The sequence below is a fragment of the Streptomyces sp. NPDC048473 genome (assembly GCF_043200155.1).
Taxonomy (GTDB): Bacteria; Actinomycetota; Actinomycetes; order Streptomycetales; family Streptomycetaceae; genus Streptomyces.
The window spans coordinates 1-56,862 of record NZ_JBICXE010000023.1; the positions used below are offsets into that span (position 1 = coordinate 1).

Below are 56,862 nucleotides of genomic sequence, written 5' to 3' on the forward strand. Positions count from 1 at the left end.
TCGATCGCCATGCAACGTTCAGGCATCACGGTGCGGTACTCGAACAGCACGAAGGAACTGAGGGTCCCCACTCGGCGCTGCTACGAAGGAATTAGGCAACGTTCGCCCTGTCGACCACGGCACGTAGGCGTTCGTCGTCCCTGGAAATGACTGCCCTCACCGCAGTCGGGCGAAGGCGGCCACGCAACCGGGCGCAGGAAGGGGAAGACAGAGAAAGCAGCAGCGGCAGCGCAGTAGAGAGGTTCGGGGTTGACCAGACCGGGTGCCTTCCTGACTCGCGACGGAGAATCGTGCGGTTTTCCGGGAACTCCCACGGAGTAGCCAGCGTCTCCAGTGATCATGAGAGAGCGTCTTGAAGCACTGAGTGGTACCGGGGTGGCCCTGGCTGGTGGATTCATAGGGCTGCTGGGATGGGCCGCGGATGCCGAACTCCGGGCGCGCGCCGGATTCGAAGCAGGGCCGGACTGGAGCGTGCTGTACGCGGAGCTTCCGCTGACCGTTCTCGTCGGAGTGGTAGCCGCTTTGTCAGCGTGGTTGCTGCCCCGGCGATGGATGATCGGGCCGTCCGTTGCCGGGTACGCAGGCCGCGCCGCGCTCGTCGCCATAGTGCTGGCCGGATTCTGGCTGGCTGTCCAGGGCTGGTACGCAGCACTGCCCGAGTCAGTGCCGGACCACAAGCCCTAGTTCCCTCGGGGGCGCTTGGCCGCGATCACGGCACCTCGTCCGCCTTCCTAATGCCGTATCAGGCAATGTTTGCCCTGTTGTGATGTGACGTGCCGTCTCGGTGCTTTGCCAGGCGGTGCGTGACCGTCACCCTGTCCGGGTGGCAGAACGAGTACGCGTACGCGAGATCGACGATGACGAAGGCAGACGGCTGCTGCGGATCATCCGCCGGGGCACCGGGTCGGTGGTGACCTGGCGGCGGGCCCAGATGGTCCTGCTGTCCGCCCAGGGCATGCCTGTGGCGAAGATCGCCGAAGTGACGTTCACCAGCGATGACCGGGTCCGGGACGTGATCCACAACTTCAACACCGACGGCTTCGGCTCCCTGTATCCCAAGTACAAGGGCGGCCGGCCGAGAACCTTCACCCTCCCGGAATGCCGGGAGATCAAGAAGATCGCGAAGTCCAAGCCGGCCGAGCACAGCCTGCCGTTCTCCACCTGGAGTCTGACCAAGCTGACCGACTTCCTGGTCGCCGAGGGGGTGGTCGACGACATCAGCCACGAGGGCCTGCGCATCCTGCTCCGCGAGGAAGGCGTCTCGTTTCAACGCCTGAAGACATGGAAGACCTCCCGCGACCCGGACTACGCGGCCAAGAAGGCCCGCGTCGAGCACCTCTACGCGATCGCCGACGGCGAGGTCATACCCGAGGATGGTGAGCCCGAAGTCGTCTTCTGTATGGACGAGTTCGGGCCGTTCAACCTGATGCCCCACCCGGGCCGGCAGTGGGCCGAACGCGGCGGAAGGCACAAGGACCCCGACCGCGAACCACGCCGCAGGCGGCGGGCGACCTACGCCCGCCCGCACGGGGTCCGGCATCTGTTCGCCGCCCTGGACATGGCCAAGGACAAGCTCTACGGCCACATCAAGCTGGTCAAGAAGCGCACCCAGCTCCTGGCGTTCTGCCGTTACCTGCGCAGCCTCTACCCGCCCGAGGTCCGTATCGCGATCGTCTGTGACAACTTCTCCCCGCACCTGACTACGAAGAAGTGCCAGCGGGTCGGCACCTGGGTGGCCGGCCGGATCGTCCCCGGCTTCGTGGCAACGTCCCAGGGACTGATCCGCTGCGACGCAGCGGTGTGCAACAGGCGCGTTGACGACACGCCGCGCGGCCTGAGCGTCTGCGAACCCGCCGCCTACCGGGGCGGTGTCGGTGTGTCACCCCTGTTCGCCGATGCCGCGACGGCCTCCTGCGCATGCCTGAGTCCGCTCATCGCCATGCCCTCACCGCTCCGGTCACCGAGTGCACGGAAGAGGCCGGCGCCTGCCGTGTAGGCGTCAACCGCCTCCTGGAACCTGCGCACTTTCACCAGCGCTTCGCCGAAGCTCCCCAACGCCATTGCCTCGAGCCGGTGTTCGCCCCGCTCCCGGCAGATCTCCACGTCCCGGGCATGGGCATCCACGGCCTCCTCGCACCTGCCAGCCGCCTGGAGGGCGCCGCCGAGCCCGTGCAGGGCCATGGCTTCGCACTGCAGGTCGTTGAGTGCGCGGAATATCTCGACGGCGGCGGTATGGGCGTCGATCGCCTCCTCGCAGCGCCCGCTCCGTGTGAAGGCGCTGCCCAACCCGTCCAGAGCAATGCCCTCGTCACGACGTACACCCAGGGTGCGGGACAGGTGGATGGCCCGGGTACGCACATCGATGGCCTCGTCGAGGCGGCCTGCTTCCTCCAGGGTGATACCCAGCCCATTGAGTCCCATCACCTCCCCGTGCCCGTCGCCGAGTTCCCGGTGCACGGCAACGCAGGTGGCCTGAGCGTCAATGGCCTCCTGCGACCTGCCCGCCGCCTGCAGTGCGAGGCCGAGGCTCCCCCATGCGTCGGCCTCGCTCCGCCGGTCACCGAGTTCCTGACAGACGGCCACCTGCCGCTCGTACACGTCAACGGCCTCCTCGAACCGGTGCGCGTCCGTAAGCACGTGGCCGGCGCCGCTGAGCGAGGTGTTCTCCGCATGCAGGTCGCCGAGTTCACGGTCGATGCCGATGGCGGCCATGTGGGTGTCCATGGCTTCATCGGTCCGCCGCACCGCCATGGAGGCATGCCCGAGCCGGTTGAGCGCCTCGGCTTCACCCCGCCGGTCACCGATCTCACGGCAGAGGTCGAGGCCTGCGGTGTAGGCGGCGAATGCCTCGCCGTGGCGACCCGATTTCCTGAGGGCGTCGCCGAGCCCTCCCAGTCCTGTCGCCTCCCTCCGCCGGTCGCCGAGCGCACGGTAGAGGTTCACGGCTGTGCCATGAAAGCGCGCGGCCTCCTCGTATCGATGCGCCCCGTCGAGGGCATGGCCGAGAAGACCCATCCCACCGGCCATGCCGTACTGGTCGTCGATCTCACGGCATAGTTCGAACGCGGCACTGTGGGCGTCGATCGCCTCCCTGAAACGCCCGCATGCCACCAGGGCGCTTCCCAGGTTGTCCAGCGCGGCGGCTTCGCCTCGTTGGTCGCCCAGCTTGCGGAAGGCCTCGGCGGCGCGGGTCTGGGCGTCGATGGACTCCTGGTACCGCCGCAGGTCCAGCAGATCACGGCCGAGGTTGGTCGTCCCGGTTGCTTCGCCGTACGGATCTCCGAGGTCGTGCCACAGAGCGACGGCCGACTCGTGGGCCGTCACGGCGTCCTCGAACCGCCGCACCCTCGTCAGGCCGTTGCCGAGATTGTTCAGAGCCACGGCCTGGCCAGGCCGGTCCCCCCGTTCGCCGAGGACCTCCGCGGCGGCCTCGGTGAGAAGGTTCAGTTCGTCGAAATGCTGGCACTCGATGCAGTAGCGGGTCAGGGCAGTGGCCAGCTCGGTGGCCGCGGCGTGGCCGCGCGCGGCAGGGGACACGGCCGCGGCGACGACAGCGGCCCGTTCGGCGTCCAGCCATGCCAGCGCCTGCCCCTGTCCGGCGAACCGGGCCGAGGCGGTGGTGTCCTCGCTACCGGCCATCCGGGCGTCTGCAGCCCGGGCAAGGGCGAGATAGTGGTCCAGGAGCCGGTCCATGGCGGCATCGCGCCGGTCGTCGCCGAGGTGGGCCCGGCCGAGCTCCTCGCCGTACAGCCGGATGAGATCGTGCAGCGACCAGCGGTCGGCGGACGCGCTCTGCAGGAGATGGGCCCGCGCGAGATCGGCCAGCATTCGCCGAGCAGTGCCCTCCTCCAGAAGAGCGGTGGCTGCCTCGGTGGAGATGTCGGGTCCGGGGGCGGCAGCGAGCAGTCGAAATGTCCTCTTCTGCCGCCCGTTCAGATGCCGGTAGGACAGATCGAAGGATGCGCGGATGGCCAGGGGGCTGCCGTGTTCGTCGGTGTCCTCGTACTGCAGGGCGTCCAGGCGCGTGCGGGCGTCGGCCAGTTCCTCCGCTTGGCCGGACAGGAGACGGGCGGGTTCGTCACGCAGCAGGGCTGCGATGATCCGCAGGGACAACGGAAGATTCCCGCACAGCTCCACCAGGTTGCGTGCGTCGGAGGGCTGGGCGGTGACGCGGACGTCGTTGGTGTCACCCTCGCGTAGCGCCCGGTCCAGGAGCCTGACGGCCTCGTCCGCGGACAGCGGGTCCAGCTCGATGCGCTGGGCGGGCAGCGTGGCGAGCGTGTGACGGCTGGTGATGAGCATGCGATGCGGCGGGGCGGGCAGCAGGCCGGCTATCTGAGTGACCTTGCGGACATTGTCCAGGACCACCAGCAGCGGACGGCCCTCCTCGGCAAGGTCGTTCAGGGCCAGGTGCCAGGCGTCCCGCTTGCCGTCCGCGGTGGCCGGCAGGTCCTTGTCCCCGACGCCGACCATGCGCAGGAGGCGGTCGACGACCGCTGTGGCTTCCACCTCATGGTCCGTCATATAGCCGTGCAGGTCCGCGAAGAGCACGCCTCCCGGGAACACTCCCCGCGCGCGGTGAGTGGCATGCAGGGCGAGTGCGGTCTTGCCGACCCCGCCCATGCCGGACACCACACAGACGGCTGAGGGCGGCCCGCCCTCCTCCGGGGCGGCCTCGGGTACCGGGCCGAGCCACGAGAGGATCCTCTCCGCCTCCGCCTCACGGCCGGTGAATCCGAGCGGGGGCGGCGGGAGGTTGACCGGCCCCTGGACATCGGCCTCGCGCCTCGCTGCCGTTCGGCCACCGCGGGACGCCTCGCGCTCGGCCCGCGCCTCCGTAAGCAGTTGCTGCCAGGCGCCCGGGCGCAGGGCCCGATAGCCGCCCTTGTGCTGCGCGCGGCCTTCGAGGAAGCGGATCACGGCGAGGAAGTGGGCGTCGCGGTCGGGTGCGGGCACGCTCTCGCCGTTGAGCCAGGCGCTGATCGCGGATTTTCTGGCCGCGTACTGCGTCGTTCTTCCGGGTCCCACCGCTGCCGGCCGCGGGGGCGGTCCGTCCGCCTTCCGTGGCAGACCGAGATCGCGCGCCAGCGCCTCGAGCCGGGACAGCGCAGGAGACTCAGCCGCTTCGTACACATGGCGCACGTGCTTCCAGAACCGTCCCGCAGCAGTGTCCATCGCTCCCCGGCCCCCGTTGCTTCCGGAGATGCGGCCCCTCCGGAAGGCGCACATTCCGCTGGTGACCACGCTAGTTGGCGGTCGGCGCGGGTGTGCGACTTCGCAGGAAACCTCCCGGAAGCGCGGTCATGGATGCCTAGCCGACCGCCGCCCCGGCAGTCGGCATCCGTCCCGGGAGCCCGCCATGAACCGTCAGTCCGAGTCCGCCCACCGGAACAACCGCGCCCGCCGGACGGCCATGTCACTGCGCCGCCTGACCACCGCCCTGGTGATCCGGTTCAGCGCAGCGGCGGTCACCGAGGCCGCCCGGTACTTGATCGACCGGATCCTCGACCATGCCTGACCGGACGGCGAAAGCCCTTCGCAGGGCTCTCGATCCGACCGCCTCCCGGTGACTCGGCCCGGACTCCGGGGCGTCCGGGCGGCTCGCCGCGCGCACAAGTTGCCTATTCTGTGGGCGAGCTGATCATCCACTGCCTCACGCACCCTGGAGTTCGCCATGTCCCGACCGGAGAACGACGCCACCTCGCTGCACATCGACACCAGCAAGCCGCATCCCGCCCGGATGTACGACTGGTTCCTCGGCGGCAAGGACAACTACCCGGTGGACGAGGCGATGGGCCGGCAGATGCTTGCGGTCGAACCGGGTGTCCCGGTGATGGCGAAGGTGAACCGGGCCTTCATGCACCGTGCCACCCGCTGGCTGACGGGCCAGGGCATCCGGCAGTTCCTCGACATCGGGACCGGGATACCCACCGAGCCCAACCTCCACCAGGTGGCCCAGCAGGCCGCGCCCACCACCCGGGTCGTCTACTGCGACAACGATCCGATCGTGCTGGCCCACGCCGAAGCCCTGCTGAACGGCACCCCGGAGGGTGTCATCGACTACGTGCAGGCCGACGCACGGGACGTGGACGCCATCCTCGAACACGCCGGAAAGACACTGGACTTCAGCCGGCCTGTCGCGCTCTCGTTGATCTCACTGCTGCACTTCGTGAGTGACGAGGACGGTGCCTACGAGCTGGTGAGCAGGCTGACCGACGTGCTGGCGCCGGGCAGTCATCTGGTGATCTCGCACCTCACCGCCGACTTCCATCCGGAGCAGGCACGCAAGGTCGACGAGATGTACAAGGCCAACACACTCACGCTGGCGCCGCGCAAGCGCGATCAGTTCTCTGCGTTCTTCGCCGGTCTCGACATAGTCGAGCCCGGCATCGTGGCCGCCGAAGCCTGGCATCCCGAACTCGGTGAACCGGTACCCGGCCAGGAGGACATCATCAGCGCGGGGTACGTGGCAGTGGGACGCAAGCCGTAACCCGGCCACGCCCTCACCACACGCCCCCCGCCTGCCGGTCCGAGTCCCGGGTTCCGGTGCCGGTCAATCGCGAACCCGGGCTGCTGGCGGCGCTGCTGAGCCGTGTGATGATACGCGGATGCCGAACGGCCCTGGGGAGGGCCGGGCACGTCAAAGGGGCGGGAGCGCAGCGTGAGCAAGGGTGGGGCGTCCATACCGGACGAGGAGTGGGAGCGCTTCTTGCGGGACGCCGAGGCGGGGACCCCGGGCGCGCCCGAGGAGCCGTCGGCGCGGGCCCGGATGGTGGCGCCTGCGAGCGCCCTGCGGCGCGGCTGACGGCGAAGCCGAGCTTGTCCGTGCTGAAATGCCGACGCGCGGGTTCCCCTGCTCGGGCTGTTCTTCGGGGCTATGAAGCGGATGACGGTCCAGTCGAGACCCGACTGCTTGATGGTGCAGGTGACGGTGATCTCGCCGAGGGTCCCGGCACGGAAGGCGTCGAACGCCTCCGACGCCTGCTCCAGCGGGAACGTCGCAGTGACCGGGATACGCAGCTCGCCGGCGCAGCCTTGTCGGCCAGGGTCACGAGGGCTTGAGGGTCGGGGCCGGCCATGATCGGGTGGGCGGTGACGTCCTCGGTCTCGACGGCGTCCTGGGTCAGGCCGAGGGGGGAGGCGATCCGCCCGCCCTCGCGTCGCCCGCCAGGTGCAGCACCGCGTCGACGCCCACTGGGGGTGAGCGCGCGGACCTGGGCGTCGAGGTCGGCCGAGTAGAGGTCAGCCCGGCGGCCGTCATGCCGAGCCACGCTGCCACGTCCTTGAAGGTCACCCCCGGTAACGGGCGGTGCCGAACAGTTCGGCCGCGGCCTCGATCGCCGCCGCCCTCACCCTGGCACTGTTCGCGTCGGGGTCCCTCGAGGTCCACATGATGGCGGTCTTCAAGGAGTTCCTGCCGCGGGCCGGCGTCACCCTGCCGGGGCGGTTCGGAGAGATGCTGGTGAACTACTGCAGGTGCGCTGCCGAGCGCTGAGCAGCTTGAAGATCCTTAATGGATCTTCTGCTGCTCCAGCCATTTGAAGACCTCGGCCCTCTTGTGCAGGACTTTGGCATTCTTGCCGCGGCCGAGTTTGTAGCCACTCAAGCCCAGTTTCGACGCCTCCCTGTAGACCCAGCTCGTGGACATACTGAGCATCGTGGCGACCTCGGAGGTGTCGATAAGGACAGGCTCGACGGGCTGGCGCCTGCGCGATCGGCCGTTGTCGGTGCGGCTTTCGGTGGGGTGCGGCTGCGGTTCCAAGGGTAAGAGGGCTCCTTGAGGTTGGCCCGAGGCTGATCGCTGCGTTGGGCCGCGTTCTGCTCTGGCCGGATTTGGAAGCTTCTTGAGACCCGCCCCGTGTCGCTCCGAGGGGACACCGGTCGGACCTTGGCCATGGTCATGAGAACCGCCGGTTTTGCTGACCCGCGATTCGCTGCTAGGTTCCCGCGCTGCGCCGAGCCCCCCGCGATGCTCAGGAGCGCCTTCCTCGTGGACAACGGGAGGCATTGAGCCACCTTCAGCTCGTCGGGATGACGGTGATCACGGATACCCGAGAAGGAGCGCTGCGTAGGCTTGTGAAGTCGTCGCGGTGGGGTCCGGGAGTGCGGGCTAGGCCCTTCCGCCGATACCTGATGATGCGTCAGTGAAGTCAGCAAGTGGTCAGCGTGAGCCCTGAAGAACCTGGGGAATGCTGCCCGGACATGCGACTCGTTGTAGGGTGAGGAAACAGCACTTGACCTGCAAAAATGCAGGCAGGGAGCCCATGTCCAGGAGTACCTCGATGATACGAACAATGTTCAAATCCAAGATCCACCGGGCCACCGTGACCCAGGCCGACCTGCACTACGTCGGCTCCGTCACCGTCGATGCCGAGCTGATGGAAGCCGCGGATCTGCTGCCCGGCGAGCTGGTGCACATCGTCGACATCGACAACGGCGCCCGCCTGGAGACGTACGTCATCGAGGGCGAACGCGGCTCCGGTGTCATCGGTATAAACGGCGCCGCCGCCCACCTCGTGCACCCCGGTGACCTGGTCATCCTGATCAGCTACGCCCAGGTCGACGATGCCGAGGCCCGTGGACTGACCCCGCGCATCGTGCACGTCGACGCCGGCAACCGTATCGTCGCGCTCGGTGGCGATGCCTCCGAGCCCGTGCCCGGCACCGCCACCGAACGGAGCCCGCACGCCGTCCCCGCAGCGCGCTGACCCGGCTCGACCACCGAGGGAGCACCCGTCATGGCAGAACAGACCGACCGGATCGAACTCGACATCCGCGACGACCGCGCGAGCGGCAACCTGCTCGCGTACGAGAACGGCAAGGCCGCCGGAGTCATCGCGTACTTCGTGATGGACGGCGACCCGGCCGCGCTCGTCGCCGTGCACACCGTCGTCGAACCCGGCCACGAGGGCAAGGGCATCGCGGGCGCCCTCGTCCAGGAGTTCTACGCCATGGCGGGCCGTGAGGGCGTCCCCGTCGTTCCGCTCTGCCCGTACGCCGCGAAGTGGGCTGAGCGCCACCCCGACCAGGCTCCCGAGGCACCGGCCGCACTGGTGGAGCAGGCGAAGGTGCAGCTCAAGTCCCACCCCGAACTGTAGTGATCCACACAGGCCTGGGGGTTGTACCGTTTGGCCCATGACGCTCGCCCTGCTGCACACCTCCCCGGCCCACGTCCCGGTCTTCGATGCGCTCCGGGACACGGACCATCCCGGACTCTCCCTGCGCCATCTCGTGTACGAGGACCTGCTCACCCGGGCAAGGGAATCGGGTCCGGAAGCGGTGTCGGGCGAGATCCGGGCGCTGCTTGCGGGTGTCGTCACCGAGGGCGCCTCCGCCGTGCTCTGTACCTGTTCGACGATCGGCGGGGTCGCGGAGTCGGCCGCGGCGGCGATCGGCGTCCCCGTGCTGCGTGTCGACCGCCCGATGGCGGCCGCTGCCGCGGAACGGGAACGCGTGGTGGTCCTCGCGACGGTCGCCGGCACCCTGGAGCCGACCCTCGCGCTGCTCGCCGAAGAGGCGGGGGACCGGCCCGTCGACGTCAGGACCGTCATGGTCGACGGCGCCTGGGCGTGCTTCGAGGCCGGTGACCGCGACGGCTATCTGGACCTGGTCGCGGCGGCTGCCGATGCGGTGACGGACACCGATGTGATCGTGCTGGCGCAGGCATCCATGGCCGATGCGGTCACCCGTACGGTCACCCGGATCCCGGTGCTCTCCAGCCCCCGGCCGGGCCTCGCCGCCGCGGCCGCCGTCGCGCGCTGACCTGCCGGAGGTTTGCGTACCCGCGCGGATCATTCGGAACCTGTACGTATGGACTCGCCAGGCGCGGGCAGCCGCTCCGGGAGACGGTGGAAGGAGATCCACCCCGAACCGCTCGGAGGCCCCCGATGACCGATCCATACCCCGACCCCGTGCCACCGGCGCCCACCCCGGGACCGATGCCGGGGCCTCCGTCACCGCTGCCGCAGCCGCCGCCTCCGCCGCCCGGACCCGTCCCGCCCGGCCCGGCGCCGGATCCGATTCCGCAGCCGCCCACGCCGGAACCGCAGCCGTCACCCCAGCCGGCCGGTTGACCGCTGCCCGATGCACTTCGCGGGCTCTGTCCTCCCGGGCGGTGTGCCTCAGGACCCGGCCAGGACGGCGTTCGCCCGCGCGGTGACCTCGGTGAGTACGCGGCCTGCCACTGCCAGGTCCTCGGCCGGCAGGCCCGCGTACAGCCGGACCGTGATATCGGCGATTCCGGCCCTGTTCGCATGGTGCCGGTCACGACCTGCGGGCGTGAGGCCGACGCGGGATGTGCCGCCGGGGGTCTCCTCCAGCAGCCCTGCGGCGGTCAGTTCGGCCGGCGCCGCTTCAACGACCTCTGCGTCGATCTTCAGCGTGCCGGCCATACGGCCGATGAGCCGGCCGCGCCCGATCGCCTCGCCGTTGTCCGCGACGGCGTTCAGTGCCACCGACTGGTGGAACGTGGTTCCGGTGGTGGCCGGCAGCCGTTCGAGAACGGCCCGGGTGGCGTAGTGGGCCTGGCCGATGACCTGGCCGTTGACGGGCGGTGTGGCGGACATGGCTACTCCTTGCTGGATTTACTCGATTTGGTCGACTTGTTCGATGAACCCGGAACTGCGGGAATCGGTACGTCGAGAAGTGCTGTCAACGTGCGCGTGAATGCCTCGGTGTCCGCACCGTCCAGGCCGCCCAGCGGGGCCAGTTGCTGATCGAGGAGCTCTCGTACGACATCGACCGCGCGGAGCGTGACCGCGCGCCCCTCTTCGGTGAGTGAGAGCTGGACGGCCCGGGTGTCGCCGGGATCGGTGGTGCGCTCGATGAGGCCGGCGGTCTCCAGGGTGCGGGCCAGCTTCGACACATAGAGCGGTTCGAGCCCGGTGTGGTCCGCGAGTCGGCGCTGGCTGGGCCGCAGCCCCGACTGCTGCATCCCGAGCAGGGATCCGAGCAGTGAGTACTGCGCATGCGTCAGGCCGAACGGCCCGATCGCCCGGTCGACGGCCACCCGCCACTTCATCGACAGGCGCCAGACCAGGAAGCCGGGGGTCGGTCCCTCGGGTGCGTTGCTCATGACAGATAGAGTACATAGCTACTATGTACATGGCTGCTAAATTGGCGGACGTGGAATGGCGCTTGCGCGGGAATCGCACTGTTTGCCGTGGTGGCCGTGTGGCGATGAGGATTGCGCCATGCCTTCCTTCACCGCCTCTGACGGCACTGAACTCGCCTACCACGCCGTGGGCGAGGGCGAGCCGCTGCTCTGCCTTCCCGGTGGCCCCATGCGCGCCTCCGCCTACCTCGGCGATCTCGGTGGACTGTCGAAGCGACGTCGGCTGATCATGCTCGACCTGCGGGGCAGCGGTGACTCCGCCGTCCCCGCCGACCCGGCCACGTACCGCTGCGATCGGCAGGTCGCCGATGTCGAGGCACTCCGTGATCATCTCGGTCTCGGTCGCGTCGACATGCTCGCGCACTCGGCGGGCGGCGATCTCGCCCTTCTGTACGCGGCCCGGCACCCGCAGCGCATCCGCACCCTGACCCTCATCACCGCCCGTGCGCGCGCCCTCGGCACCGACTTCACCTGCGAACACCGCCGGGAGGCGGCCGCCCTGCGCAAGGCCGCGCCGTGGTTCGAGGCCGCACGCGAGGCCTACGAGAGGGTCTGGACCGGCGCCGCCACCGACGCCGACTTCGAGGCCAGTGCCCCCTTCTTCTACGGCCGTTGGGACGCGGGAGCCGAGAAGCATGCCGCATCCGAGGCGGAACAGACCAACGAGGAGGCTGCGGACATCTATGCGTCCCGCGGTGCTTTCGACCCCGAGGCGGCCCGGGCCGCCCTGACCGCGTGGGACGCGCCGGTCCTCGTCCTTGCGGGCGAATTGGACAGCGGTCCGCTTCCCCGTATCGCCGCCGGCATCGCGGAGTTGTTCCCCCGGGCCGAACTGGCCGTCCAGCCGGACGCGGGCCATTACCCCTGGCTCGACGACCCCCGCCGATTCGCCCGGATCGTCGAGGCGTTCCTCGCCCAGGGGCGTGGCGGGCCGACGATCTGACCCGACTGGACGGAACTCAGGCGGTGGGCGGCCGCACCGGCGCCGGTCCCAGCGTGGTGCTGCCGGGTGAGGCCCGATGCCCGAGCCCGGTCCGGTACGCGTCCATCGCCGCCTCGGTCCGCCCCAGGCGCCGCAGCAGATCGCCCAGGAGCCGGCAGATGTCCGCGAGATCACCTGCGGCGCCCGCCCGCTCCAGCAGGGCCAGCGCGGTGACGTAGTGCTCCTCGGCGGAATCGAGATCGCCCTCGTCCTCGTGGATGAGGCCGAGCAGCCGATGCGCGCCGCCGGCATGCACCGAGCCCCGGTCGGGGTGCAGTTCGCCCAGGAGCCGATGCAGCAACTCCCGGGCCTGGGCCGTCTTGCCGCGCCGGCGAAGTACATCGGCGAGCTCCACCTCGACCTGCGCCGTGTACAGGGCGGCCCGTTTCGACGCCAGCATGTCGCGGGCGGCGAGCAGCTCGGTCTCGGCGCCGGACAGATCGCCGTCCTGTGCGTGTACGTAGCCACGCATCCAGTGGCAGTGCGCCAACTCCGTCCGGATCTGGAGCTGTTGGTAGATCTCGGCCGCCCTGGCGAGGGAGGCGTCCGCCTCCGTGGTGCGGCCCGCTGCGATGAGCGTGCGCGCGACACTCCGGTGCAGTCCGGCGACCAGCTCCGGATCGGACACCTGTGGCGCCAGAGCCAGCGCCAGCTCACCCGCCTGGGCGGCACGGGCATGGGCGCCCATGTCCATGTACGGCGCGATCGCGGCCGTGTACAGCAGCAGGAGCGCGGCGGGGTCCTGCAGCCCGGAGGTGTTGAGCTCGTCGATGGCGCTTTCCAACAGGTAGCAGGCGTACCGGAGTTCGCCCGCCAGGAGATGGGCGACCGCCCGGCCGCGGACGGCCGGGGCGCGCCGGGGGAGCGGTGCGTCGGCGAGCAGCTTCTCCGCGGTCTCGAAGTGCCCGCGGGCCACGGGCAGATCGCCCGTCTCCAGTGCGCACTGGCCGAGCCCGAGGAGGGCTGTGGCACGTTCGCCGTCGAGTCCGTGCCTGTCGGCCTCGGCGAGCAGCCGGGTGTAGGTGGCGGCGGCGTCCTCGGCGGCGCCGGTGGCCAGCGTTCGCTGGGCCTCGACTAGCTTCAGCCGCAGATCGGTGGCGAGATGGGCGGGGCGTCCCGTCGCCAGCTCCTCGTACGTCACACCCAGCCGGTCCGCGAGGTGGCGGACGGCCGCTTCCGACGGGCGGACCCGGCCCGCCTCCAGGGTGGAGATGTAGGCGGGGGTGTAGGCGGGCTCGGCGAGCTGTCGCTGCGTCAGTCCACGTTTGGCACGCAGCCGTTGTACGCGCCGCCCGACGGCGCCGGGATCGTCGTCGCCCGGGCCGCGCAGGGAGTCCGGCCCGTGCCCGGAGTCGGCTCCGGTGCCTCGTCCCGTTGTGCGCTTCTCGTTCATCGCGCCGCCCCTTCTGACTCGCCCGGCCTCGAAATGCGGCCCATGCATCGTAATCGCCCGATTGTGAGCATCAACCACTCGGCCCCTGGGCCTTGTTCGGGGCCTCGCTCCCTTCTAGGTTAAGCACCATCGTAAGTCGATTTAACTCATGAGTTACGTCATGGTCGTGCCCCAGAAGTGCCCCAGAACCTGAAGGAGTTGTCCATGCGCATACGCCCCCACGCGCGCCGAACAGCAGGAACGGTGGCGGGACTTGCTCTCGCCGGCCTCCTGGCGGCGACCGCCGCCACCGTCCCCGCGTCAGCCACCCCCACCGACACCGATGGCGGCCGGCGCGTCGAGGCCGAGTACTTCCCCGACCCCGGCGGCCCGGGCAGGACCGTGGAGGTCCCTGCCGCCCCCCCTGGGCAGACGGGCAGAAGCGCCGCCGCCCCGCTGAGCGCCGCCGAGGCCGCACTCGACGGCACGGTGGGCGAGCAGGCCGTGACCGGCACCACCGACGACCGTCTGGACATCGTCATCATCGGCGACGGCTACACGGCGGACCAGCAGGACGACTTCCACGCGGACGCCACCGCCAAGTGGGCCGACATCACCGCCCTGGAGCCGTACAAGAGCTACCAGGGTCTGTTCAACGTCTGGACCGTCGATGCCGTCTCCAACGAATCAGGCATCAGCGGCGATCCCGGAGCGGACACCGTCAAGGACACCGCACTGGGCAGCTACTTCTGGTGCTCGGACACCGAGCGGCTGATCTGCACCGACATCGACAAGGTGGCCGCCTACGCCGCCAAGGCCCCGGCCGCCGACCTCGTGGTCGTCATCGCCAACTCCACCAAGTACGGCGGCGCGGGCTACTCCGGACTCCAGGCCGAGGGCTACCCCTTCAACGGAGTCTCCACCCTCTCCTCCGACCACGCCTCGTCCAGCCTGATCGCCGCCCATGAGATCGGGCACTCGGTGGGCCTGCTCGACGACGAGTACACATACGACGCGTACGGCACCTGGACCGGAGGCGAGCCGGGCGGAATCAACTCCACCACCTACACGCCCGCGCAGCTCACCGAGAAGCAGGCCAAGTGGTACCGCTGGCTGGGGCAGAGTGACCCGGCGGGCGGCACGGTCGGCACGTACGAGGGCAGTGCCTACTACCCGTTCGGGATCTACCGCCCGACCGCCTCATCGATCATGCGCGAGCTGAGCAACACCGAGTTCAACCTGCCGGGACGCGAGGCGATGATCGCCGGGTTCTACCGCGCGGGCAACGCGCTGAGCAGCACCGTGGACACGGCCGCCACCGTCGGGCCCGGCCGCCGTCTCGTGGTGACGCCGGCGGGCCTCGGCACCGTCGGCGCCAAGCCCCACACGCACGGGCGGCCCGGCGCCACCACCGGCCTCGCCAGGACCGATCTGCGCTGGTACGTCGACGGCGTCGAGAAGGTCTCCGCCCGGGGACGTACCTCCGTCACCCCGGCCTCGCTCGGAGTCCACGCGGACGGCCACGGCCACAAGGTGACCGCCGAGGCCGTGGACCGTACGGACGCCATCCGCGACCCCGCCGTCCGTGCCCTGGCCACCGACACGCTCACCTGGAGCGTCAGGGCGACCGGGCACAGGGGGTAACACCTCAGGCGATGATCGGGACCACGGCCTCGGGCGTCAGCATCCGGAAGGTGAACGCCTGATGGAAGTAGAGCCGGATGCTGGTCGCGTCGTGGTCCTGATAGCCGATCGACAGATCCTGGCCCAGGCACAGTTCGAAGTCGCCGCCACGGGTGGACAGCAGTACGCCACCCGCGACGGCGGGCGCCCAGAGGATCTGGTCGTCGAGCAGCCGGGCCAGATGGGTGGCCACCGGATATCCGTGGTCGGAGGTCTCGGTCGCCTCGGTGAAGGCGTCGGCACCGAGCAGCAGTCGGTACGGCCCGTCGACACCGGCCAGCCGCAGCTGGGTGAGTGCCTGGCTGACGGTGGCCGGATAGTCGCGGGCGTCGGCCGGCAGTGGCAGCGGTGAGTGCGAGGAGCCGTCCCGGAGTCCGGTGATGCCGGCCGACGCGTACCCGTCGATGATCGCCATGTCCTCGGCGAACGCACAGGTGCGGGCCGCGTCCTTGACGGGCTGCCAGTCGCTGTCGTCGGAACCGCGCTCGACGTCGTCCACGGCCGACCGGGTCACCGTGAAAGGCACCCGCCAGTCGATGACGGGCATCGAGGTACGGGCCCGGGCGATCACGTCCGGCGTGGGCGGATCGACGTCGCGCAGATGACCGTCGCCGATGGCGGCCAGCTCGGGACCGTCCGGGCCGGTCACGTCGACGACACGGCGTCCCGCCACATGGCGGCTGAAGGTGCGTCGGGCCTCTTCTTCGATCTGGTCCCAGGCGGCTTCCGTGACAGGGGCGAGTTCGCGGTGGAGGTTGTTCATCACTGGGCGCTTTCTTGCAGGCTGCCGATGTGCAGCGAACCGTTGGCCGAACGGACCGGGACCGGGGCCTGTGCCACGGCCGGCGCGGACGCCGGCTCCGGCAGGGTCTCGGTCGCGGTCGCTGCGGGCGACGGCGGCGGGGCGTCGAAGAAGTCGGCGCTGGGGACGTAGAAGAGCGTGCCGGTGACCGCCGTCGAGAAGTCGAGGATGCGGTCGTACGTGCCGGGCGGATTGCCGAGGAACATATTGCGGAGCATCTGCTCGGTCACGCCCGGGTCGGCGGCGTAACCGATGAAGTACGTGCCGAACTCGCCCTGTCCGAAGCTGCCGAACGGCATGTTGGCCCGCAGGATCTCGCGTTCCGTGCCGTCCGGGTCGGTGATCGTGTTGAGGGCGACATGCGAGTCGGCGGGCTTGACGTCGTCGGGGAACTCGATGTCGGCGAACTTCGTACGGCCGATGACCCGCTCCTGCGCCTCGGTGCTCAGCGTGTTCCAGGACGCGAGGTCGTGCAGATACTTCTGCACGATGACGTAGCTGCCACCCGCGAACTCCGGATCCTCGGCGCCGACCAGGGCCGCCGACTGCGCACCCGCCCCCACGGGGTTCTCGGTTCCGTCCACGAAGCCGAGCAGATCCCGGTGGTCGAAGTAGCGGAACCCCTGTGTCTCGTCGACGACCTTCACCGCCCCGCCGAGCCGGTCGAGGAGCTGGGACGCCCACTCGTAGCACACGTCCATCCGCTCGGCCCGGATGTGGAACAGCAGGTCCCCCGGAGTGGCGGGGGCGTGGTGGCGGGTACCGTGCAGTTCCTGGAACGGGTGGAGCCCCGCAGGGCGCGGCCCCGCGAACAGCCGGTCCCAGGCGTTGGAACCGAAGCCGGTCACGGAGACCAGGCCGGTGTCCGGGAACCTGAATCCGATGGAGCGGGTGATCGCCGCCAGATCCGGCAGCATCTCGCGTACGGCGGGCTCACCGCCGGGCTCGATCGTGGCGACCAGAATCAGGGCGGCGCTGGTCAGCGGCGCTACGACGGGCTGGGCAGCGACCGGTTCCGGCGTGGCGTCGGGCATTCGGGGGCTCCATGGGGCGTCAGCGGTACGGAACGGCAGCGAGCTCGCGGTGCGGGGGCGACAAGGGGGCCCGCTGCTACTTACGCACACGTACGACGACGCCGCACCCCGGGTCACCCGACCGGGCGACCCCGTGGATGGTCCTGTGCTCCCCGTGATCCCCCAGCGTGCTTGCGGCCGCCCCGGACGACGGCACGGCGCGGGGCCGGCCGTGGTGGCCGGTCCGGCCGGCCACAGCAGATTCGTCGGCGCGGCCAACTCCGGGGCGGTCCACCAGAGGTGTCCGGGCCCGGGGTCACATGCGTCGGACCGGTCGTCTCCGGCAGCTCCCGTGACGCCGCCTGCTCGTGGCTCTCGCCCGGTTCGAGTTCACCACCGGCGGTGAGGGCGTGGAGGGGTCCGCCTCGTCCCGGACCCCGGCGAGGCCATCTCGCATCCCGCATCTCGAATGCTGCCTTCGCCGAGGACGTGGAGCGCGCACCGGCGCCCCGCGTATCAGCCCGCTCCGACCTCCGACCGGTCGCCGCCCCAGAGCGTGTGGAAGGAGCCCTCGCGGTCCGTACGCCGATACGTGTGCGCGCCGAAGAAGTCGCGCTGCCCCTGGGTGAGGGCCGCGGGCAGCCGGTCCGCGCGCAGTCCGTCGTAGTACGAGAGCGCGGCTGCGAACCCGGGCGTCGGCACTCCCTGCCGCACCGCCTCGGCGACCACCGTGCGCCAGTCGTCCTGCGCCGCGCCGATCTCCTCGGCGAACTGCTCGTCCGAGAGCAGACTCAGCAGGTCGGGGTGGGTGTCGTAGGCCGCCCGGATCCGGTCCAGGAACGCGGCCCTGATGATGCACCCGGCCCGCCAGATCGCTGCCACCGCGCCGAGGTCGATGTTCCAGTCGTACGCCTCGCTGCCGGCCCGGATCTGGTGGAACCCCTGCGTGTACGAGACGATCTTGGACGCGTACAGGGCCTGCTCCACCCGGTCGGCGAAGGCCGCCGCCTCCGTCGCGCCGAGCGCCTTGGGCGACGGACCCGCCAGGTCCTTCGCCGCCTCGCGCAGATCGGCATGGCCGGACAGCGAGCGGGCGAAGACGGCCTCCGCGATACCGGAGACGGGTACCCCCAGATCCAGCGCGATCTGTACTGTCCAGCGGCCCGTGCCCTTCTGCTCCGCCCGGTCCTGCACGATGTCGACGAAGGGCTTTCCGGTAGCCGCGTCGGTGTGGGCAAGGACCTCCGCCGTGATCTCGATCAGATAGGAGTCGAGGCGGCCGGTGTTCCAGCTGCGGAATGTCTCGGCGATCTTCGCGGGGGAGTAGCCCGCCACGGCACGCAGGAGGTCGTACGCTTCCGCGATCAGCTGCATGTCCGCGTATTCGATGCCGTTGTGGACCATCTTCACGAAGTGCCCGGCCCCGTCGGGACCGATGTGTGTGGTGCACGGGGTGCCGTCCTTCGCCTTGGCGGCGATCTTCTCCAGCAGCGGCCCCAGCGATTCGTACGACTGGGACGAGCCACCCGGCATGATGCTCGGCCCGTTCAGCGCGCCCTCCTCGCCGCCCGAGATGCCGACGCCCACGAAGTGGATGCCGTGCTCGCGCAGCTGCTTCTCGCGGCGGCGGGTGTCCTCGAAGTGTGCGTTGCCGCCGTCGATGATGACGTCGCCCTCTTCGAGGAGCGGGGCGAACTCCTGGATCACGGCGTCCGTCGGATCGCCCGCCTTCACCATGATGATGAGCCGGCGCGGACGTTCCAGCGCCGCGACGAACTCCTCCGGCGTGTGCGCGGCAATGAAGGAACCTTCGTCGCCGAACTCCTTGACCAGGGCGTCCGTCTTCGAGGTCGTGCGGTTGTGCACGGCGACCGTGAAGCCGTTGCGGGCGAAGTTTCGAGCGAGATTGCGGCCCATGACCGCGAGTCCTGTGACGCCGATCTGCGCAGTGCCGCTCATCTGTGTGCTCTGCAATCTGTGTGGGGGAAGCCGGGTTCTTCAGTATGGATACGGGGCGCGGTGACGGCCTGTTCAGCATCGGCCGTATGGACCCGCCCGGGCTGCGGGCTCCTGTACATGCCGGTCTTCGAGCGGCCCGGACGGGTGTACGTGTCGAAGCCATGGGCCGGCCGGTCCGTGCTCACGATCTGCGGTTTACTCGGGCCGTCCGGACCACCCGGGTCCGTCATCACGGAAGCGGTCGTGGTGCAGAGTGTCTTGACCACTGGGGTTCGAGGGGGTAACTCCTGGATCTGTTCGGCGAGGCAGCTTCAAGGTGGGCGAGCCCCGTGGCATCGGTCAAACCGATGCCGACGTCGATGAGTGGTTTCCCGGTCGGAGTCGACGCGCCGATCGTGGCCAGTATGGTGAGACGCCAGACGCGTCCCTGCCGGACCGGATCAGACCGGAGCCTCAGTTGAGACGGGAACCGTGGACGTGGTTCCACAGGCCGTGGGGATCTCCGACCGGGGAGCGGCCGTGGCCAGCGCGGTCACCTCGGCTCGCGCCGCGGCCAGCGAGCTCGCCGCCAGCGGCCGGAAGCGGGCCAGATGCGGGACGAGTCCGGCCATGGTCATCTCGGCGCTGACGAAACAGAGGTTCTCGTCCGCCACCCCCAGCCCGCCGAAGTACGTCCGCAGGTAGGGCGTTTGGAAGTCCCATGCCTCCCGTGGGGTGCCCGGGCCGTAGGTGCCGCCCCGCGTGCTGATCACCACCACCCTCGTACCCTGCAGCAGGCTGTCCCCGGTGTCCGCGTCGGTGAACGCCCCGGGGAAGCCCACCCGGTCGATCCATGCCTTCAGCGAGGCGGATACCGAGTAGTTGTACATCGGGGCACCGATCAGCACGGTGTCGGACGCCAGCAGATCGGAAATCAGTGGGCGCGTCAGCGCCCACTCCCGCTTCTCGGCCGGGCTCTCGATCAGCCCGTCCACTTCGGCGGGCGGGACGAGGCCGTGTCGCTCCACTCGGCGGCCGAGCGAGCAGTAGGCGGTATCCAGCGGCGGCACCGGGTCTGCGGCCAGATCCCGGTACCGATATCCGGCCGGGCCGTGCACGGCCCGCCAGGTGTCCGCGAACAGCGTGGTCAGTTGTCTGCTGACCGACTCGCCGGAACGATTGGCACTGGAATCCAGGTGCAGCAAGGACATCATCGGTTCTCCTGTCACTTCAGTTACGTTGCGTGCGTCATGAGAGCTGACGGAGCGGGACGGAGAAAGGTGACCGGTGGACGAGCGCGATGGGCTGGCGGAACGTTTCGAGACGCAGCGCGGCCGGCTGCGGGCAGTCGCCTACCGGATGCTCGGCTCACCGGACGAGGCCGATGACGCCGTGCAGGAGGCATGGCTCCGCCTCGGCCGGGTCGACGCCGGTGATGTGGACAACCTGGCCGGCTGGCTTCGGACCGTGGTGACCCGTATCTGTCTCGACATGCTGCGCTCCCGCAGAACGCGGCGGGAGGATCTGACCGTGCAGGAAGTGCTCGACCAGGTCTCGAACCCCGCGCAGGGGAGCCCCCCGGAAGACGAAGCACTGCTGGCCGACTCGGTGAGCCGCGCCCTGCTCGTGGTGCTGGATACGCTGGGCCCCGCCGAACGGGTCGCGTTCGTGCTCCACGACATGTACGCCGTGCCGTTCGACCAGATCGCGCCCATCGTGAAGCGCACGCCCGTCGCCACGAAGAAGCTCGCCAGCCGCGCGCGCCACAAGGTGCAGGGCAGCCCGGTGGTCCCGGCGGCCGAGCTCGTCCGGCACCGGCAGGTCGTCTCGGCGTTCCTCGCCGCAGCGCGGGCCGGCGACCTCACCGCGATCCTTGCCGTGCTGGCCCCCGACGTGGTGCGCCGCGCCGACCCCGCGGCCCTGCCGCCGGGCGGAGCGACCGAGGTCCGCGGCGCGCGGGCCGTGGCGGAGGGGACAGCCGCCCTTGCCCGCAGGTCGCAGCTCGCCGAACTGGCCCTGGTCGACGGCGCGGTGGGGGTCGTCGTGGCCCCGCGCGGCCGACTGCTGTTCGCGCTCACCTTCACCGTCGAGGACGACAGGATCGCCGAGTACGACGTGATCGCCGACCCCGCGCGCCTCCGGCGACTTCACCTCGCCGTCCTCGACTGACAGGAGGAAGGCCTCGGCCGCCGGCCCTGGGCGGCGCCCTGTTCGGAATCGGCTTCGGGTTCGTCGACGCGCCGATCAACCACACGGCCGGCTCCGGCAGAGAAGTACCTAGAGGGTCTAGGTAGCTCCGGTGGAGGTGGCGGATGGCCCGCGCGGGTCTCACGGCCGAACGCGTGGTGGAGGCGGCGGCGGATCTGGCCGACTCCATCGGCTTCGGCAAGGTCACGATCTCCGCGCTGGCCCGCGGCTTCGGGGTCAAGGACGCCAGCCTGTACTCCCACGTCAGGAATCTGCACGACCTGCGGACCCGGGTCGCGCTGCTGGCCGCGGGTGAGTTCATCGACCGGATCAACGCCGCGGTGGTGGGCCGGGCCGGGAAGGACGCCCTGGTCGCGTTCGCCGACGCCTACCGGGCCTTCGCGCTGGAGCGGCCCGGACGGTACGAGGCGACGCAGATGCGGATCGATCCCGCCGTCGCCGCCCAGTCGTCCGCGTACCACCGCACCATCGAGACCACGGGTGCGATGCTGCGCGCCTACGGCCTGGCCGAGCCCGATCTCACCGACGCGGTTCGGCTGCTGCGCAGCACCTTCCACGGCTACTGCGCACTGGAGGCCGGCGGAGGCTTTGGTGCGCCCCGCGACGTACAGACGTCCTGGGAGCGGTCCATCGAGGCCCTGCACTTCCTGCTGGAGCACTGGCCGTCCGCGACGAGCGCGGGGACGAGCAAGGGGGAGAACGATGACTGATCGCACGACACCGGCCCGCACCGGCCGCCTGAAGGTGCCCGGGGCGACGCTGTACTACGAGGTGCGCGGCGAGGGCCCGCTGCTGCTGATGATGCCCGGCGGGAGCGCCGACGCAGGGATCTACGACCGGATGGCGGCGCAGCTGGCCGACCGCTGGACCGTCGCCGCCTTCGATCCGCGGGGATACTCGCGCAGCGTCCTCGACGGGGAGACCGGCGACCAGCGGGTGGAGGTGCAGAGCGAGGACGCGTACCGGCTGATCGACCTGCTGGCACCGGACGGCGGGCCCACAGCCGTCTTCGGATCCAGTTCGAGCGCCATCGTCGCCCTGGACCTGCTCACCCGCCACCCGGAACGGCTGCACCGGGTGATCGCGCACGAGCCGCCGGTGGTGGAGCTGCTGCCCGATCCGGAACAGGGACGCAAGCTTTTCGCCGCTGTACGCGACTCCCACCGCAGGGACGGGGTGGTCGCGGCGCTGGCCACCATGACCGAGGGCCTCATGGGGCCGGAAGCCGGCCATCCGGCCGAGGGCGGGCACCGGGCGGCGGCATCCGAACCGTCCGCGCAGGAGGCCGAGGTGTTCCGGCGGATGCGCGCCAACCTCCCGGTGTTCCTGGAGCACGTGCTGTGCCCGTTCAGCAGTTACGTACCGGACCTGGAGGCCCTTGGGTGCGGCGCGGAGAAGCTGACCATCGGCGTCGGGCAGGACTCCCGCACCCTCCTCACGGCGATTCCGGGTGCCCGGCTGGTGGACAGGGCCGGCGGCAGGCTCATGGAGTTCCCCGGTGGACACGCCGGTTCCACCGAGGATCCCGATGCGTTCGCCGCGCGGTTGCGGGAGGCGCTGCTCGACTGAAACGGGCAGGTCAGGGGTGGTGACGAGCTGGTTCCAGGCCCTTGTTCCGCGACCCGGAACAACTACCTGAGCCACCATGGCGCCAAAGTGGCGCCGTGGTGGCGTGGCGGCGTCATGGACCTCAAACGCAGACCACAGCCATGAGGACGAGACAGCCACGCCTGCTTTCGACACCCCCGAACCGATCTCCGTCACCCTCGAATTCGACATCGGGTCAGTCCGGATCGCCGCGACGAAACGTACGGACACGGTGGCCGAGGTGCTGCCGAGCGACGGCGCCGAAGACGCCGACGTGCGCGCCGCACAGCAGACCGAAGTCACCTGCTCGGGCGGCAAGTTGCTGGTCAAGGGCCCCAGGAAGCGCTCCCTGTTCGGCACGAGCGGATCGCTCGACCTGAGCATCGAACTGCCGGCCGGCTCCGATGCGCACGGCACCGCACCGATGGCGGACTTCAGCTGCGAAGGCCGCCTCGGGGGCTGCAGGATCAAGACCTCGGCCGGTGACATCCAGATCGACGAGGCCGCGACCGTGCACCTGAAGACCGACCACGGCGACATCCGCCTGGGCCGCGCGACGGGGGACGCCGAGGTCACCGGCGCGGGCCGGGTGGAGGTCGGCGCGGTCACCGGCCACGAACCACGGGCGGCGGTGTCCCCTGGGTCGCCCGTGACGGGTGAGCTGTTATCGCTCTCTTGTCAGCGGCCTTTGTCTGCCCATAAGTTGGGCGCTTGCGACGTGTCCTACTGCCAGTGGGGGAGCCAAGTCATGGCCGCAAACGGACGGCACCGCAGATATCAGCCCAGTCGGCTCAACCGTGCCTCGCTCACGGTCACCGCCGGCGGTGCGGGCATCGCGCTCCCGCTCATCGCAGCCGCCTCGGCAGGCGCCGCGTCGACGGATGTCTGGGAGAAGGTAGCCGCCTGCGAGTCCACCGGCAACTGGCACATCAACAGCGGCAACGGCTACTTCGGCGGCCTGCAGTTCACCCGGTCGACGTGGGCTGCCTACGGCGGCACGGTCTACGCCCCACGCGCCGATCTGGCCACCAAGGACCAGCAGATAGCCGTGGCCGAGAAGGTGCTCGAAGGGCAGGGGCCCGGCGCCTGGCCGCGCTGCTCGACACGGGCGGGGCTGACCAGTGGCGGGGACGCCCCCGGCATCGACCCGCAGTCGGATCGGACCAGTCACGTAAAGGCGCCCGGGAAGGCCACCGCCGGGAAGCCGGAGACGAAGCGGACGTCCACGCCCACCACGCCGAGCACTGTGCCCGGCAAGCGCGAGTCGTACACCGTGGCCAGTGGTGACTCGCTCTCCGCGATCGCGGAGAGCGAGCAGGTCCGGGGCGGCTGGCAGCACCTGTACGCGGCGAACCGCAAGGTCGTGGGGGACGACCCGGATCTCATCTTTCCCGGACAGCGCCTGAGCCTCGATGAGGCCCAGGCGCCGAGGACCGGTTCCAAGGCGGCCTCGACGGCGGCAGCGAAGCCGAAGGCAACGACCGCGCCGCACCAGAAGACAAAGCCGCAGCACCAGACCACCAGGCCGAAACAGCAATCGGCCACACCGCAACACCAAACGGCGAAACCCCAACACCAGACCGCGAAGCCCCACCACCGGACGACCAAGCCGAAGCAGCACCCGAAGAAGGCCGAGAGCCACACGCCGCAGCGGGCGGAGAAGCACTCCGACAGCCTCGTCGCGCCGGTTGCGGCGGGTATCGGTACCCGGTACCACCAGGCCGGTTCCTGGGCCAGCGGCTATCACACCGGTGTCGATTTCCCCGTCCCGACCGGCACTTCAGTGAAGGCGGTCGGCTCCGGCACGGTCGTCTCGGCGGGCTGGGCGGGGGCGTACGGATACCAGATCGTCATCCGGCACGGCGACGGCAAGTACAGCCAGTACGCGCATCTGTCCGCGCTTCATGTGCGTGAGGGCCGGCATGTCTCCGCAGGCCAGCGGATTGCGCGCTCGGGCTCCACCGGGAACGTCACCGGTCCGCACCTGCACTTCGAGATCCGTACCGGTCCAGGCTACGGCTCGGACATCGACCCGCTGGACTACCTCAGGGCGGGCGGCGTCAGCGTCTGAACGGCCCCCTGGGGCCCGGCTGTGTCAGCCGGAGCGGCAGAGCCCGCGGACACGCCACCGCGGCGTGCGGTGCCGGTGTGCGACGACCGCCCGGGCCCGAACTCCACCTGCCCGAGCCGACGCTCCAGCGGCATCATCAGAGGAAGCGCAGGGGCTGCCGAGAACGTTTCCGCGATGGTTTCGACGACCCCGGCGGGCGTCGACGGTGCGGGCTCGGGAGGAACGACGAGAACGACGACCGTCTGCGTCTCAGCGGGCTGAGCCAGAACCACCGCCGGTACCGCAGCACCTTCGGCGTCGGGCTCCGCGTCCGAACCCTCCGTGTCCGAACCCTCCGCGTCCGTCCTGTCCCCCGGAGCGTCCGGGCGCTCGACTCCGGCCGGCTGCCCGGCGCGGTGCTCCGCGCCCAGCCGCTCCGTCGTGAGAAGTATCAGCCCGCCCGCGGCGACCACCCCGCAGGCCAGCGCGAGCATGGTGCCGGCCGTACCGTGCCGGAACTGCTCATCGAACATGGTGATGCCGACAGCCGCGGCTATCACCGGGTTCACCACGGTCACCGTGGCCAGCGGTGCGGTCAGCCCGGCGCCCCGGTACGCGGCCTGGGAGAGCAGCAGCCCGGCGGCCGCGAAAGCGGCGATCGCCAGCAGCGCCGGCATTCCTGCACCCGCCGCACCGGAGGTCCACTGCACGGCCACCGTCTTCGTGAACACCGAGGCGATACCGAAAGCGACGCCTGCGGCCCCGGCCAGGATCACGCTCCGTACCACCGGCCGGTGCAAGCCCTTGGAGATCAGGAAGAGCGCCGCGACCGCACCGAGCGTCACGCCGGCGAGCATCAGCTGATCCGGGCCGCTCAGAGTGTGCGACTCGGCGTTCCCGGTGAGCGCGAGCAGACCCGCCAGACCGACGGTCGCCATGATCGCGCCGCGCCAGGCCGTGGTACCTGCCCGGCGGCGTACGAAGAGTGCAGCCATCGGCAGGGCGAAGACGATGGTCAGCGCACCGAGCGGCTGGACGAGACTGAGCGGACCGTAGGCCAACGCCACGACATGCAGCACCGCGCCCACGCCGTTCAGCGCCACGGCGGCCCACCAGACACGGTTGCGCAGGGGCGCGAGCGAGTGGCCGTCTCCAGCCGTGGCCACGCGCTCCTGGACGATCGCCCCGGCCGCGTAGGCGACCGCGGAGACCAGTGACAGAAGCACGGACAGCGCAAGGGAACTCATGTACACCACGATGTCGCTTCAAAGCGGCTACGTCGTCGTCCTTGAGGCGGCGATCCTGCGTACTGCCTTGGTAGTAGGCGACTACTCCCAGTGTCCTCCTCCCGACGGTAGTCCTCCCTCCCGAGTGCCCCGGAGCGATTGCTCCGAGGGGCTACGGTGAACGGCGGGTCACGGCATTCCGGGGTACCCGCGATGTCACGAGTGGCGGCCGGGGAGCCGAGAAGGAGCAGCGCGATGGAGGAGCCCGCAGCGGCCTCGGTGGGCGGATTCTTCGCACTGCGGACCACTGCGCCGCCCGACGGGGCGCACCGCCCGCTGGCCCTGTCGTATGCGGGGGAGTCCGCACCGCTCACGGCCCGGATCGACACAGTGGCCGCCCGGCTCCGTACCTCCGAGCGCAGAGTCGCCGCCTCCGTCGCGCACCTGGGGCTGGCCTCCCGCCTCTGGTCGGTCGCACTCGGCCCGGCGGTCCTGACCGGCCGCTTCCCCGATCTCTCGCCCGATGCCCTGCACTGGGACCCACAGCACACCGCCCCCGACGACCTGTGGCTGAACACCGCGGAATCGCTGCCTGCCACCGCCGCCCGGATTCGGGAAGCCGTTCAGTACGCCCATCTCGTGCCCCTCGCCGAGGCGATCCGCCGCGACGGCTCCCTGTCGAACGGGCTGCTGTGGGGCAACGCGGGGTCGGCGCTGGCAGGAGCCCTGCGCGAACTGGTCACCTGGGCCCGCACCCACCGCCGCCCCGACGTGTCCGGCCGGGCCCGCGCACTGGTCGCCGAACTCTTCGACCACCCGGACCTCCGGAACACCGGCGCCCCGCACGACCCGGCGTTCCGCCGCCGTAGTTGCTGCCTGTACTACCGCTGCCCGGCCGGCGGCCTGTGCGGCGACTGCGTCTTCGACCGCAGACCGGGCTCCTTCGCCCGCCACCTCTGACAGGCAGGCCGAAGCGCGGCGCAGCGGCCGCTCTGGTGGGCACTGTGCCTGTGGTTCTCGGTGGTCGGGGTCGACTTCTCCTTGATTTGTCATGCACCTGGACAGCAGAACGGGTGTCGTGCTGTCATGCCAACTGCCATTCCTTCCAACGTTGTACATCCTGTTGCAACGAGCCGCCACCCTTCCTCAGCAAGGAGGATCCGTGCGCATCAGAAAGAAACTGGTTCTACTTCTCGCTGCCGTTCTCGGCACCGCCGGCCTGTCCGCCGTGCCCACCGCTTCGGCCGCCCCGGACCCCGGGAACGCCGGCGAAGTGCATGGTCTGAAGGGCGAGTACTACACCCAGTCCGCCCCCGGTGCCTTCGACTTCGGACAGCTCAAGGCCACCGGATTCGACCCGGACATCGACTTCCCGACGCTTGAGTCCCGGCTGAGTTCGGCCACCGGGCAGAGCGACGACGCCAGCATCCGGTGGACCGGGAAAATCGTTCCGGAGAAGACCGGCGCCCATGTCTTTTCGATGATCGGGGACAACGGCTTCCGTCTCTGGATCGACGGGAAGCCGGTCATCGACCACTGGGTCGACGACTGGGAGAAGGAACAGACCTCGCAGCCGGTCGAGTTGACCGCGGGCAAGGCATACGACCTCAAGGTCGAGTTCTTCGAGCACCAGGGAGGATCCAACCTCCATCTGAAGTGGACCGAACCCGGCGGCAGCAAGGTGCCGGTGCCGCAGTCCGCCTTCCGGCTTCCCGACGACTTCGCGTACGACGGTGCCATCGCCGCCACCGTGCTCGCCGACGGTCGCACCCTCAAGCTGGACTTCGCGCAGAAGCTCGCTCCCCTGCCCGCCGGGTTCGTGAATCATCTCGACGCCGTCATCGGCGGTGCCAAGTGGCCGCTCGGCGCCGTCAAGGCCGACCCGGCCGACCCGCGCAGCCTCACCGTCGCGCTCAAGGAACCCGTCGTCGGCAACAAGGGCGGGGACGCCGGCGGGCTCGCCGATGTCCGGTACGACGGTGCGGGGGCGCTGGCCGGGGAGGACGGGAAGGCCGTCGGGGCCTTCTGGTCCAGCGGGCCCAACAAGTCCACGTACGAGCTTCGTACGAAGTGGGCCGATGAGGTGGGCCCGCGCAACGCGCTTCCCGAGTACCCGCGGCCCCAGCTCACCCGTGACAACTGGCGGAACCTCAACGGCTCCTGGGAGTTCGCCGCGGCGAAGGCGGGGGATCGGCCCCCGGTCGGCAGGAGGCTCGGTGAGAAGATCCTCGTTCCGTATCCGGTCGAGTCGCAGCTCTCCGGGGTCGAGCGGCACGAGGACCGGATGTGGTACCGCCGCACCTTCACCGTCCCCAAGGACTGGAAGGTCGGATCCGGCAAGCGCCTCCAGCTGAACTTCGGGGCCGTCGACTGGCAGTCCGAGGTGTATGTCAACGGCCAGAAGGTCGCCGAACACAAGGGCGGCTACGACAAGTTCAGCGCCGACATCACCGACGCGCTGAAGCCCGGCCGCACCCAGGAGCTGATCGTCGGCGTCTACGATCCGACCGACGCGGCGAACGGCGAGAACCCGCCGATGGGCAAGCAGCGCCTCGACCCGAGCGGCATCTGGTACACCCCGTCCTCCGGAATCTGGCAGACGGTGTGGATGGAGCCGGTCGCCGCCGACCACGCGGACTCGCTGAAGCTCACCCCCGACGTCCAGGGCGAGAAGGTCGCCGTCGAGGTGCGCGGGGTGCGGGACGGGGTGCCGGTCACGGCGACGGCGTACGACGGGAAGCGCAAGGTCGGGAGTGTCAGCGGACACACCGGGGCGGCGCTGAACCTGAGTGTTCCGGACCCGCATCTGTGGTCCGCGAACGATCCGCATCTGTACCAGCTGAAGGTCAGCGTCGGATCGGACCGGGTCGGCAGCTACTTCGGGATGCGGTCCATCGCGGTCGAGAAGGTGAACGGCACCCCGCGCACCGTCCTCAACGGCAAGCCGGTCTTCCTGATGGCCACCCTCGACCAGGGCTTCTGGCCCGACGGGCTGCACACCGCGCCCACCGACGAAGCCCTCGCCTACGACCTGAAGATGCACAAGGCGATGGGGTTCAACTCCGTCCGCAAGCACATCAAGGTCGAGCCCGACCGCTGGTTCTACTGGGCGGACAAGCTGGGCCTGCTGGTCTGGCAGGACATGCCGGCGATGAACACCGTCAACCCGTCCACCGCCGCCCGCGCCGAGTACGAGCGCGAGATGAAGGAGATGATCGACGAACACTCCAGCCATCCGTCCGTCGTCATGTGGGTCACCTTCAACGAGGGCTGGGGCCAGTACGACCAGGCCCGCATCGCCGACCAGGCCAAGTCCTGGGATCCGACCCGGCTGGTCAACAACATGAGCGGCCTCAACTGCTGCGGCGCGGTGGACGGCGGCAACGGTGACATCGCCGACGCGCACGGCTACCCGAGCCCCGGGCTTCCGCAGCCCGACGGGAAACGCGCCCTGGTCAGCGGCGAGTACGGGGGGCTCGGCCTGGCCGTGCCGGGGCACGCCTGGGCCGTACAGCAGTCGTACATCGCGGTCGACCCGGCCACGTACACCGACGACTATCTGGCCCGGCTGGACGAGGTGCGAAAGCTCGCCTGCAAGGGCAGCAACGGCGCCGTCTACACCCAGATCTCGGACGTCGAAGGGGAGTTGAACGGGCTCCTCACGTACGACCGCCGGATCGTCAAGCCCGACGTCGAACGGATCAAGGCGGCGCAGGACGCGCTCATCCGCGATGCGTCGAACCCGGTCGTGGCGGGGTGTCCCACCACCTGACGTGTGACATTGCTCCGGCCCGTCCCACCCGGGACGGGCCGGAGCGTTCGCGTCCGAACCCTTGACGCGAACCACCCGGGAACCAAGAATGATCGCGCTCTGACAACGTTGTCCAAGGAGGAGTACTCCATGCACCGGACCCCACGGCCGCGACTTCGCGGCCCGGCGGCCGCACTCGCCGCCGTCGCGCTCCTCGGCGGTGTTCTCACCACCGGGGCCACGGCCCAGGCCGCGCCCCGTACCGACGAACAACTGACCGACCTGGTCAACCCGTTCATCGGCACCCAGAACGAGGGCAACACCTACCCCGGCGCCTCCGTGCCGTTCGGCATGGTGCAGTTCTCCCCGGACACCGGCCACAACACCGGCTACGACTACGGCGAGAACCACATACGCGGCTTCTCAGCCATCCATCTCTCCGGCGTCGGCTGCGGCCTCGGCGGCGATCTGCCGACCCTGCCCACCACCGGAGACGTCACACAGACCGACTACGCCAAGTACGCGGCGGAGTTCAGCCACGACGACGAGAAGGCGAGCCCCGGCTACTACAAGGTCGGGCTGAAGACCGGGATCGACGCCGAACTCACCGCGAGCAAGCGCACCGGCGTACAGCGCTACACCTTCCCGGCCACGGACAAGGCCAACGTCCTGCTCAACGCGGGCCAGTCGTTGCACCGGACGCTCTCGTCCAAGGTGGAGATCCTCGACAACCGGACGGTACGGACCGCGATCACCGGCAGCGGCTTCTGCCAGGACACCAAGCCGTACACGCTCTACACGATCACCCGCTTCGACCGTCCGTTCACCACCTCCGGCACCTGGAACGGCGACACCGTCACCGAAGGCTCCAAGGAGTCCTTTGCCGCCGGCGCCCGCAACGGCGCCTGGCTGCGCTTCGACACCACGAAGGACCGCACCGTCGAGGCCACCACCGCCCTGAGCTACGTCGACGCCAAGGGCGCCGCGCTCAACCTCCGCACCGAGGGCGGCCGCAGCTTCGACCGGGTCGAGCACACCGCTCAGCAGGCATGGGAGGAGCGGCTCGAAGGCGTGCAGGCGCAGGGCGGCAGCGACCAGCTCCGTCGCACCTTCTACTCCTCCCTCTACCGGTCCTTCCTCGCCCCCAACGTCGGCAGCGACGTCGACGGCCGCTACACCGGCTGGGACCAGAAGACCCACCGTGCCAAGGGCTTCACCTACTACCAGAACTGGTCTCTCTGGGACACCTACCGCACCCAGGCCCAGCTTCTCTCGCTCCTCGCCCCGCGCGAATCGCGCGACATGGCGATCTCCGTCCTGCGTATCGACGCCGAGAGCGGCTGGCTGCCCAAGTGGGGCTACGGCACGGTCGAGACGAACATCATGACCGGCGATCCGGTCACCCCCTTCCTCACCAACGCCTACCAGCAGGGGCTGCTGAAGGGGTACGAGGAAGAGGCGTACCGGGCCCTGAAGAAGAACGCCGACGGGGTGCCGCCCGCCGACTCCGCGCCGGTCGGCCGCGAGGCCAACGTCCAGTATCTGAAGGACGGGTTCGCCCCGTACATCAAGGACCGTCAGCACGCCAAGCCCGGTGACTCGGACTTCGACCACGGTGCCTCCGCCACCCTGGAGTACGCCCTCTCCGACGCAATGCTCGGCGAGATGGCCCGCGATCTCGGCCACGACGCCGACGCGAAGCGGTACGAGGACCGAGCCCAGAACTACCGGAAGATCTTCGACCCCTCGACCGGCTTCTTCCGCGCCCGCGATGCCGCCGGGGCCTTCACCGGACCCGCCGACCCGGCACAGAGCGAGGGCTTCCACGAGGGCACGTCCTGGCAGTACCAGTGGCTCGTACCGCAGGACCTGCCCGGCATGGTCTCACTGATCGGCGGGAAGGACGCCGCCAACCAGCGGCTCGACTCCTTCTTCGCGTACGACAAGTTGCTCGCCGACCCCGCGAAGACCGCCCGTGAGGTCTGGGTCAACGGCCCGTACGCGTACTACAACGCCGACAAGTACAACCCGCAGAACGAGCCCGACCTGATCGCCCCGTACACCTATCTCTCCACCGGCCAGCCGTGGAAGACCACCGATGTGGTGCACGCGGCCCTCACCCTGTTCACCGACACCCCGACCGGCATGACGGGCAACGACGACCTCGGCACCATGTCCGCATGGATGGTGCTGTCCTCCATCGGCGTCTTCCCGGTCCAGCCGGGCACCGACACCTGGGGTCTGTCCACGCCCGCCTTCGAGCGCGTCGACATCAAGCTCGACCGCCGCTACTTCCCGCGCGGATCGCTCACTGTCAGCGCGCCCGGCGCCTCGGACACCGACCGGTACATCCAGTCGGCCCGGCTCGACGGCACGGACCGGTCCCGCACCTATCTCACCACCGACGACATCCGCTCGACCCGCTCGCTCTCCTTCACGGTGGGCAGCGAGCCGTCGGCCTGGGGCACTTCGGCCGCGGACGCCCCGCCCGCACTGGGCTGACCGTGGTCGTGGGGCGGGCGGCGTCCCGCCCGCCCCACAGCTCAGCTGCTCAGCTCGAACTCGGCCCGGATGCGCTTGCCCACCGGCACGCGCTCGGCGGTCAGCCTGTCGCACAGCGCCACGACGATCTCCATGCCGTGGCCGCCGGGGCGCGTCGGGTCGGGTGAGTAGAACAGCGGCAAGGCCGTGCTGCTGTCGTACACCGTGACGCTGACGCGCTCCGCGGTGCCCTCCAGCTCCAGCAGATACGGGCCCTGGCTGTAGCGGTCCGCATTGGTGACCAGCTCGCTCACGGCCAGTATCAGATCGCTGCGGGTGTGCTCGCCGAGCACCGCGAGCCACTCGGCGGCCAGCCGGACCAGAAAGCGGTCGGCCAGGGCCCGGGCCTGCGCGATGCAGCCGGGCTCGCCGTCGAACACCTCGGCGCTGTGCAGAACCTCCGTGGGCCGGTCGGGGCAGGGGCGGCCGGCCGGTCGCGAGGTGACCTGTTCGTTCATGTGCTCCAGCCCGGGCGACGCAGTGGTGTTCGGTGACAGTTGCTCGACGTTCGCCTACCCGCGACGAACGTTCCCACTCCGGGGAAAACCCGGCAGATCTCAGCCATGGCCGGGCCGCCCGACGACGGTGTCCGCGACGAGCGGTTCGACCGTGGTGTGCGCGGGTGCGGCGGGGGCGACCGGCAGCGTGAAGCGGATGCAGGTGCCTTCGGTGGCCTCCGGCTCCAGCCAGATCCGGCCCCCGTGGAACTCCACGATCTTCCGGCACAGGGCCAGACCGATGCCCGTTCCCTCGTACTGCTCCCTGCCGTGCAGACGCTGGAAGATGACGAACACCTTCTGCGCGGACTCCGGCGCGATACCGATGCCGTTGTCCGCCACCCAGAAGTGCCAGTCGTCGCCCTCCCGTACACAGCCGACCGTGATCCGGCACGGTACGTCCGGGCGGCGGAACTTCACCGCGTTGCCGATCAGGTTCTGCCAGACCATGGAGAGCGTCGTCGCGTCCCCGGTCAGTTCCGGCAGCGGGCCCTCCCGTACGACCGTGGCACCCGACTCCTCGACGACCAGCGCGAGATTGGCCAGCGCACGGTCGAGGGACCGGTCGAGGCCGACCGGCTTCCACTTGTCGTGCACCCGCCCCATACGGGAGAAGGTGAGCAGATCGTTGATCAGCACCTGCATCCGCTTGGCGCCGTCGACCGCGTAGTCGATGTACTGCCGCGCCCGGTCGTCGAGCTCCGCGGCGTACCGTTTCTCCAGAAGCCGGCAGAACGAGGCGACCTTGCGCAGCGGCTCCTGCAGATCGTGCGAGGCGACATAGGCGAACTGCTCCAGTTCTCCATTGGACCGGTGCAGCTCCTGTGCCTGTTCCGCCAGCAGAGTCTCGCGCTCCTGGGACTCGGCGAGCTCCTCGACGATACGGCGGCGCATGTCCTCCACGGCCGCCGCCACCGCCCGCACATCGGAGGGTCCGTCGACCTCGATCCGGTTACGGAACGCCCCCGAGCTGACCGTGTCGGAGGCGGCGGTCAGCCGGCTCAGCGGCCGGCCCACCATCCGGTTCAGCAGCAGGCTCAGCGAGCCGACCGCGAGGAGAAAGCCCAGGACCAGCGCGATGAGCACCTGGTCACGGGTGGTGCGGGCGGTGCTCAGATCGGCGCGGGCCCGGTCGCGCGCCACGTCGAGATGCGCCTGCTGTGCCGCGTACAGCCGCCGCAGGGTGTCGAATTCGCCCCTGCTCCGCCGGATCGGGGCCGAGGACTCGGACGCCGGGCCGTCCCGGCGCACTGCGGCGACCAGCGGCTCGGCATGCCGGCCGCGCCACTCCCGCGCGGCTGCGGCGATCCGGTCGAGATCGCGGGCGAAGGGCTGCTCGTCCCCGACGAGGGCACGCACCTTGGCCAGCCGCAGCTTCTCGTCCCGCATCCCCGCCTCGTACGGCCGCAGGAAGGTCGAGTCACCGGTCAGCGCGTATCCGCGGACCCCGGTCTCCTGGTCCAGCAGGGCGTTCTGCAACTGGAAGGACGACGAGCGGGCCGGCTGGATGCGGTCCACCAGCTCGGTGGCGCGGTCGGATATCCGGGACAGCACCAGACCACCGACGGTCAGCCCGGCGCAGACGACCAGCACGAAGACGGCGAGAATCAGATGGACCCAGTTCTGGACCGACAGACGTGAGGCGAGGCCGCGCCGTGGGGCCTGCGAAGCGTCCCGGCCGCTCATCGTGGCTCCCTCCGGCCCCATCCGAGATGGAGCACGGCGACGTCGTCGGCGAGACCGCCGTACGGGGACGCTGCCCCGGCGGCCTCGTCGACCAGGGTGTCCACGAAGGCGCGGGCCGCCAGTGCCCCGTGCCTGCGGGCCATGGCGAGCAGCCCGTCCTCGCCCAGCCGGGAACCCGGCCCCGTACGCCCCTCGAAGAGGCCGTCGGTGAACAGGACGATCCGGCCGTCCCCGGGCAGGGACAGCTCCCAGACGCTCCACCGTCCCGCCCCCGGCAGCAGCCCCAGGGCCATCCCGGGCTCGGGCTCGACCCAGCTCACCCGGGCACCACTGCGCAGCAGCAGCCCGGGGTGACCGGCCCGCACCACCCGCACCCGACGCCGGTCCGGCGCGAAGGACAGTGAGGTGACGGTGGCGAAGACATGTGGGTCGGAGCGTTCGGCGACCAGGATCTCCTCCAGCAGCCCGACCTGTTCGAGCGGGCCGGTGGCGCACAGCACCGCCGTGCGCCAGGCCACCCGCAGACAGACACCCAGCGCGGCCTCCGCCGCCCCGTGCCCCGACACATCGCCGATCACCGCGTGCACTGTGCCGTCGGACGTCTGCACCACGTCGTAGAAGTCACCGCTGAGCAGGGCGTGCGCCCGGCCCGGCGCGTACCGGGCCACCGCTTCGAAGGAGTCGTCGCGCAGCAGGGGCACGGGCAGCAGACCGCGTTCGAGGCGGGCGTTCTCCTGCGCCATCAGCCGGTTGGCGCGCAGCGCCGCAGCGGCCCGCTCGACCTGCTTGCGCTGGAGGGCGTAGCGGACCGAGCGGCCCAGCGCCTCCGGATCGAGCCGCCCCTTGACCAGATAGTCCTGGGCGCCGGTCGCCACGGCCGACAGGCCCGTATCGGCCTCGGCCCTGCCGGTCAGCACGACGATGGCCGCATCGGGCGCCGACTCGACGATCTGGGTGACGGCGTCCAGGCCGTACACATCGGACAGATGAAGATCGAGCAGTACGCAGCACGGGGTCCGGCAGCCGGCCAGGAACCGGCGCGCCTCCGCGAGCGTTCTGCACCAGGTCAGCGCGGAGTCCAGCTCGCTGTCCGCGAGCATCTCCTCGACGAGGAGCGCATCACCGGCGTCGTCCTCGACCAGCAGGATCACGGCATCGACGTCCCACACCGAACCGTTGCCAAAACCGTTGCCGACCGGTACAAGCCCGTTCTGCACGGGGATGGCGGCCGGGCGTACAGGCTGCGCCGGAGAGCCGCCCGCGGGGAGTCCGGTCACTCTCCACCCCCTGTACGGACGGCACAGCTCAACCCTGGCCGTGTCGCAGGGAAGCATATGTGACCGAACCGTGGAGGAGCCGTCGGGGCGGAGGTGGGCAGGCACGCACGCGCGCGCCCGCGAACTGCGGCGAACACCCGTGAAGTCACACGAACGGAGCAGCATCCGGTGCATGGCAGACTTGATCGGGGCGTTCGGCCCGGCAGGACCATGTACGGCGGTCGGCGCCACGAGTGACAAGCGACAGAGGAACGGTAATGACGGTGACACAGGACAGCCCGGAGCTCGCTCCCGGAACTGAGGAGTTCGGTCCCGGTATCGACCCGGAGCGGCTGGCCGTCTGCCTGAGCGTGCTCGACGAACTCGACAGCATCGAGGTCGACCACCCGGACGCCATCGCCGTGCGCCGAGCCACGGCCGGGATCTACCGGACCGTGAAGCAGCGCCGCCGTCAGGAGCGCCGCGCCGCCAAGACCGCGCACGACAAGGCCGTCACCGAGGCCACCGCGACCGGCTCGGCCGAGCGCATCGACGACGAGACCCAGGGGGTCCTGCCCTCGTCCTCGGCCCGTGCCGAGATCGCGGGCGTCCTCCAGCGGCCCCGGTCCTGCTACATCTGCAAGACCAGGTACGTCGAGGTGGACGCGTTCTACCACCAGCTCTGCCAGGAGTGCGCCGAGGAGAACCGCTCGCGCCGGGACGCGCGGACCGACCTCACCGGCCGGCGCGCGCTCCTCACCGGTGGCCGCGCGAAGATCGGCATGTACATCGCGCTGCGGCTGCTGCGAGACGGTGCGCACACCACCATCACCACCCGTTTCCCCAACGACGCGATCCGCCGCTTCAAGGCGATGCCGGACAGCGACGAGTGGATCCACCGGCTGAAGATCGTCGGTATCGACCTGCGCGACCCCGCCCAGGTCGTCGCGCTCGCCGACTCGGTCGCGGCCGAGGGCCCGCTGGACATTCTGATCAACAACGCGGCGCAGACCGTGCGCCGCTCCGCGAACGCGTACAGCGAACTGGTCAACGCCGAGTCCGCCCCGCTTCCGGCGGGTGAACTGCCCGCCGCCGAGGTCATCGGCACCTTCGGCAGCGGCACCGTCGACCGGGTCGCGGCCCTCCCGGCCGCCCGCAAGGAAGGCCTGAGCGCGCAGGACGTCACCGAGCTCGCCCTGGTCACCGGGTCCGCCTCCCTGGAGCGGATCGCCGCCGGAACGGCGATCGACGCGGGCGGTCTCGTACCCGACCTGCATGACACCAACAGCTGGATCCAGACCGTCGAAGAGGTCGAACCGATCGAGCTGCTGGAAGTCCAGCTCTGCAACTCCACCGCGCCGTTCATCCTGATCAGCCGGCTTCGCCCGGCAATGGCGGCGACCGCCGCCAAGCGCGCCTACGTGGTCAACGTCTCCGCGATGGAGGGCGTGTTCGGCCGTGGCTACAAGGGCGCGGGCCACCCGCACACCAACATGGCCAAGGCCGCGCTGAACATGCTCACCCGCACCAGCGCCCAGGAGATGTTCGAGAAGGACGGCATCCTGATGACCGCCGTCGACACCGGCTGGATCACCGACGAGCGCCCGCACCCCGACAAGATCCGCCTCGCCGAAGAGGGCTTCCATGCCCCGCTCGACCTGGTCGACGGCGCAGCCCGCGTCTACGACCCGATCGTGCGCGGCGAGGAGGGCGAGGACCTGTACGGCTGCTTCCTCAAGGACTACGTGCCCGCCAACTGGTAGTCAACCGGTGGCGCAGCGTTCGTGGGCGGCGTTGTGGACCCGGCCCGGGACTCGTCCCGGGCCGGGTCTTTTCCGTGCTCGCTGGCTGAAAGTGACCTAGTGCACACATTCCATCGAGCAGGAACGCGCTCATTTGGTTACTCTGATGCGAACGGACGTCATCGAGGAGTCCACAAACCCTCCTCGACCGTCCTGGGACAGGCTTGTCAACCAAGTCGCCGTCCCGCCCCGTACCCGGCGCCACCGCGACCGAATTGTTCTTGCCCCTGCCCCTCGCGGGTGGTCGACTCCCGGTAATGAGGCCGGGGCGTCGGCGACGCCCGGGGTTACGCGACACAAAGGAGTGCGCGGTGACGACACCAGAACTGGCGAAGCGAGAGAAGCGACCTGCCGAACGGCAGGGAGAGCGGGCCCGCAGGCCCGAGAAGCTCCGGAACATCGAGGTCTGGGCCAGGTCCGCGCCGATCCGGCTGGCCGGCTACGAGGACGACCTCGCCGAGCCGCACATCCTGCCCAGCGTCGACTGACCGCTTCACACCTTCACACCCGAGCTCCGGCCCGCACCCCTCAAGGGATGGGCCGGAGCTCGGCGTTTTGGGGCGTCCACTGTTCGGGGACAGCTCGTCACAGACATCAACTCCGCCCAGTCATCCGATGGTTGCGGGGAAAGAGTTTCGTTGTGTCTGGAAGATTGCATTGACAGGTTCGCTTCGTGCTCCAATCATCGGACGTCATGACCGAACTTCCCAGACGCCATGTACTCGGAATGACGGCAGGGGCGGCAGTCGGCGCCGCCCTGCTCACCCCCGCCACCGCCGATGCGGCCCCGCGAACCGGAGCCGTGCAAGCGCATGCAGAGGCCGGCGCTCACAAAGACGACTGGGGCACCGTCCCCGCCGCCGTCCCCGTGCCCCTCGACAAGTGGTTCGACAACGACGGCATCGACACCGCCGATGCCCGCGGCGGCAATTTCGACGGCTCCGGCTACACCTTCCCCGGTGAGGAACTCCCCGCCGGAGAGCGGGAGATCGACGGCACCGCGTTCCTCTTCCCCGCCTCCGGAGCGGGTGCCAAGAACAACATCGTCGCCCTCGGCCAGCGCATCGATCTCCCGCCCGGCCGCTATCTCTCCGGCCTCTTCCTCACCGCATGCAGCTACGGTGCCGCATCCGGCAAGGCCACGGTCCACTACGCCGACGGCACCACCTCGACCCCGGTCCTCGGCGGCCCCGACTGGTACTCCGGAAGCGGCGCCGTCACCGCCGCGTACCGCTACACCGCGGGCGGCGACAAGGACCAGCACCAGGTCTCCATAGCCGTTGCCGAGATCGCGGTCGACCCGGCCAGGGAAGCCGTTGCGCTCACCCTGCCCACCACTCAGCCCGCCGAGGCAAATAAGTCGTCCCTGCACATCTTCGCTCTTTCCCTCCAACCAGCCGCCCAGGGACGGGCGTTGACGCTGCGCGACGCCCACTCCACCACCTCGCTGCTGGATTCCGGCGCCCAGAGCGTCGAGGCCACGGTCGTCAATGCGGGCACGGTCGGCATCCTCGCCGCCGACGGCCTCACGCTCGCCGTCGACGTGCCCGGAGCCCGTACCGTCGCACCCGCCCGCATCACCCGGCTCGCCCCCGGCGACCAGGCCCGCGTCCGCATCGGCATCCGCAACAGGGCGGGCACCGCACCCGGCACCGCCCGGGACGGCAACGTTGTCGCACGCGGACGCGGACAGCAGGCCGCCACCGTCCGGCGCTCGCTCACACTCGGCGTCCCCGACTACGCCCCGACGGACGACTCCCTCTCCACCCATCAGGCGCCGTACTGGTTCCAGGAGGCCAAGTTCGGGATCTTCATCCACTGGGGGGTCTACTCGGTACCCGCCTGGGCGCCGGTCGGCACGCAGTACGCCGAGTGGTACTGGAACCAGATGCAGGACCCCAACAACCCCACCTACACCCACCACCGCAACACCTACGGCGAGTCCTTCGACTACGACGACTTCATCCCGCAGTTCCGCGCCGAGCGCTTCGATCCGCGCTCCTGGGTGGAGCTGTTCCGGGACGCGGGTGCGCAGTACCACGTCCTCACCTCGAAGCACCATGAGGGCTTCGCGCTCTGGGACACCAAGCTCTCCGACCGCAACGCGGTGAAGATGGGGCCGAAGCGCGATCTGGTCAAGGAGCTCTTCGACGCCTCGCGCCGCTACACCCCCGAGCTCCACCCCGGGCTGTACTTCTCGATGCCCGAGTGGTTCAACCCCGACCACCCGTGGATGGGCCACGCCCCGCGCAATCCGTACACCCTGGAGCCGGTCCCGTACACCGGCTACACGGCGGGCAAGGACTACGTCACCCAGTTCCAGGGCCCGCAGATGCTGGAGCTGGTCCACGGCTACGACCCCGAGATCCTCTGGTGCGACATCGGCGGCGACAACGACAGCCACCGGGTGCTGGCCGAGTACTTCAACCACGCCAAGAACCGGGCCCGCCCGATCGATGTCACCGTCAACAATCGCTCCGGAATCGGGCCGCACGACTTCACGACGCCCGAGTACACGACGTACGACCAGATCGTCACCGCGAAGTGGGAGTCCAGCCGCGGGCTCGACCCGTTCAGTTACGGCTACAACGCCCAGACACCGGACGAGAAGTACATGACGGCCGAGGAGATCGTGCACTCGCTCGTCGACATCGTCTCCAAGAACGGCAACTTCCTGCTCGACATCGGACCGAAGGCCGACGGCACGATCCCCGACATCATGCAGCGCAGGCTGCGCGAGACGGGGGAGTGGCTGAAGACCAACGGGGAGGCGATCTACGACACCACGTACTGGGCACGGATGCCGCAGCTCGGTGAGGATCTGCGGTTCACCGTACGGCCGAACCAGGCGTTCTACATCCACTCCCTGGCACAGCCCGGCTCGACCCTCACCGTCGAGGCCCCCGTGCCGATCCGCAGTGGTGACCGGGTCACCCTGCTCGGCTACGACCGGCCGCTCAGCTGGCGCACCACGAGCGGCTCGCTGGTGATCGACGTACCGGCGGCGGCCCGCAGGACCGGGCAGCACGCCTGGGTGTTCAAGATCGCCTGGTCGGGCTGAGCCAGGCGGGACCGAGTGAGACGGGGGGCATGAAGTCCCGCACATAGCTGCGGTGCCACCAGCGCCCCGTGGCCCGCAGTTCGCGCCAGGTCGTGTACCGGTAGTGGTACACCCTGGCGCGGACATGTGCGGGCGGAATCTCGGGGAACGGGTTGTGACGCAGCAGCCGCAGAGTGTCCCGGTCGTTCTCCAGCAGCCGCTCCACGAACGGCCCGAACCAGGCGCGTGCGTACGCGGGGGAGAGCGCCGCGAACCACATCAGCCAGTCGAGCCGCAGATGGTACGGGGCGAACTGGCGGGGCAGCCGTCGCGGATCGCCCGGCTTGCCGCGGAAGCCGTACTCCTTCCAGACCGTGCCGTCGTGGAGCACCTGCTCGTCGGTGCCCTCGACCACCACCTCCAGCCGGACCCGGCTGATGCTGCCGAACGCACCGTAGGTATTGACCAGATGCAGCGGGTCGAACGAGCGGTTCATCACCTGGCGGCGGGAGATCAGATTGCGCGCCGGGCGGTAGCTGAGGACCACGACCAGCGCAGTCACGGCAATGACGACGATCTCGTACCAGAGCGGCGGCGCGGACTGTGCGGGCGGCTCGGTGAACAGGGACCAGTCGACGGCGGACAGGGCGAGTGTGATCGTTACCCAGTTCAGCCAGGCGAAGTTCCCCGAGACGACCAGCCACAGCTGGGTGACGATCATCAGCCCGGCTGCCGCGCTCGCCACCGGCTGTGGAGTGAAGAGGAGCACCGGCACCAGGAGTTGCGTGACGTGGTTGGCCGCCACCTCGGCCCGGTGGACGGGTTTCGGCAGCCGGTGGAAGAACCAGCTCAGCGGTCCCGGCATCGGCTGGGTCTCGTGGTGGAAGTACAGACACGTCAGCTTGCGCCAGCACTCGTCGCCGCGGATCTTGATCAGCCCGGCGCCGAACTCCACCCGGAACAGCACCCAGCGCAGCAGCCACAGCACCAGTACGGGCGGAGCCGTGTCCGCGTTGCCGAGAAAGACGGCGAGGAAGCCGGTTTCCAGCAGCAGGGACTCCCAGCCGAAGCTGTACCAGGTCTGCCCGACCTGGACGATCGACAGATAGAGCGCCCACGGCAGTGCCCAGAGCACCATCGCCGCCCAGAGCGGAACGTACGCGTCCACGCCCGCGATCAGTGCGACGGCGAGCGCGCAGCCGGTCCAGCAGACAAGGGCGAAGAAGCGGTCGGAGTAGTGGAGCCGGAAGAGGCCGGGCGCGCTGCGCCAGTCCGTACGCCGCAGGAAATCGGGTACGGGCAGCATGCCGCGTTCGCCGATCAGCGCCCGGAACTGGAACGCGGCGGCGAGAAACGCGACCAGATAGATGCCGGCCAGAGCCCGCTGGAAGATCAGCCGGCTGAGCCAGTACCCGTCTGCGGTGAACCATTCCATCGTCTCCAGTATCGGCCCGGTGACGCAGCTCAGCCCTTCAGGCCCGCGCTCACCGGCCTTCGGCCACGATGCGGCGCAGCGTGGTGCCGAGCCGGCGGGCGTACCACAGCTGGATCACCGGCACGAGCGGCCCCCCGAGCCTGGCGTACCAGGAGGCCGGGCGGCTGAACGCCATGACGGTGAACCACACCGTCCCGTCGTCCGCCAGCTCCACCACGAAGGACTCCTCGCCGCACTCGGGGTGCAGGACCAGCGTCCCGTAAGCGAATCCGATGCGGTCCTTCTCGTACGCGGCCCAGACGACCCGGCAGGGTGCGGTGAACCGGAACGGGCCGATGCCCAGCGACACCCTGACAAAGCCCCCGGCCTCGGCGCGGTCCGCCGACGCGCTGACCCGGGCCCCGCTGGTGCGGTGCATGCGCCATTCGGTGACCGCCGCACCGGCAGCCTCGAAGCCGGCCCGGCCGCGCCCGACCCGGGTCCGGTGGTGGAGGTGGTGGTAGCCGTCGGGGAGCGGGCCGAGGCGAGTGGCTCCGGCCTCGGGGTAGGTGAAGGGGCTCATGCGGTCCTGCCTTCGTGGTCGGTGTGGTTCTGGAGCCTGCGCCAGGCAAGCACGGAGCAGAGCGCGAAGCCGAGTGCGTTGCCGAGACCGTGGGTGGCGGCCATCCACGTCAGTGTGGGGTGGGGGAGCCCGGTGGCCTCGCCGAGTGCCCAGCTCAGCGCGAGCACCATGGTGACCGCGAGCACGGCGGACGAGGTGGCGAGCAGCAGCCGGGTGATCCGGTCCCGTTGCCCGCTGCGGATCGATCGCCAGGTGAGCAGGGCGACGGTCCACATTCCCGCTGTCAGCACGACTGCCCCGGCCAGCTCGGCCCAGTCCCCGATGAAGTAGCCGATCAGGACGAGCAGGGTGCCGAGCGGCACGCTCAGCGCGGCGAACCTTCCTACGGCGCTGTCGGCGATCCGGCAGACGAGTCCCGAGACCAGCGCGGCGGCGAATCCGGCGAAGTGGAAGTGCGGCACGGTCAGCGCCAGGATGCCGAGCCCGAAGCCGAAGAGTGTGTGCCCCGAGCATTCGGCGACCAGGGCGGTGGCGGCGATCGACGGGGTGACCAGGGCGGTGAGCAGGGCGATCTCGGCGGGTGCCACGGCGCGGACACCGGGCGCTGCGAGGTTGCGGAGCAGCCGTGGCGGGGCGTGCAGGGCGAGGAGTACGGCCCCGAGTGCGTAGCAGGCCGCCAGGGTGGTGGCGGGCACGCCGCGCGGCAGCCAGAGTGCGACGGCACCCGGCACGGCGAAGAGTGGCCACAGACGGCGCATCCGGTCCAGCTCGGGCACACCGGCCAGCCGCAGCCCCGTCGGGACCACCACCAGCATGCCCAGCATCACGATCAGACCGACCAGTACTGACATGACCATCCCCCCGGACTTGAACGTGTTCAAGTGTGTTCGGTGATGACTCTACGACCTCTCTTGAACATGTTCAAGAGAGGTCGTGGAGCGGGGGAGGAGGGGACGACGAACGGGCCGTCCGCGAGGGCGTGTCCGTGGCGCCGTACAGCTACTTCAGCGGTGAGTGACAGCCCCCGAAGGGCCTCACAACACTCCCCGGCGCCACTCCCGTACCAGCAGCCAGCCGAGGTACGCACCCCCGATGGCCATCGTGTAGATGCCGACGGGCAGGTTGTCGAACAGCGGCACTTGCTGGGCGCAGAGATCCGCGAGTACCAGCAACAGCGCGCCGGTCAGCGCCGAAAGCAACAGGTGCGGGCCGGAGACCCGGGTGATCCGCTTGGCGATCTGCGGGGCCGTCAGCGCGATGAACGCGATGGGCCCGGCGACGCTGACGGCGCCCGCCGAGAGCACGATCGCCAGGACGATGGCGATCGTCTTCGTGCTGCGGGGCTCGGATCCGAGTGCGCCCGCGATGTCGTCACCCATCTCCCCGATGTCCAGCCGTCGTGCGATCAGGGCGGTGAGCGGGGCCACGATCAGCAGCACGAGCCAGATCGTGGTGGCGTCGTCCCAGGACCGTGCCGACAGGCTGCCGTTGACGTAGGCGGTGAGGACGGAGGCCCGGTCCCGTTCCATGGCGTAGACGACGTACTGGGTGACCGCCGTACCGATCGCGGCGACACCGATCCCGGCGATGACGAGCCGTGCGGGGTTACGGAATCCGGTGCCGGTCGACACATAGACCAGCACCATGGCGAGGACGGCACCGAGCAGCGCGCCGAGCGCCACCGGCACGGTGTCCGGGAACATCAGCGCGGTGATCGCGGCGCCCGCGCCGGCGCCGGACGCCAGCCCGATCACGTCCGGGCTGCCGAGCGGATTGCGGGTGACGGACTGGAACAGTGCCCCGGAAAGACCGAGCGCTCCGCCGGTGCCCACGGCGACCACCAGACGCGGGCCGCGCAGGCGTTCCAGGACGAACGCGTTCTTGCCCTCGGCCCCGCCCGTCACCGCCCCGGTGAGATCGGCGAGCGGAATGCCCAGCCGCCCGAGCGACAGCGTGGCGACGGCGGCCACCACGAGCAGCACGAACAGCACGAGTGCCGTCAGCACGGACACCCGCCGGACCGGCAGCGCCACGGTCCGGCCGATCGTCAGGAACCCCCTGGGCGAGGCGGTACGGAATCCGGCCTGATGTGACGTCATGCGTTGCCCCTCATCCTGCGTACGGCAATGAGCAGTGCGGGCGCTCCGATGAACGCGGTCACGACACCGACCATCAGTTCCTGCGGGCGCATGACCACCCGCCCCACGACATCCGCGAGGAGCAGCAGCGCCGGACCGGCCAGCGCCGAGAAGAGGATCTGCACACGGAAGTCGACACCGACCACGGCCCGCACCACATGTGGAACGGCCAGGCCGACGAAGGCGATCGGGCCGACCGCCGCCGTTGCTGCGGCGCTCAGCAGAGTGGCCGAGAGCAGCCCGCCTGCCCGGACCAGGGCCGGATTCGACCCGAGGGACGCCGCGGTCGAGTCACCGAGTGCGAGCGTGTTGAGGCCGGGCCCCAGCATCGCGGCTATCACCAGACCGACCACAGCGAACGGCAGAACCGACAGGAAGACGTCGAAGTCCCTGCCTCCGAGCGCGCCGACGACCCAGTAGCGGTAGCTGTCGAACACCTTCGGCCGGCTCAGGGTCACCGCCTGGATGAATGCCATCAGCACGGCGGAGAGCACCGCACCGGCGAGCACGAGCCGCACCAGCCCGCTGCCCGAACCCGCCGATCCGATCGCATGGACGAGCAGACCGGCGATCAGCGCACCGGGCAGCGCCCACCACATGGTGTCCGTACTGCCGGACGCCCCCAGGAAGGCCGTCGCGGCGACGATGCTCGCGGAGGCGCCGGCGTTGATCCCGAGGAGACCGGGATCGGCCAGCGGATTACGGGTCACGCCCTGCATGAGCGTGCCCGCGACGGCCAGACAGAGTCCGGCGAGTACACCGAGCGCGGTTCTCGGGTAGCGGCTCTCGACGATGGTGGTGACATTCGGATCGGCGGTGCCGGACAGGACGTGCAGCACATCGCTGAACGAGGTGGTCCGGCTGCCGAACATGACGCTCGCGAACACGGCGAGGACGAGGACGACGACTGCGATGACGAGGGAATACACCCGCCGAGCGGTGCCGGACCGTGAGGTGCCGGCACCGCTCGGCGGTGCGTGCGTGGTGGTGGCCATGTGGATGGTGGTCAGCCTCAGCTGTTGTCGGCGGACTTGATGGCCTTGTCGATCTGCGGCAGGTAGCGGTCGATCACCCACGGCACGGTGAGCGGGTTGATGATCGAGGAGGCCGTGACGAAGGAGTTGTCCTTGCTGGAGACCACGGCGCCGCTCTTGACCGCGGGGATCGCCGCGTACAGCGGCTGAGCCTCGATCTCCTTGCGGGACTTGTCATCCATGTAGAAGGTGAAGACCAGGTCGCTGTCCTTCAGCTTCTCGGCGTTCTCCAGACCGATGAGCGCCGAGTCGGTGCCCTTGGTCTCCTTGAAGGTGTTCACGACCGGGTCGACGGTGAGGCCGAGGGAGGAGACCATCTTGACGCGCTGCTCGTCGGGCTTGAACACGCCGAGGGTGCCGGGGCCGGTGTTGTAGATGTACGAGAACTTGTACTTCTTGTAGTTCGGCCGGGTCGCCGCCGCGTCGGACAGCTGCTTCTCGATCTTCGAGATGAGGGTCTTCGCCTTGTCCGGCTGTCCCAGCGCCTTGGCGATGATGTCTATCTGCTGGTCCCAGTCCGTGCTCCATGCCTGATCGGGGTAGGCGACGGTGGGGGCGATGTCCTTGAGGATGTCGTAATCCTTCTGCGTGATCCCGGACCACGGCGCCAGGATGACATCCGGTTCGAGCTCGGTGATGGCCTCGAAGTCGATGTCCTCACCGCCCGTGAACTGGGTCGGCAGCTTGTCGCCGGACTTCTTCACCGCCTCGTGGATCCAGGGCAGATAGCCGGTCTTGTCGCTGCCCCACTCGTAGCTCTCCATGCCCACCGGGGTGTGGCCGAGCGCGATGGCCGTCTCCGCCGAGCCCTGGCCGAGGGTGACGATCCGTTCGGGCTGTTCCTTGATCTCGGCCGTGCCGAGCGCGTTCTTGATCGAGACGGGGAACGCTCCATTGCTCTTCCCGGATGCGCCGGAGGTCTCCTTGCCGTCGTCGCTCGACGAACAGCCACCGAGGACGAGAACGAGAGCTGCGGCGGTGGCAGTTGCGGCGAGCGTCCGGCGACGCACGCGGGTGAACCGGGACATGGGTGTTCCTCATGGGTTGGTGGACGAGCCGTTGGATCCCGCACGGAGTGCGAAGATTTAGGTAAGCCTAAGCTAAGCCAGCTTCCGTCTACAACCGGCCTCCAGTTATCGGTCATTGCCCTGGATTCAGGCCCATTGACGGAAGGTCTGGACCAATCTACGTTGGGCGCATCGTGGTGCGCGGAGCTTCGCGGTCGATGCCTGTCGGGGTCTTTGTCAGGATCATGACATTCATTGTTCGATTCGTCCGGGAAGGGAACTGAACATGATCGGTCGGACATCGCGCCTGCTGGGGCTCGGCCTCGCGGCGGTATGTGTCGTGCAGATGCTGGTCGGCGCAACGCCGAGTGCCGCGCAGGAGGATACGTGTGCGGTCAAATCGAAGCCCTCGGGCAAGGTGCTCCAGGGGTACTGGGAGAACTGGGACGGCGCGTCCAACGGCGTTCACCCGCCGCTCGGTTGGATTCCGGTTACCGACAGTCGCATCACGGGGCACGGCTACAACGTGATCAACACGGCCTTCCCCGTCATCCTCTCGGACGGCACCGTCCTTTGGGAGGACGGGATGGACTCGACCGTGAAGGTCCCGACGCCGGCCGAGATGTGCCAGGCGAAGGACGCCGGACTCACCACCCTGATGTCCATCGGTGGTGCGACCGCCGGTATCGACCTCAGCTCCAGTGCCGTCGCCGACCGGTTCGTCGATACGGTGGTGCCGATCCTGCAGGAGTACAACTTCGACGGCATCGACATCGACATCGAGACCGGTCTGACCGGCAGTGGCAACATCAACCAGCTGTCGACCTCGCAGGCCAACCTCATCCGCATCATCGACGGTGTACTCGCCCGGATGCCCTCGAACTTCGGCCTGACGATGGCGCCGGAGACGGCCTATGTCACCGGCGGGAGCATCACGTACGGCTCGATCTGGGGCGCCTATCTGCCCATCGTGAAGAAGTACGCGGACAACGGCCGGCTGTGGTGGCTGAACATGCAGTACTACAACGGCAGCATGTACGGGTGCGCGGGCGACTCGTACTCCGCCGGTACGGTCGAAGGGTTCACCGCGCAGACGGACTGCCTGAACAACGGCCTCGTCATCCAGGGCACCACGATCAAGGTCCCCTACGACAAGCAGGTACCGGGACTTCCGGCCCAGCCGGGCGCCGGAGGCGGCTATATGACGCCGGCTCAGGTGTCGCAGGCGTGGAACCACTACGGCAACGGCCTCAAGGGCCTGATGACCTGGTCCCTCAACTGGGACGGGTCGAAGGGGTGGACGTTCGGGGACAACGTCAAGGCGCTGCAGGGCCGTTGAGGAAATCACCAGCCGGGCAGCTCCGCCGAGGTGGACGGAGCTGCCCTTCCGGCCGGCCGCCGGTGGCGGCCGGCCGGGCCATCGGTGCGTACCGTCAGGAGCGGGGCTCGGAAGCGTCCAGCATGCCGTCGCGCTCCACGACCTTGATCCTCTCGCGTCCCTGCTCCGCACCCAGTGCCTGCTCGTGCGCGTCCAGGCGGTACCAGCCCTCGCGGGTGGTGTAGCGGACGCCGCGTTCCTCCAGGAAGGCGGTGACGGCCTCCGGCCCGGGCTGGGCAGGGGCGGGCAGCCGGCCCGTGGCGTGGTCGTCCAGGAGGCAGGCGACCGTCTCGTTGGCGTCCCCCTTGGTGTGGCCGATCAGTCCGATCGGGCCGCGCTTGATCCACCCTGTGACGTACACCGACGGCATGGGCTCCTCGCCGTCGACGACACGCCCGGCGGCGTGCGGGACGGTGCCGGAGGCCACGTCGAACGGGAGCTTCGGGAGCTCCTGCGAGTAGTAGCCGACGGCGCGGTAGACGCTCTGCACGTCCCAGTCGGTGAAGCGCCCGGTGCCCTTGACGTTCCCGGTGCCGTCCAGCTCGGTCCGCTCGGTGCGCAGTCCGACGACCCGGCCGTCCTTGCCGAGAATCTCCGTCGGGGACTCGAAGAAGTGCAGGAACAGCTTGTGCGGCCGGTCGCCCACGTCGCGGATGGCCCAGTTCTCCAGCGTGGAGGCGACCATGTTGGCCTGCTTGTTGCCGCGCCGGGTCTCGATCGAGCCCGCGTCGTACTCGATGTCCTCGGGGTTGACGATGACCTCGATGTTCGGCGAGTGGTCCAGCTCCCGCAGCTCCATCGGGCTGAACTTGGCCTGCGCGGGACCGCGACGCCCGAAGACGTGCACTTCCAGGGCCTTGTTGGCCTTGAGGCCCTCGTAGACGTTCGCGGGTATCTCGGTCGGCAGCAGTTCGTCCGCCGTCTTGGCGAGCATGCGTGCCACGTCCAGGGCCACATTGCCCACGCCGAGCACGGCGACCTTCTCCGCATTCAGGGGCCAGGTGCGCGCCACATCGGGGTGCCCGTCGTACCAGGAGACGAAGTCGGCCGCGCCGTGGGAGCCGTCCAGGGAGCTGCCGGGGATGTCGAGCGCGCGGTCCGCGTCGGCGCCGGTGGAGAAGATCACCGCGTCGTAGAAGGACCGCAGATCATCCAGGCCGATGTCGCCGGGGTAGTCCACGTTGCCGAACAGCCGCAGCTGTGGCTTGTCGAGCACCTGGTGCAGTGCCTGGACGATGCCCTTGATCCGCGGGTGGTCAGGGGCCACTCCGTAGCGGATCAGGCCGAAGGGGGCGGGCATCCGCTCGAACAGGTCGATCGAAACACCCGGGTCCTGAGCGGCCTCGGATTTCAGCAGCGCGTCCGCTGCGTAGATTCCGGCAGGGCCGGCTCCGACTATGGCGACGCGGACGGGGCGGGTCATGGAGTGCAGGTCCTTAGAACGGGCTGTCGCGGGCAGTGCGGCGCAGGGTAGAAGTAAGGATGGGCTTACCGTGCTCCACGGGACACGGTATCCGTTGCTGACCTGCGGCCTCTGGGCGGGCGGCCCTCCGGGCGGTCCGGGGCGCTGTCACCCGGTGTCCGGCACGGGTCGGCGAGCTGCCGCGACCGCGCGACACCGGATCCCCGCGGCGGTGCGAGGTTCGCTCGAAGAATCGGACAAATGATGGCAGAGTGACCCACATGGATGATCGGGTTGCGGGTGCCCTGTCACTCCCGGACGACTGGCCCGCCCACCCGGATCTCAGCCTCGCCCTGAACCGTATGGGCAGCTTCGACTGGGACCTCGACAGTGGCCTCATGCACATGGACCGGCCCGCACTCGACGTGTTCGACCTGCGGGCCGAGGAGTACGACGACCGGCCGGAGTCGCTCGCGCAGCGGGTGCCGCCGGACGAGGGCGTCCGGCTCGACGCCATGGTCTCGCAGGCCCTCAAGAGCGGGCAGAGACATTACGGCGTGTACTTCAGGATCCTGAGGCGCGACGGCACGATGCGCTGGACCCATACCCAGGGCTTTGTGCAGCGCGACGAGACGGGCCGCCCCCATCGCATCATCGGCATCGTCCGTGACGCCACCCAGGAACTGGCCGACTCCACCGCCCGCCGCGAACTGGACATGGAGCGGCAGCGCCGCACAAGCCTGGTGGAAGGCACCACGGCCGCGCTGGCCCATGCCCGGACGGTCCGCGACGTCATCGAGGTGCTGAAGAACTCCCAGGGCCTGGCGCATCTCGGTGCGACCAGCCTGGTCGTGGGGCTGATCGAGGCCGGACGCATCCATCTGGTGGCGGACGGCCCGGAGGGCTCATTCGTACCCGGCACCCGTTACACCCGGACGGACGAGCCGTACCCGATGAGTGAAGTGGTACGTACGCTCGCGCCCCGCTTCATCGAGTCCGCCACGGATTTCGCCACCTCGTACCCGATTCTGTGGCCCCACATCAGCCACCTCGGCATCACGTCCGCCGCCTATCTGCCGCTGATCGCCCAGGCCCGCCCCATCGGCGCACTCGGACTGCTCTACAGCGACAAGGACGGCTTCACCGGCGACGAACGCAATCTGCTCGTCGCGCTCGGCAGCTCCATCGCCCAGAGCCTGCAGCGGGCCATGCTGTACGAGCAGGAGCACGATCTCGCCGAGGGCCTCCAGCAGGCCATGCTGCCGCGCCGGATCCCGGATGTGCCGGGCGCGCAGGTCGCCGTCCGGTACCGGTCGGCCCGGCTGGGCCGGGACATCGGGGGCGACTGGTACGACGTCATCCCGCTGCCCGGCGGCCGGGTCGGGGCCGTCATCGGGGACGTACAGGGCCATGACACGCATGCCGCGGCCGTCATGGGGCAGCTGCGCATCGTGCTGCGCGCCTACGCGGCGGAGGGGCACAGTCCCGCCACGGTGATGGCCCGGGCCTCGGTGTTCCTCCACGAGCTGGACACCGACCGCTTCGCGACCTGCTCCTACGCCGAGGTCGACCTGACGACCGGAGTGGTGCAGCTGGTCCGGGCCGGCCATGTCGATCCGCTGGTGCGCGACACCGACGGCAGCTGCCGCAGGCTGCCCGCGGAGGGCGGGCTGCCGCTGGGGCTCTCGGCCGAGTTCGGGCGGCTCGAATATCCGGTCAGCACGGTCGAGCTGGACCCCGGTCAGACGCTGGTGCTGTTCACCGACGGTCTGGTGGAACTGCCCGGCGCCGATCTCGACGAGGGCATGCAGCTGCTGGCGTCCATGGTGTGCAACGGTCCGCAGGACCTCCAGCGGCTGGCCGACCAGCTCTGCGAGGAGGTCGACGAGCGCGGCGGCGAGGACGATGTGGCGGTCCTGCTGCTGCGCCGCAAGGCCGCTCACGCACCCCAGCCGGGCGGCCGGCTCCAGCAGCATGTCGCACAGAGCGACCCGGAGGCGCTGAGCTCCGCGCGGCACATGATCCGGGCGGCGGTACGGGCCTGGGGCGCCAAGGCGCGGGCCGACGAGGTCGAGCTGGCCGCCGACGAGCTGGTCACCAACGCGCTGATGCACACCGACGGCGGGGCGATCGTCACGATCCGGGTGCTCACCGGGCCCGAGCGGCGGCTGCGGGTCGACGTCGAGGACCGTTCCAGCGCGCTGCCCCGGCGCCGGGACGCGGGGGAGGCCGGGGTGTCCGGGCGAGGGCTGATGCTGGTGGACCGGCTGGCGGACCTGTGGGGTGTGGAGTCGCGGGGCAGCGGCAAGTGCGTGTGGTGCGAATTCGTCATTCCGGAACGTGAATGACAGCAATGTTGAGCACTACCCGACAGTAACAGAACGTAACATGTCTGTGCTTGACCGTAACCGATCGCAGGCGATTGACTGCGACTCCGTCAGTTTGTCTTTCGATGACATGAGGACCCGTTGGGCACTGAGCTACTGGCACCTCTCGATCTGGCCTTCTGGCACCTCGAATCCGATGCCCACCCCATGCACCTCGGCGCGCTCGCCGTCTTCTCCCCTGCTCCCGACCCGGCGCTCGGCGCCGGCCCGGAGACCGTGCTGGAGCTGCTGGGCACCCGCGCCGCCGCGATTCCCCGGCTGCGGATGCGGGTCAGGGACGTGCTGCTGCCGGTCGGCGGTGCGGCCTGGTTCGTGGACAAGGACTTCGATGTGCACCGGCACATCGAGCGGGTGCAGCTGACCGAGGCGGAGTCGCGGGGCGAGGACGGCGGATTCATGGCGGGCGCCACCCGGCTCGCCGGTGAGCTGATGGAGCGGCCGCTCGAACGGGGCCTGCCGCCCTGGCAGATGTATGTGATCGGCGGCGCCGACGGCGGCCCCTTCGCCGTACTCGTCAAGCTCCACCACGCGCTCGCCGACGGAATGCGCGCGGTCGCCATCGGTGCCGGGATCTTCGACGAGATCGCCTCCGTCGCCGGACGCGCCCGCACCGGTGTGCCCGCCCGCCGGGCGCGCACGGTCCCGCCCCGCTCCTGGATGCCGGGCCCGCGCCAGGTTGCCGGCCTCGCGCTGGGCCGGATCGAAGATCTCGGGCGGGCCTTCGGCGTCGGTGCCTCCATGGTGCGGGCCAGCCGCCTCGATCTGCGCGGCGCGCCCGCACTCACCGCGAGCTCCAGCGGCACCCGCCGGCTGGTCACCGCGGACCTGGACCTCGATGCCGTCCAGCGGATCCGGCGGGCCGCCGGAGGCACGACCAACGATGTCCTGCTCGCGGTCGTCGCCGGGGCGCTGCGCCGCTGGATGCTGGAGCGCGGCGAACCGCTGCCCGCCGAGGACCCGCGCGCCCTGGTGCCTGTCTCCCGCCGCAGGCCGGGCCAGGCCGCCGCGAGCGGGAACAAGCTTTCCGCCTATCTGCTCGGGCTCCCCGTCTCCGAGCCCGACCCGTGGAAGCGGCTGCGTACCGTCCGCACCGCCATGGACCGCAACAAGTCCGCAGGACCTTTCCGCGGCGCCGGCGCGGTCGCCGTGCTCGCCGATCAACTGCCCTCGCTGGCCCACCGCTTCGGCGCACCGATCGCCGGGAACGCGGCCAGGATGCTCTTCGATGTCCTGGTCACCAGCGTGCCCCTGCCGCGCTCGGCGCTCTCGCTCGGCGGCTGCCCGCTGCGCGCCGTCTACCCGATGGCGCCACTGGCCCGCGGCCAGTCGCTGGCCATCGCCCTGTCCACATATGGCGGCCGGGTGCAGGTCGGGCTGGTGGCCGACGGCAAGGCGCTGCCCGATCTGGAGCGGCTGGCGGGCTGCGCCGACGACGAGGTGGCGCAGCTGCTCGCACTGCTGCCCGCCCGCTGAACGGCCTGCGCCCCGATCGGCCATAGACCGGCCATAGATCGGACAGGTTTCTGGAAATGTGCCACAGTTCATGGTGCCTGAGGTGTTGACGTGCCCAAGTGATCCGATGAATATTCGCTGTGTGCAGGAAGCGATCACCGGGGAGGGCGGCGGAAGCATGCGGCGCAACAGGCTGGGAAGCAGCGCGGTCGAGGTCACCGAGCTGTCCTTCGGAGCGGCTGCCATCGGCAATCTCTTCAGCGCCGTCGACCCCGCGCAGGCGGCGGCCGCCGTCGACGCCGCCTGGGACGAGGGCATCCGCTACTTCGACACCGCGCCGCACTACGGACTCGGCCTCTCCGAACGGCGGCTCGGCGAGGCCCTGCGCGCCAGACCGCGCGACTCGTACGTGCTGTCCACCAAGGTGGGACGGGTGCTCGACCCGCTGCCCGCCGGCACCGGCGCCGCCTGCGAGAACATCTCCGACGGTCTCTCCGAGGGGTTCGCCGTACGGGCCACCCACCGCCGGCGCTGGGACTTCAGTGCCGACGGCGTACGCCGCAGCATCGAGGACAGCCTGGAACGGCTCGGCCTCGACCGCATCGACATCGCCTATCTGCACGACCCGGACGACCATGCGGAAACCGCGTTCCACGAGGCCTACCCGGAACTGGAGAAGCTGCGCGCGCAGGGTGTCATCGGCGCCATCGGTGCCGGTATGAACCAGACCGCGATGCTCACCCGCTTCGTGCGCGACACCGACGTCGACGTCGTGCTCTGCGCGGGCCGCTACACCCTCCTCGACCAGTCCGCCCTGACCGGGCTGCTGCCCGCTGCGGCCGCCCGCGGCCGCAGCGTCGTCGTCGGCGGGGTCTTCAACTCCGGGCTGCTCGCCGACCCGCGCCCCGGTGCCACATACGACTACACGGCCGCGCCCCCGGCCCTCCTGGACCGGGCGCTGCGCATCAAAGCCGTCACCGAGGGCCACGGCGTCCCGCTGCGCGCCGCGGCCCTCCACTATCCGCTCGCACATCCGGCCGTCGCCGGAGTGCTCGTCGGCACCCGCTCCCCGGACGAGGTGCGCGACGCCGCCGCTCTGCTCCGCCGCGAGATCCCGGACGCCCTCTGGGCCGACCTGCGCGCCGAGGGCCTGCTGACCGAGGACGGACACTGACATGAGAATCGCCCTGCACACCAAGGTCCGTGCCGACCGCATCGAGGAGTACGAGGCCGCGCACCGCGAAGTCCCCGCGGAGCTGACCACCGCGATCCGCGCGGCGGGCGCCGCCTCCTGGACGATCTGGCGCAGCGGGACCGATCTCTTCCACGTCATCGACTGCGAGGACTACGCCGCACTCCTCGCCGAACTGGAGAAGCTCCCCGTCAACATCGTGTGGCAGGCCAGGATGGCCGAGCTCCTCGACGTCGCGCACGACTATTCGTCGGACGGTGCCGAAGCCGGTCTCCCGGTCGCCTGGGAGCTGTGACATGACGGGTCAGCAACGGATCGTCGACGCCCACCACCATGTGTGGGATCTGTCGGTGCGCGACCAGGACTGGATCACCGGCGATGAACTCGCTCCGCTCCGGCGTACGTTCACCCTCGCCGACCTGGAGCCCGAGGCGCGCGCAGTGGGGGTCTGCGCCACGGTTCTCGTCCAGACCGTCACCGTCCCCGAGGAGACCCCCGAGTTTCTGGCCCTCGCCCACGACAACGACCTCGTCGCGGGCGTCGTCGGCTGGTGCGACCTCACGGCGCCGGACGTCGCCGACACCCTTGCCGCGCTGCGCGAACTTCCCGGCGGCGACCGGCTCGTCGGCATCCGCCACCAGGTCCAGGGCGAACCCGACCCCGAGTGGCTGCTGCGCCCCGACGTCCGGCGCGGACTGGGTGCCGTCGCCGGCGCAGGGCTCGTCTACGACCTCGTCGTCCAGGCCCATCAGTTGCCCGCCGCCGTCGAGGCCGCCGCCCTGCTGCCCGAGCTGACCTTCGTACTCGACCACGCCGGCAAGCCGCCCGTCGCCGCCGGTGAACTGCGTCCCTGGGCCGACGACCTCCGGGCCCTCGCCGCCCGCCCCAACACCGTGTGCAAACTCTCCGGCCTGGTCACCGAGGCCGATGTGCACGCCTGGAGCGTGAGCGATCTGCGTCCGTACGCCGACACCGTCCTGGACGCCTTCGGCCCCGGCCGGCTGATGTTCGGCTCGGACTGGCCGGTGTGCCGGCTCGCCGCGACGTACGAGGAGGTCGTCGACGCGGCACGCACCTTGACCGACGCCCTCACCGAGGACGAGCGGAATTGCGTCCTCGCCAGTACGGCCGAGCGCGTGTACGGCCTCTGACAGGCATCCGGGCGATGGTTCCGGCAGTCTGGAACCATGCCCGAACTGCCGGAAGTCGAAGCCCTGCGGGTCTTCCTCGACGACCACCTGGTCGGCAAGGAGATCGACCGCGTCCTGCCGCTCACCGTCAGCGTCCTCAAGACGTACGACCCACCGCTGACCGCCCTGCACGGCTCCACGGTCACGGACATCGCCCGGCACGGCAAGTTCCTGGACATCGGCGTGGGCCCGCTGCACCTGATCACCCATCTCGCCCGGGCCGGCTGGCTGCGCTGGAAGGACAGCTTCCCCGCCGCGCCGCCGCGCCCCGGCAAGGGGCCCCTGGCGCTGCGTACCGTACTCACCGGCGGCGACGGCTTCGACCTCACCGAGGCGGGCACCACCAAACGTCTCTCCGTATATCTGGTGCACGAACCGGCCGAGGTGCCGGGCATCGCCCGACTGGGCCCCGACCCCCTGGACGACTCCTTCGACCGTGACGCGTTCGCCACGCTGCTCGCCGGGGAACGCCGCCGGATCAAGGGCGCCCTGCGCGACCAGTCCCTGATCGCCGGCATCGGCAACGCCTACAGCGACGAGATCCTGCACGTCGCGAAGATGTCGCCGTATCTGCTCACCGCGAGCCTCACCGACGACGGGATCACCCGGCTCCACACCGCGCTGCGCACCACGCTCCGCGACGCGGTCGTACGCTCCAGCGGACTGGCGGCCGGACAGCTCAAGGCCGAGAAGAAGAGCGGGATGCGCGTCCACGGACGCACCGGCGAAGCGTGCCCCGTCTGCGGGGACACCATCCGCGAGGTGTCGTTCAGCGACTCCTCGCTCCAGTACTGCCCGACCTGCCAGACCGGCGGCAAACCGCTGGCCGACCGACGGCTGTCCAGACTGCTCAAGTAGCGCGGTTCAGCGGGTGATCCGCAGCAACCGTTGCCCGCCCGCCGTCCGTACCTCGAAGTGGTCGATGCCGTCGGGCCGGAGCGCGGCCCCACCCCGTACCACCACCGGCTCCGGCCCCGGACCGCGCACCGACCAGGTGGCCACCGTCTCCTCACTCCCGTCCCGCCCCACCGCGACCAGTGCGCACACCCCCGCCACCGGCACCCGTGCCACATCGAGACCCACATCCGTGCCCCACTCACGCGCCCCGGTCGTCACCACGGCCACCGCCCCCGAGGCC

The 56,862-nt window shown here is 69.8% G+C and carries 49 protein-coding genes and 1 pseudogene (1 of these 50 only partly in view); 28 read left to right on the forward strand and 22 right to left on the reverse strand.

Annotated features, from left to right (window positions below; genetic code table 11):
• Positions 1 to 339 precede the first annotated feature (339 nt).
• Both ACGFU7_RS29825 and ACGFU7_RS29830 read left to right on the forward strand, forming a co-directional pair.
• Positions 340 to 684, forward strand: a complete 345-nt coding sequence (locus ACGFU7_RS29825; RefSeq protein WP_393699806.1) for a hypothetical protein — start codon at positions 340 to 342, stop codon at positions 682 to 684.
• 139 nt (positions 685 to 823) lie between these two features.
• Positions 824 to 1,996, forward strand: a complete 1,173-nt coding sequence (locus ACGFU7_RS29830) for an IS630 family transposase (protein ID WP_393699808.1) — start codon at positions 824 to 826, stop codon at positions 1,994 to 1,996.
• 53 nt (positions 1,997 to 2,049) lie between these two features.
• On the opposite strand, the pseudogene ACGFU7_RS29835 reads toward ACGFU7_RS29830, so the two are convergent.
• Positions 2,050 to 5,229: pseudogene (locus ACGFU7_RS29835) on the reverse strand (tetratricopeptide repeat protein); the annotation flags it as partial.
• Between the two features lie 130 nt (positions 5,230 to 5,359).
• On the opposite strand from ACGFU7_RS29835, the gene ACGFU7_RS29840 reads away from it, so the two are divergent.
• The 4 genes from ACGFU7_RS29840 to ACGFU7_RS29855 all read left to right on the forward strand — a co-directional run bounded on the left by ACGFU7_RS29840 (position 5,360) and on the right by ACGFU7_RS29855 (position 7,495).
• Positions 5,360 to 5,518: a hypothetical protein gene (locus tag ACGFU7_RS29840; RefSeq protein ID WP_393699810.1), complete on the forward strand. Its 159-nt coding sequence runs from the start codon at positions 5,360 to 5,362 to the stop codon at positions 5,516 to 5,518.
• Between the two features lie 156 nt (positions 5,519 to 5,674).
• Positions 5,675 to 6,490: an SAM-dependent methyltransferase gene (locus tag ACGFU7_RS29845; RefSeq protein ID WP_393699811.1), complete on the forward strand. Its 816-nt coding sequence runs from the start codon at positions 5,675 to 5,677 to the stop codon at positions 6,488 to 6,490.
• 171 nt (positions 6,491 to 6,661) lie between these two features.
• Positions 6,662 to 6,805, forward strand: a complete 144-nt coding sequence (locus ACGFU7_RS29850) for a hypothetical protein (RefSeq protein WP_393700036.1) — start codon at positions 6,662 to 6,664, stop codon at positions 6,803 to 6,805.
• Positions 6,806 to 7,309: 504 nt separating this feature from the next.
• Positions 7,310 to 7,495 carry a hypothetical protein gene (locus ACGFU7_RS29855; protein ID WP_393699812.1) on the forward strand — a complete coding sequence of 62 codons (186 nt, stop codon included), beginning with the start codon at positions 7,310 to 7,312 and terminating at the stop codon, positions 7,493 to 7,495.
• 15 nt (positions 7,496 to 7,510) lie between these two features.
• Here ACGFU7_RS29855 and ACGFU7_RS29860 read toward each other — a convergent pair whose 3' ends face one another.
• Entirely contained in the window at positions 7,511 to 7,762 is a 252-nt protein-coding gene (locus tag ACGFU7_RS29860) for a helix-turn-helix domain-containing protein (RefSeq protein WP_393699814.1), read from the reverse strand.
• 520 nt (positions 7,763 to 8,282) lie between these two features.
• Between ACGFU7_RS29860 and panD the strand changes: the two genes are divergently transcribed.
• Genes panD through ACGFU7_RS29875 form a run of 3 tightly spaced genes read left to right on the forward strand, consistent with a single transcriptional unit; the run spans position 8,283 to position 9,762 of the window.
• A complete protein-coding gene (panD, locus tag ACGFU7_RS29865; protein ID WP_393699816.1) occupies positions 8,283 to 8,708 on the forward strand; it encodes an aspartate 1-decarboxylase in 426 nt (141 codons plus the stop codon).
• Positions 8,709 to 8,738: 30 nt separating this feature from the next.
• Positions 8,739 to 9,098 (forward strand): GNAT family N-acetyltransferase, encoded by a 360-nt coding sequence (locus ACGFU7_RS29870; protein ID WP_393699818.1) that lies wholly within the window; start codon positions 8,739 to 8,741, stop codon positions 9,096 to 9,098.
• A gap of 37 nt (positions 9,099 to 9,135) precedes the next feature.
• The gene (locus tag ACGFU7_RS29875) at positions 9,136 to 9,762 is read left to right on the forward strand and encodes an aspartate/glutamate racemase family protein (RefSeq protein ID WP_393699820.1); all 627 of its coding nucleotides are present in this window, start codon (positions 9,136 to 9,138) and stop codon (positions 9,760 to 9,762) included.
• Positions 9,763 to 10,121: 359 nt separating this feature from the next.
• On the opposite strand, the gene ACGFU7_RS29880 is transcribed toward ACGFU7_RS29875, so the two are convergent.
• Both ACGFU7_RS29880 and ACGFU7_RS29885 read right to left on the reverse strand, forming a co-directional pair.
• Positions 10,122 to 10,565, reverse strand: coding sequence for a hypothetical protein (locus ACGFU7_RS29880; RefSeq protein ID WP_393699822.1), 444 nt, complete (start codon positions 10,563 to 10,565; stop codon positions 10,122 to 10,124).
• Between the two features lie 2 nt (positions 10,566 to 10,567).
• Complete coding sequence (locus ACGFU7_RS29885; RefSeq protein WP_393699823.1) at positions 10,568 to 11,074, reverse strand: MarR family winged helix-turn-helix transcriptional regulator; 507 nt, start codon at positions 11,072 to 11,074, stop codon at positions 10,568 to 10,570.
• Between the two features lie 118 nt (positions 11,075 to 11,192).
• Between ACGFU7_RS29885 and ACGFU7_RS29890 the strand changes: the two genes are divergently transcribed.
• On the forward strand, positions 11,193 to 12,056 hold the full coding sequence (locus tag ACGFU7_RS29890; protein ID WP_393699824.1) for an alpha/beta fold hydrolase: 864 nt from the start codon (positions 11,193 to 11,195) through the stop codon (positions 12,054 to 12,056).
• A 16-nt stretch (positions 12,057 to 12,072) separates the two neighbouring features.
• On the opposite strand, the gene ACGFU7_RS29895 is transcribed toward ACGFU7_RS29890, so the two are convergent.
• Positions 12,073 to 13,488: a tetratricopeptide repeat protein gene (locus ACGFU7_RS29895; protein ID WP_393699826.1), complete on the reverse strand. Its 1,416-nt coding sequence runs from the start codon at positions 13,486 to 13,488 to the stop codon at positions 12,073 to 12,075.
• Positions 13,489 to 13,692: 204 nt separating this feature from the next.
• Here ACGFU7_RS29895 and ACGFU7_RS29900 point away from each other — a divergent pair, with 204 nt between their 5' ends.
• The gene (locus tag ACGFU7_RS29900) at positions 13,693 to 15,111 is read left to right on the forward strand and encodes a M64 family metallopeptidase (protein ID WP_393699828.1); all 1,419 of its coding nucleotides are present in this window, start codon (positions 13,693 to 13,695) and stop codon (positions 15,109 to 15,111) included.
• A 4-nt stretch (positions 15,112 to 15,115) separates the two neighbouring features.
• Here ACGFU7_RS29900 and ACGFU7_RS29905 read toward each other — a convergent pair whose 3' ends face one another.
• From ACGFU7_RS29905 to ACGFU7_RS29925, 5 genes are all read right to left on the reverse strand, one after another.
• Positions 15,116 to 15,913, reverse strand: coding sequence for a family 1 encapsulin nanocompartment shell protein (locus tag ACGFU7_RS29905; protein WP_393699830.1), 798 nt, complete (start codon positions 15,911 to 15,913; stop codon positions 15,116 to 15,118).
• On the reverse strand, positions 15,913 to 16,986 hold the full coding sequence (locus ACGFU7_RS29910) for a Dyp-type peroxidase (protein ID WP_393699831.1): 1,074 nt from the start codon (positions 16,984 to 16,986) through the stop codon (positions 15,913 to 15,915). Before ACGFU7_RS29910 ends, ACGFU7_RS29905 begins: the two co-directional genes overlap by 1 nt.
• Positions 16,987 to 17,099: 113 nt before the next feature.
• Entirely contained in the window at positions 17,100 to 17,429 is a 330-nt protein-coding gene (locus ACGFU7_RS29915; protein WP_393699833.1) for an NUDIX domain-containing protein, read from the reverse strand.
• Positions 17,430 to 17,481: 52 nt separating this feature from the next.
• Positions 17,482 to 18,924, reverse strand: coding sequence for an NADP-dependent phosphogluconate dehydrogenase (gene gndA / locus ACGFU7_RS29920; RefSeq protein WP_393699835.1), 1,443 nt, complete (start codon positions 18,922 to 18,924; stop codon positions 17,482 to 17,484).
• Between the two features lie 440 nt (positions 18,925 to 19,364).
• Complete coding sequence (locus tag ACGFU7_RS29925; RefSeq protein WP_393699837.1) at positions 19,365 to 20,117, reverse strand: FMN-dependent NADH-azoreductase; 753 nt, start codon at positions 20,115 to 20,117, stop codon at positions 19,365 to 19,367.
• A gap of 73 nt (positions 20,118 to 20,190) precedes the next feature.
• On the opposite strand from ACGFU7_RS29925, the gene ACGFU7_RS29930 reads away from it, so the two are divergent.
• The 4 genes from ACGFU7_RS29930 (at position 20,191) to ACGFU7_RS29945 (ending at position 24,769) form a co-directional block, all read left to right on the forward strand.
• Entirely contained in the window at positions 20,191 to 21,072 is an 882-nt protein-coding gene (locus ACGFU7_RS29930; protein ID WP_393699839.1) for a sigma-70 family RNA polymerase sigma factor, read from the forward strand.
• Between the two features lie 143 nt (positions 21,073 to 21,215).
• A complete protein-coding gene (locus ACGFU7_RS29935; protein ID WP_393699841.1) occupies positions 21,216 to 21,821 on the forward strand; it encodes a TetR/AcrR family transcriptional regulator in 606 nt (201 codons plus the stop codon).
• Entirely contained in the window at positions 21,814 to 22,680 is an 867-nt protein-coding gene (locus tag ACGFU7_RS29940) for an alpha/beta fold hydrolase (protein ID WP_393699843.1), read from the forward strand. Before ACGFU7_RS29935 ends, ACGFU7_RS29940 begins: the two co-directional genes overlap by 8 nt.
• 766 nt (positions 22,681 to 23,446) lie before the next feature.
• Positions 23,447 to 24,769 carry a transglycosylase family protein gene (locus ACGFU7_RS29945; RefSeq protein ID WP_393700024.1) on the forward strand — a complete coding sequence of 441 codons (1,323 nt, stop codon included), beginning with the start codon at positions 23,447 to 23,449 and terminating at the stop codon, positions 24,767 to 24,769.
• Here ACGFU7_RS29945 and ACGFU7_RS29950 read toward each other — a convergent pair.
• Positions 24,739 to 26,004 carry a DMT family transporter gene (locus ACGFU7_RS29950; RefSeq protein WP_393699844.1) on the reverse strand — a complete coding sequence of 422 codons (1,266 nt, stop codon included), beginning with the start codon at positions 26,002 to 26,004 and terminating at the stop codon, positions 24,739 to 24,741. The two genes, ACGFU7_RS29945 and ACGFU7_RS29950, sit on opposite strands and share 31 nt — an antisense overlap.
• A gap of 225 nt (positions 26,005 to 26,229) precedes the next feature.
• Here ACGFU7_RS29950 and ACGFU7_RS29955 point away from each other — a divergent pair, with 225 nt between their 5' ends.
• The 3 genes from ACGFU7_RS29955 (at position 26,230) to ACGFU7_RS29965 (ending at position 32,227) form a co-directional block, all read left to right on the forward strand.
• Entirely contained in the window at positions 26,230 to 26,934 is a 705-nt protein-coding gene (locus ACGFU7_RS29955; protein WP_393699846.1) for a (2Fe-2S)-binding protein, read from the forward strand.
• Between the two features lie 202 nt (positions 26,935 to 27,136).
• Positions 27,137 to 29,746, forward strand: coding sequence for a PA14 domain-containing protein (locus tag ACGFU7_RS29960; RefSeq protein WP_393699847.1), 2,610 nt, complete (start codon positions 27,137 to 27,139; stop codon positions 29,744 to 29,746).
• Positions 29,747 to 29,875: 129 nt separating this feature from the next.
• On the forward strand, positions 29,876 to 32,227 hold the full coding sequence (locus ACGFU7_RS29965; protein WP_393699849.1) for a GH92 family glycosyl hydrolase: 2,352 nt from the start codon (positions 29,876 to 29,878) through the stop codon (positions 32,225 to 32,227).
• A gap of 41 nt (positions 32,228 to 32,268) precedes the next feature.
• Here the strand turns inward: ACGFU7_RS29965 and ACGFU7_RS29970 are convergent, their stop codons facing one another.
• From ACGFU7_RS29970 to ACGFU7_RS29980, 3 genes are all read right to left on the reverse strand, one after another.
• Positions 32,269 to 32,724: an ATP-binding protein gene (locus tag ACGFU7_RS29970; protein WP_393699851.1), complete on the reverse strand. Its 456-nt coding sequence runs from the start codon at positions 32,722 to 32,724 to the stop codon at positions 32,269 to 32,271.
• A gap of 99 nt (positions 32,725 to 32,823) precedes the next feature.
• A complete protein-coding gene (locus tag ACGFU7_RS29975) occupies positions 32,824 to 34,449 on the reverse strand; it encodes a CHASE3 domain-containing protein (protein ID WP_393699853.1) in 1,626 nt (541 codons plus the stop codon).
• Entirely contained in the window at positions 34,446 to 35,726 is a 1,281-nt protein-coding gene (locus ACGFU7_RS29980) for a PP2C family protein-serine/threonine phosphatase (protein WP_393699855.1), read from the reverse strand. The genes ACGFU7_RS29975 and ACGFU7_RS29980 overlap by 4 nt, the downstream gene beginning before the upstream one ends.
• A 257-nt stretch (positions 35,727 to 35,983) precedes the next feature.
• On the opposite strand from ACGFU7_RS29980, the gene ACGFU7_RS29985 reads away from it, so the two are divergent.
• From ACGFU7_RS29985 to ACGFU7_RS29995, 3 genes are all read left to right on the forward strand, one after another.
• Positions 35,984 to 37,468: an SDR family NAD(P)-dependent oxidoreductase gene (locus ACGFU7_RS29985; protein ID WP_393699857.1), complete on the forward strand. Its 1,485-nt coding sequence runs from the start codon at positions 35,984 to 35,986 to the stop codon at positions 37,466 to 37,468.
• Between the two features lie 350 nt (positions 37,469 to 37,818).
• Positions 37,819 to 37,995, forward strand: a complete 177-nt coding sequence (locus tag ACGFU7_RS29990; protein ID WP_393699859.1) for a hypothetical protein — start codon at positions 37,819 to 37,821, stop codon at positions 37,993 to 37,995.
• A 206-nt stretch (positions 37,996 to 38,201) separates the two neighbouring features.
• Positions 38,202 to 40,568, forward strand: a complete 2,367-nt coding sequence (locus ACGFU7_RS29995; RefSeq protein WP_393699860.1) for an alpha-L-fucosidase — start codon at positions 38,202 to 38,204, stop codon at positions 40,566 to 40,568.
• Here ACGFU7_RS29995 and ACGFU7_RS30000 read toward each other — a convergent pair.
• From ACGFU7_RS30000 to ACGFU7_RS30025, 6 genes are all read right to left on the reverse strand, one after another.
• Positions 40,546 to 41,982 carry a lipase maturation factor family protein gene (locus tag ACGFU7_RS30000; RefSeq protein ID WP_393699862.1) on the reverse strand — a complete coding sequence of 479 codons (1,437 nt, stop codon included), beginning with the start codon at positions 41,980 to 41,982 and terminating at the stop codon, positions 40,546 to 40,548. The two genes, ACGFU7_RS29995 and ACGFU7_RS30000, sit on opposite strands and share 23 nt — an antisense overlap.
• Positions 41,983 to 42,031: 49 nt before the next feature.
• Positions 42,032 to 42,544, reverse strand: coding sequence for a DUF1990 family protein (locus ACGFU7_RS30005; RefSeq protein WP_393699863.1), 513 nt, complete (start codon positions 42,542 to 42,544; stop codon positions 42,032 to 42,034).
• On the reverse strand, positions 42,541 to 43,395 hold the full coding sequence (locus ACGFU7_RS30010; RefSeq protein WP_393699865.1) for a YndJ family protein: 855 nt from the start codon (positions 43,393 to 43,395) through the stop codon (positions 42,541 to 42,543). Before ACGFU7_RS30010 ends, ACGFU7_RS30005 begins: the two co-directional genes overlap by 4 nt.
• A gap of 183 nt (positions 43,396 to 43,578) precedes the next feature.
• Positions 43,579 to 44,643, reverse strand: a complete 1,065-nt coding sequence (locus ACGFU7_RS30015) for a FecCD family ABC transporter permease (RefSeq protein ID WP_393699867.1) — start codon at positions 44,641 to 44,643, stop codon at positions 43,579 to 43,581.
• Positions 44,640 to 45,677, reverse strand: a complete 1,038-nt coding sequence (locus tag ACGFU7_RS30020; RefSeq protein WP_393699869.1) for a FecCD family ABC transporter permease — start codon at positions 45,675 to 45,677, stop codon at positions 44,640 to 44,642. The genes ACGFU7_RS30015 and ACGFU7_RS30020 overlap by 4 nt, the downstream gene beginning before the upstream one ends.
• A gap of 17 nt (positions 45,678 to 45,694) precedes the next feature.
• A complete protein-coding gene (locus ACGFU7_RS30025; protein WP_393699871.1) occupies positions 45,695 to 46,744 on the reverse strand; it encodes an iron-siderophore ABC transporter substrate-binding protein in 1,050 nt (349 codons plus the stop codon).
• A 265-nt stretch (positions 46,745 to 47,009) separates the two neighbouring features.
• On the opposite strand from ACGFU7_RS30025, the gene ACGFU7_RS30030 reads away from it, so the two are divergent.
• A complete protein-coding gene (locus ACGFU7_RS30030) occupies positions 47,010 to 48,062 on the forward strand; it encodes a chitinase (protein WP_393699873.1) in 1,053 nt (350 codons plus the stop codon).
• A 94-nt stretch (positions 48,063 to 48,156) separates the two neighbouring features.
• Here the strand turns inward: ACGFU7_RS30030 and ACGFU7_RS30035 are convergent, their stop codons facing one another.
• The gene (locus ACGFU7_RS30035; protein WP_393699875.1) at positions 48,157 to 49,524 is read right to left on the reverse strand and encodes an FAD-dependent oxidoreductase; all 1,368 of its coding nucleotides are present in this window, start codon (positions 49,522 to 49,524) and stop codon (positions 48,157 to 48,159) included.
• A gap of 260 nt (positions 49,525 to 49,784) precedes the next feature.
• Between ACGFU7_RS30035 and ACGFU7_RS30040 the strand changes: the two genes are divergently transcribed.
• The 6 genes from ACGFU7_RS30040 (at position 49,785) to ACGFU7_RS30065 (ending at position 56,582) form a co-directional block, all read left to right on the forward strand.
• Entirely contained in the window at positions 49,785 to 51,851 is a 2,067-nt protein-coding gene (locus tag ACGFU7_RS30040) for a SpoIIE family protein phosphatase (RefSeq protein WP_393699877.1), read from the forward strand.
• Positions 51,852 to 51,971: 120 nt separating this feature from the next.
• Positions 51,972 to 53,363 (forward strand): wax ester/triacylglycerol synthase family O-acyltransferase, encoded by a 1,392-nt coding sequence (locus tag ACGFU7_RS30045; protein ID WP_393699879.1) that lies wholly within the window; start codon positions 51,972 to 51,974, stop codon positions 53,361 to 53,363.
• A gap of 157 nt (positions 53,364 to 53,520) precedes the next feature.
• Positions 53,521 to 54,516 (forward strand): aldo/keto reductase, encoded by a 996-nt coding sequence (locus ACGFU7_RS30050; RefSeq protein WP_393700026.1) that lies wholly within the window; start codon positions 53,521 to 53,523, stop codon positions 54,514 to 54,516.
• Position 54,517: 1 nt separating this feature from the next.
• Positions 54,518 to 54,829, forward strand: coding sequence for an L-rhamnose mutarotase (locus ACGFU7_RS30055; protein ID WP_393699881.1), 312 nt, complete (start codon positions 54,518 to 54,520; stop codon positions 54,827 to 54,829).
• A 1-nt stretch (position 54,830) separates the two neighbouring features.
• The gene (locus tag ACGFU7_RS30060) at positions 54,831 to 55,685 is read left to right on the forward strand and encodes an amidohydrolase family protein (protein ID WP_393699882.1); all 855 of its coding nucleotides are present in this window, start codon (positions 54,831 to 54,833) and stop codon (positions 55,683 to 55,685) included.
• A gap of 36 nt (positions 55,686 to 55,721) precedes the next feature.
• Positions 55,722 to 56,582: an Fpg/Nei family DNA glycosylase gene (locus ACGFU7_RS30065; RefSeq protein ID WP_393699884.1), complete on the forward strand. Its 861-nt coding sequence runs from the start codon at positions 55,722 to 55,724 to the stop codon at positions 56,580 to 56,582.
• A 6-nt stretch (positions 56,583 to 56,588) separates the two neighbouring features.
• Here ACGFU7_RS30065 and ACGFU7_RS30070 read toward each other — a convergent pair whose 3' ends face one another.
• Positions 56,589 to 56,862, reverse strand: partial view of a zf-HC2 domain-containing protein gene (locus ACGFU7_RS30070; protein WP_393700028.1) — the 3' end only. 326 nt of this gene lie beyond the right edge of the window; the window shows 274 of its 600 coding nt (coding positions 327-600); its start codon lies beyond the right edge, outside the window; the stop codon is at positions 56,589 to 56,591.

Bases quoted from the DNA above. Each gene is read 5' to 3' on its own strand.
- ACGFU7_RS29825 (WP_393699806.1), top strand. From the start codon at position 340: ATGAGAGAGCGTCTTGAAGCACTGAGTGGTACCGGGGTGGCCCTGGCT.
- ACGFU7_RS29840 (WP_393699810.1), top strand. From the start codon at position 5,360: ATGAACCGTCAGTCCGAGTCCGCCCACCGGAACAACCGCGCCCGCCGG.
- ACGFU7_RS29845 (WP_393699811.1), top strand. From the start codon at position 5,675: ATGTCCCGACCGGAGAACGACGCCACCTCGCTGCACATCGACACCAGC.
- panD (WP_393699816.1), top strand. From the start codon at position 8,283: ATGATACGAACAATGTTCAAATCCAAGATCCACCGGGCCACCGTGACC.
- ACGFU7_RS29870 (WP_393699818.1), top strand. From the start codon at position 8,739: ATGGCAGAACAGACCGACCGGATCGAACTCGACATCCGCGACGACCGC.
- ACGFU7_RS29875 (WP_393699820.1), top strand. From the start codon at position 9,136: ATGACGCTCGCCCTGCTGCACACCTCCCCGGCCCACGTCCCGGTCTTC.
- ACGFU7_RS29880 (WP_393699822.1), bottom strand. From the start codon at position 10,565: ATGTCCGCCACACCGCCCGTCAACGGCCAGGTCATCGGCCAGGCCCAC.
- ACGFU7_RS29885 (WP_393699823.1), bottom strand. From the start codon at position 11,074: ATGAGCAACGCACCCGAGGGACCGACCCCCGGCTTCCTGGTCTGGCGC.
- ACGFU7_RS29890 (WP_393699824.1), top strand. From the start codon at position 11,193: ATGCCTTCCTTCACCGCCTCTGACGGCACTGAACTCGCCTACCACGCC.
- ACGFU7_RS29895 (WP_393699826.1), bottom strand. From the start codon at position 13,488: ATGAACGAGAAGCGCACAACGGGACGAGGCACCGGAGCCGACTCCGGG.
- ACGFU7_RS29900 (WP_393699828.1), top strand. From the start codon at position 13,693: ATGCGCATACGCCCCCACGCGCGCCGAACAGCAGGAACGGTGGCGGGA.
- ACGFU7_RS29905 (WP_393699830.1), bottom strand. From the start codon at position 15,913: ATGAACAACCTCCACCGCGAACTCGCCCCTGTCACGGAAGCCGCCTGG.
- ACGFU7_RS29910 (WP_393699831.1), bottom strand. From the start codon at position 16,986: ATGCCCGACGCCACGCCGGAACCGGTCGCTGCCCAGCCCGTCGTAGCG.
- ACGFU7_RS29915 (WP_393699833.1), bottom strand. From the start codon at position 17,429: ATGCGGGATGCGAGATGGCCTCGCCGGGGTCCGGGACGAGGCGGACCC.
- gndA (WP_393699835.1), bottom strand. From the start codon at position 18,924: ATGAGCGGCACTGCGCAGATCGGCGTCACAGGACTCGCGGTCATGGGC.
- ACGFU7_RS29925 (WP_393699837.1), bottom strand. From the start codon at position 20,117: ATGATGTCCTTGCTGCACCTGGATTCCAGTGCCAATCGTTCCGGCGAG.
- ACGFU7_RS29935 (WP_393699841.1), top strand. From the start codon at position 21,216: ATGGCCCGCGCGGGTCTCACGGCCGAACGCGTGGTGGAGGCGGCGGCG.
- ACGFU7_RS29940 (WP_393699843.1), top strand. From the start codon at position 21,814: ATGACTGATCGCACGACACCGGCCCGCACCGGCCGCCTGAAGGTGCCC.
- ACGFU7_RS29945 (WP_393700024.1), top strand. From the start codon at position 23,447: ATGGCCGCAAACGGACGGCACCGCAGATATCAGCCCAGTCGGCTCAAC.
- ACGFU7_RS29955 (WP_393699846.1), top strand. From the start codon at position 26,230: ATGGAGGAGCCCGCAGCGGCCTCGGTGGGCGGATTCTTCGCACTGCGG.
- ACGFU7_RS29965 (WP_393699849.1), top strand. From the start codon at position 29,876: ATGCACCGGACCCCACGGCCGCGACTTCGCGGCCCGGCGGCCGCACTC.
- ACGFU7_RS29970 (WP_393699851.1), bottom strand. From the start codon at position 32,724: ATGAACGAACAGGTCACCTCGCGACCGGCCGGCCGCCCCTGCCCCGAC.
- ACGFU7_RS29975 (WP_393699853.1), bottom strand. From the start codon at position 34,449: ATGAGCGGCCGGGACGCTTCGCAGGCCCCACGGCGCGGCCTCGCCTCA.
- ACGFU7_RS29985 (WP_393699857.1), top strand. From the start codon at position 35,984: ATGACGGTGACACAGGACAGCCCGGAGCTCGCTCCCGGAACTGAGGAG.
- ACGFU7_RS29995 (WP_393699860.1), top strand. From the start codon at position 38,202: ATGACCGAACTTCCCAGACGCCATGTACTCGGAATGACGGCAGGGGCG.
- ACGFU7_RS30000 (WP_393699862.1), bottom strand. From the start codon at position 41,982: ATGGAATGGTTCACCGCAGACGGGTACTGGCTCAGCCGGCTGATCTTC.
- ACGFU7_RS30005 (WP_393699863.1), bottom strand. From the start codon at position 42,544: ATGAGCCCCTTCACCTACCCCGAGGCCGGAGCCACTCGCCTCGGCCCG.
- ACGFU7_RS30010 (WP_393699865.1), bottom strand. From the start codon at position 43,395: ATGTCAGTACTGGTCGGTCTGATCGTGATGCTGGGCATGCTGGTGGTG.
- ACGFU7_RS30015 (WP_393699867.1), bottom strand. From the start codon at position 44,643: ATGACGTCACATCAGGCCGGATTCCGTACCGCCTCGCCCAGGGGGTTC.
- ACGFU7_RS30020 (WP_393699869.1), bottom strand. From the start codon at position 45,677: ATGGCCACCACCACGCACGCACCGCCGAGCGGTGCCGGCACCTCACGG.
- ACGFU7_RS30025 (WP_393699871.1), bottom strand. From the start codon at position 46,744: ATGTCCCGGTTCACCCGCGTGCGTCGCCGGACGCTCGCCGCAACTGCC.
- ACGFU7_RS30030 (WP_393699873.1), top strand. From the start codon at position 47,010: ATGATCGGTCGGACATCGCGCCTGCTGGGGCTCGGCCTCGCGGCGGTA.
- ACGFU7_RS30035 (WP_393699875.1), bottom strand. From the start codon at position 49,524: ATGACCCGCCCCGTCCGCGTCGCCATAGTCGGAGCCGGCCCTGCCGGA.
- ACGFU7_RS30040 (WP_393699877.1), top strand. From the start codon at position 49,785: ATGGATGATCGGGTTGCGGGTGCCCTGTCACTCCCGGACGACTGGCCC.
- ACGFU7_RS30050 (WP_393700026.1), top strand. From the start codon at position 53,521: ATGCGGCGCAACAGGCTGGGAAGCAGCGCGGTCGAGGTCACCGAGCTG.
- ACGFU7_RS30055 (WP_393699881.1), top strand. From the start codon at position 54,518: ATGAGAATCGCCCTGCACACCAAGGTCCGTGCCGACCGCATCGAGGAG.
- ACGFU7_RS30060 (WP_393699882.1), top strand. From the start codon at position 54,831: ATGACGGGTCAGCAACGGATCGTCGACGCCCACCACCATGTGTGGGAT.
- ACGFU7_RS30065 (WP_393699884.1), top strand. From the start codon at position 55,722: ATGCCCGAACTGCCGGAAGTCGAAGCCCTGCGGGTCTTCCTCGACGAC.